This is a genomic window from Halobacillus sp. H74 (assembly GCF_052246715.1).
Taxonomy (GTDB): domain Bacteria; phylum Bacillota; class Bacilli; order Bacillales; family Halobacillaceae; genus Halobacillus; species Halobacillus litoralis_A.
Map to the genome: position 1 here is coordinate 1 of NZ_JBQQCI010000010.1, position 57,671 is coordinate 57,671.

The 57,671-nt window shown below is 42.1% G+C and carries 56 protein-coding genes, 1 rRNA gene and 1 riboswitch; of the genes, 33 read left to right on the forward strand and 24 right to left on the reverse strand.

Translation table 11 applies throughout. The features are described from left to right. The first annotated feature begins 8 nt into the window (after positions 1-8). Positions 9-122, forward strand: a 5S ribosomal RNA gene (gene rrf, locus ACTWPX_RS18285). A 151-nt stretch (positions 123-273) separates the two neighbouring features. Further along, positions 274-1,434 (forward strand): AI-2E family transporter, encoded by a 1,161-nt coding sequence (locus tag ACTWPX_RS18290; RefSeq protein WP_443120968.1) that lies wholly within the window; start codon positions 274-276, stop codon positions 1,432-1,434. 137 nt (positions 1,435-1,571) lie between these two features. Here the strand turns inward: ACTWPX_RS18290 and ACTWPX_RS18295 are convergent, their stop codons facing one another. Further along, positions 1,572-2,576, reverse strand: coding sequence for a YeiH family protein (locus ACTWPX_RS18295; RefSeq protein WP_443120969.1), 1,005 nt, complete (start codon positions 2,574-2,576; stop codon positions 1,572-1,574). A 107-nt stretch (positions 2,577-2,683) separates the two neighbouring features. Between ACTWPX_RS18295 and ACTWPX_RS18300 the strand changes: the two genes are divergently transcribed. Then, positions 2,684-3,583: a LysR substrate-binding domain-containing protein gene (locus tag ACTWPX_RS18300; protein WP_443120970.1), complete on the forward strand. Its 900-nt coding sequence runs from the start codon at positions 2,684-2,686 to the stop codon at positions 3,581-3,583. A 460-nt stretch (positions 3,584-4,043) separates the two neighbouring features. On the opposite strand, the gene ACTWPX_RS18305 is transcribed toward ACTWPX_RS18300, so the two are convergent. Beyond that, positions 4,044-5,255 carry an MFS transporter gene (locus tag ACTWPX_RS18305; RefSeq protein ID WP_443120971.1) on the reverse strand — a complete coding sequence of 404 codons (1,212 nt, stop codon included), beginning with the start codon at positions 5,253-5,255 and terminating at the stop codon, positions 4,044-4,046. Positions 5,256-5,360: 105 nt separating this feature from the next. On the opposite strand from ACTWPX_RS18305, the gene ACTWPX_RS18310 reads away from it, so the two are divergent. From ACTWPX_RS18310 to ACTWPX_RS18325, 4 genes are all read left to right on the forward strand, one after another. Further along, the gene (locus ACTWPX_RS18310) at positions 5,361-6,209 is read left to right on the forward strand and encodes a LysR family transcriptional regulator (RefSeq protein ID WP_443120972.1); all 849 of its coding nucleotides are present in this window, start codon (positions 5,361-5,363) and stop codon (positions 6,207-6,209) included. Positions 6,210-6,227: 18 nt separating this feature from the next. Then, entirely contained in the window at positions 6,228-6,797 is a 570-nt protein-coding gene (locus ACTWPX_RS18315) for a nucleotidyltransferase family protein (RefSeq protein WP_443120973.1), read from the forward strand. Positions 6,798-6,893: 96 nt separating this feature from the next. Next, on the forward strand, positions 6,894-7,706 hold the full coding sequence (locus ACTWPX_RS18320; protein WP_443120974.1) for a PAS domain-containing protein: 813 nt from the start codon (positions 6,894-6,896) through the stop codon (positions 7,704-7,706). 205 nt (positions 7,707-7,911) lie between these two features. Next, positions 7,912-9,078 (forward strand): acyl-CoA dehydrogenase family protein, encoded by a 1,167-nt coding sequence (locus tag ACTWPX_RS18325; RefSeq protein WP_443120975.1) that lies wholly within the window; start codon positions 7,912-7,914, stop codon positions 9,076-9,078. Positions 9,079-9,190: 112 nt separating this feature from the next. On the opposite strand, the gene ACTWPX_RS18330 is transcribed toward ACTWPX_RS18325, so the two are convergent. Continuing rightward, positions 9,191-9,715, reverse strand: a complete 525-nt coding sequence (locus ACTWPX_RS18330; protein WP_128524815.1) for a type 1 glutamine amidotransferase domain-containing protein — start codon at positions 9,713-9,715, stop codon at positions 9,191-9,193. A gap of 46 nt (positions 9,716-9,761) precedes the next feature. Beyond that, positions 9,762-10,148 carry a DoxX family protein gene (locus ACTWPX_RS18335; RefSeq protein WP_443120976.1) on the reverse strand — a complete coding sequence of 129 codons (387 nt, stop codon included), beginning with the start codon at positions 10,146-10,148 and terminating at the stop codon, positions 9,762-9,764. Between the two features lie 194 nt (positions 10,149-10,342). Between ACTWPX_RS18335 and ACTWPX_RS18340 the strand changes: the two genes are divergently transcribed. Beyond that, complete coding sequence (locus ACTWPX_RS18340; RefSeq protein ID WP_443120977.1) at positions 10,343-11,245, forward strand: DUF1002 domain-containing protein; 903 nt, start codon at positions 10,343-10,345, stop codon at positions 11,243-11,245. Between the two features lie 120 nt (positions 11,246-11,365). Here ACTWPX_RS18340 and ACTWPX_RS18345 read toward each other — a convergent pair whose 3' ends face one another. After that, the gene (locus tag ACTWPX_RS18345; RefSeq protein ID WP_443120978.1) at positions 11,366-11,944 is read right to left on the reverse strand and encodes an SCO family protein; all 579 of its coding nucleotides are present in this window, start codon (positions 11,942-11,944) and stop codon (positions 11,366-11,368) included. A 183-nt stretch (positions 11,945-12,127) separates the two neighbouring features. Between ACTWPX_RS18345 and ACTWPX_RS18350 the strand changes: the two genes are divergently transcribed. After that, positions 12,128-12,901, forward strand: coding sequence for an alpha/beta fold hydrolase (locus ACTWPX_RS18350; protein WP_443120979.1), 774 nt, complete (start codon positions 12,128-12,130; stop codon positions 12,899-12,901). 30 nt (positions 12,902-12,931) lie between these two features. On the opposite strand, the gene ACTWPX_RS18355 is transcribed toward ACTWPX_RS18350, so the two are convergent. Continuing rightward, entirely contained in the window at positions 12,932-14,356 is a 1,425-nt protein-coding gene (locus ACTWPX_RS18355) for a hypothetical protein (protein WP_443120980.1), read from the reverse strand. 144 nt (positions 14,357-14,500) lie between these two features. Further along, entirely contained in the window at positions 14,501-14,677 is a 177-nt protein-coding gene (locus ACTWPX_RS18360; RefSeq protein WP_443120981.1) for a hypothetical protein, read from the reverse strand. Positions 14,678-14,792: 115 nt separating this feature from the next. Between ACTWPX_RS18360 and ACTWPX_RS18365 the strand changes: the two genes are divergently transcribed. From ACTWPX_RS18365 to ACTWPX_RS18385, 5 genes are all read left to right on the forward strand, one after another. Continuing rightward, positions 14,793-16,928 carry an EAL domain-containing protein gene (locus ACTWPX_RS18365; RefSeq protein ID WP_443120982.1) on the forward strand — a complete coding sequence of 712 codons (2,136 nt, stop codon included), beginning with the start codon at positions 14,793-14,795 and terminating at the stop codon, positions 16,926-16,928. Positions 16,929-17,025: 97 nt separating this feature from the next. Beyond that, positions 17,026-17,628 carry an NUDIX hydrolase gene (locus tag ACTWPX_RS18370; protein ID WP_443120983.1) on the forward strand — a complete coding sequence of 201 codons (603 nt, stop codon included), beginning with the start codon at positions 17,026-17,028 and terminating at the stop codon, positions 17,626-17,628. A gap of 64 nt (positions 17,629-17,692) precedes the next feature. After that, positions 17,693-18,829, forward strand: a complete 1,137-nt coding sequence (locus tag ACTWPX_RS18375; RefSeq protein ID WP_443120984.1) for a trans-sulfuration enzyme family protein — start codon at positions 17,693-17,695, stop codon at positions 18,827-18,829. 578 nt (positions 18,830-19,407) lie between these two features. Beyond that, positions 19,408-20,646, forward strand: a complete 1,239-nt coding sequence (locus ACTWPX_RS18380; RefSeq protein ID WP_443120985.1) for a dicarboxylate/amino acid:cation symporter — start codon at positions 19,408-19,410, stop codon at positions 20,644-20,646. A 415-nt stretch (positions 20,647-21,061) separates the two neighbouring features. Then, complete coding sequence (locus ACTWPX_RS18385; RefSeq protein WP_128524805.1) at positions 21,062-21,283, forward strand: hypothetical protein; 222 nt, start codon at positions 21,062-21,064, stop codon at positions 21,281-21,283. Between the two features lie 7 nt (positions 21,284-21,290). On the opposite strand, the gene ACTWPX_RS18390 is transcribed toward ACTWPX_RS18385, so the two are convergent. Then, positions 21,291-21,446, reverse strand: a complete 156-nt coding sequence (locus ACTWPX_RS18390) for a hypothetical protein (protein WP_443120986.1) — start codon at positions 21,444-21,446, stop codon at positions 21,291-21,293. A gap of 113 nt (positions 21,447-21,559) precedes the next feature. On the opposite strand from ACTWPX_RS18390, the gene ACTWPX_RS18395 reads away from it, so the two are divergent. The 3 genes from ACTWPX_RS18395 (at position 21,560) to ACTWPX_RS18405 (ending at position 24,966) form a co-directional block, all read left to right on the forward strand. Further along, complete coding sequence (locus ACTWPX_RS18395; protein ID WP_443120987.1) at positions 21,560-22,177, forward strand: methyltransferase family protein; 618 nt, start codon at positions 21,560-21,562, stop codon at positions 22,175-22,177. Between the two features lie 17 nt (positions 22,178-22,194). Next, positions 22,195-23,700: a phytoene desaturase family protein gene (locus ACTWPX_RS18400; protein WP_443120988.1), complete on the forward strand. Its 1,506-nt coding sequence runs from the start codon at positions 22,195-22,197 to the stop codon at positions 23,698-23,700. Between the two features lie 279 nt (positions 23,701-23,979). Continuing rightward, on the forward strand, positions 23,980-24,966 hold the full coding sequence (locus ACTWPX_RS18405; RefSeq protein WP_443120989.1) for a sodium:calcium antiporter: 987 nt from the start codon (positions 23,980-23,982) through the stop codon (positions 24,964-24,966). Positions 24,967-25,012: 46 nt separating this feature from the next. Here the strand turns inward: ACTWPX_RS18405 and ACTWPX_RS18410 are convergent, their stop codons facing one another. Continuing rightward, positions 25,013-25,186: a hypothetical protein gene (locus tag ACTWPX_RS18410; RefSeq protein WP_443120990.1), complete on the reverse strand. Its 174-nt coding sequence runs from the start codon at positions 25,184-25,186 to the stop codon at positions 25,013-25,015. Between the two features lie 104 nt (positions 25,187-25,290). Next, a complete protein-coding gene (locus ACTWPX_RS18415) occupies positions 25,291-27,426 on the reverse strand; it encodes an MMPL family transporter (protein ID WP_443120991.1) in 2,136 nt (711 codons plus the stop codon). Positions 27,427-27,586: 160 nt separating this feature from the next. Between ACTWPX_RS18415 and ACTWPX_RS18420 the strand changes: the two genes are divergently transcribed. After that, on the forward strand, positions 27,587-28,237 hold the full coding sequence (locus tag ACTWPX_RS18420) for a uracil-DNA glycosylase (protein WP_443120992.1): 651 nt from the start codon (positions 27,587-27,589) through the stop codon (positions 28,235-28,237). 46 nt (positions 28,238-28,283) lie between these two features. Here ACTWPX_RS18420 and ACTWPX_RS18425 read toward each other — a convergent pair whose 3' ends face one another. The 7 genes from ACTWPX_RS18425 to ACTWPX_RS18455 all read right to left on the reverse strand — a co-directional run bounded on the left by ACTWPX_RS18425 (position 28,284) and on the right by ACTWPX_RS18455 (position 35,716). Continuing rightward, complete coding sequence (locus tag ACTWPX_RS18425) at positions 28,284-28,940, reverse strand: hypothetical protein (RefSeq protein WP_443120993.1); 657 nt, start codon at positions 28,938-28,940, stop codon at positions 28,284-28,286. Beyond that, positions 28,933-29,502: a sigma-70 family RNA polymerase sigma factor gene (locus tag ACTWPX_RS18430; protein ID WP_443120994.1), complete on the reverse strand. Its 570-nt coding sequence runs from the start codon at positions 29,500-29,502 to the stop codon at positions 28,933-28,935. Before ACTWPX_RS18430 ends, ACTWPX_RS18425 begins: the two co-directional genes overlap by 8 nt. Before the next feature lie 680 nt (positions 29,503-30,182). Further along, positions 30,183-30,278 carry a putative holin-like toxin gene (locus ACTWPX_RS18435; protein WP_128524797.1) on the reverse strand — a complete coding sequence of 32 codons (96 nt, stop codon included), beginning with the start codon at positions 30,276-30,278 and terminating at the stop codon, positions 30,183-30,185. A gap of 173 nt (positions 30,279-30,451) precedes the next feature. Further along, positions 30,452-31,846, reverse strand: coding sequence for an ammonium transporter (locus ACTWPX_RS18440; RefSeq protein ID WP_443120995.1), 1,395 nt, complete (start codon positions 31,844-31,846; stop codon positions 30,452-30,454). A gap of 28 nt (positions 31,847-31,874) precedes the next feature. After that, on the reverse strand, positions 31,875-32,216 hold the full coding sequence (locus tag ACTWPX_RS18445) for a P-II family nitrogen regulator (RefSeq protein WP_443120996.1): 342 nt from the start codon (positions 32,214-32,216) through the stop codon (positions 31,875-31,877). A 211-nt stretch (positions 32,217-32,427) separates the two neighbouring features. Continuing rightward, the gene (locus tag ACTWPX_RS18450) at positions 32,428-33,465 is read right to left on the reverse strand and encodes a ribonucleotide-diphosphate reductase subunit beta (RefSeq protein WP_128524794.1); all 1,038 of its coding nucleotides are present in this window, start codon (positions 33,463-33,465) and stop codon (positions 32,428-32,430) included. A gap of 16 nt (positions 33,466-33,481) precedes the next feature. Beyond that, positions 33,482-35,716, reverse strand: a complete 2,235-nt coding sequence (locus ACTWPX_RS18455; RefSeq protein WP_443120997.1) for a ribonucleoside-diphosphate reductase subunit alpha — start codon at positions 35,714-35,716, stop codon at positions 33,482-33,484. Positions 35,717-35,944: 228 nt separating this feature from the next. Beyond that, positions 35,945-36,121: riboswitch (cobalamin riboswitch) on the reverse strand. Positions 36,122-36,303: 182 nt separating this feature from the next. On the opposite strand from ACTWPX_RS18455, the gene ACTWPX_RS18460 reads away from it, so the two are divergent. Both ACTWPX_RS18460 and ACTWPX_RS18465 read left to right on the forward strand, forming a co-directional pair. Further along, complete coding sequence (locus ACTWPX_RS18460; protein WP_443120998.1) at positions 36,304-36,987, forward strand: class I SAM-dependent methyltransferase; 684 nt, start codon at positions 36,304-36,306, stop codon at positions 36,985-36,987. A 65-nt stretch (positions 36,988-37,052) separates the two neighbouring features. Continuing rightward, positions 37,053-37,199, forward strand: a complete 147-nt coding sequence (locus ACTWPX_RS18465; RefSeq protein WP_164908430.1) for a hypothetical protein — start codon at positions 37,053-37,055, stop codon at positions 37,197-37,199. A 40-nt stretch (positions 37,200-37,239) separates the two neighbouring features. Here the strand turns inward: ACTWPX_RS18465 and ACTWPX_RS18470 are convergent, their stop codons facing one another. Continuing rightward, entirely contained in the window at positions 37,240-38,100 is an 861-nt protein-coding gene (locus tag ACTWPX_RS18470; RefSeq protein ID WP_443120999.1) for an alpha/beta fold hydrolase, read from the reverse strand. Between the two features lie 225 nt (positions 38,101-38,325). On the opposite strand from ACTWPX_RS18470, the gene ACTWPX_RS18475 reads away from it, so the two are divergent. After that, on the forward strand, positions 38,326-38,751 hold the full coding sequence (locus ACTWPX_RS18475) for a pyridoxamine 5'-phosphate oxidase family protein (RefSeq protein ID WP_128524791.1): 426 nt from the start codon (positions 38,326-38,328) through the stop codon (positions 38,749-38,751). A gap of 142 nt (positions 38,752-38,893) precedes the next feature. Here the strand turns inward: ACTWPX_RS18475 and ACTWPX_RS18480 are convergent, their stop codons facing one another. After that, on the reverse strand, positions 38,894-39,775 hold the full coding sequence (locus tag ACTWPX_RS18480; RefSeq protein ID WP_443121000.1) for a cation diffusion facilitator family transporter: 882 nt from the start codon (positions 39,773-39,775) through the stop codon (positions 38,894-38,896). A gap of 248 nt (positions 39,776-40,023) precedes the next feature. Continuing rightward, positions 40,024-41,391: a DUF2254 domain-containing protein gene (locus ACTWPX_RS18485; RefSeq protein ID WP_443121001.1), complete on the reverse strand. Its 1,368-nt coding sequence runs from the start codon at positions 41,389-41,391 to the stop codon at positions 40,024-40,026. Between the two features lie 169 nt (positions 41,392-41,560). Here ACTWPX_RS18485 and ACTWPX_RS18490 point away from each other — a divergent pair, with 169 nt between their 5' ends. Both ACTWPX_RS18490 and ACTWPX_RS18495 read left to right on the forward strand, forming a co-directional pair. Next, on the forward strand, positions 41,561-42,004 hold the full coding sequence (locus ACTWPX_RS18490) for a GNAT family N-acetyltransferase (RefSeq protein WP_443121002.1): 444 nt from the start codon (positions 41,561-41,563) through the stop codon (positions 42,002-42,004). A gap of 84 nt (positions 42,005-42,088) precedes the next feature. Further along, positions 42,089-43,543: an aldehyde dehydrogenase family protein gene (locus ACTWPX_RS18495; RefSeq protein ID WP_443121003.1), complete on the forward strand. Its 1,455-nt coding sequence runs from the start codon at positions 42,089-42,091 to the stop codon at positions 43,541-43,543. A 112-nt stretch (positions 43,544-43,655) separates the two neighbouring features. On the opposite strand, the gene ACTWPX_RS18500 is transcribed toward ACTWPX_RS18495, so the two are convergent. Continuing rightward, the gene (locus ACTWPX_RS18500; RefSeq protein WP_443121004.1) at positions 43,656-44,828 is read right to left on the reverse strand and encodes a pyridoxal phosphate-dependent aminotransferase; all 1,173 of its coding nucleotides are present in this window, start codon (positions 44,826-44,828) and stop codon (positions 43,656-43,658) included. 148 nt (positions 44,829-44,976) lie between these two features. Here ACTWPX_RS18500 and ACTWPX_RS18505 point away from each other — a divergent pair, with 148 nt between their 5' ends. Together ACTWPX_RS18505 and ACTWPX_RS18510 are read left to right on the forward strand one after the other, a co-directional pair. After that, entirely contained in the window at positions 44,977-46,308 is a 1,332-nt protein-coding gene (locus ACTWPX_RS18505; protein WP_443121005.1) for a CoA-disulfide reductase, read from the forward strand. Between the two features lie 68 nt (positions 46,309-46,376). Further along, complete coding sequence (locus ACTWPX_RS18510) at positions 46,377-47,468, forward strand: nitric oxide synthase oxygenase (protein ID WP_443121006.1); 1,092 nt, start codon at positions 46,377-46,379, stop codon at positions 47,466-47,468. A gap of 68 nt (positions 47,469-47,536) precedes the next feature. On the opposite strand, the gene ACTWPX_RS18515 is transcribed toward ACTWPX_RS18510, so the two are convergent. Continuing rightward, complete coding sequence (locus ACTWPX_RS18515; RefSeq protein ID WP_443121007.1) at positions 47,537-48,316, reverse strand: carbon-nitrogen family hydrolase; 780 nt, start codon at positions 48,314-48,316, stop codon at positions 47,537-47,539. Positions 48,317-48,437: 121 nt separating this feature from the next. On the opposite strand from ACTWPX_RS18515, the gene ACTWPX_RS18520 reads away from it, so the two are divergent. From ACTWPX_RS18520 to ACTWPX_RS18550, 7 genes are all read left to right on the forward strand, one after another. Further along, positions 48,438-50,183, forward strand: a complete 1,746-nt coding sequence (locus ACTWPX_RS18520; RefSeq protein WP_443121008.1) for a LytS/YhcK type 5TM receptor domain-containing protein — start codon at positions 48,438-48,440, stop codon at positions 50,181-50,183. After that, complete coding sequence (locus tag ACTWPX_RS18525) at positions 50,180-50,914, forward strand: LytR/AlgR family response regulator transcription factor (protein WP_443121009.1); 735 nt, start codon at positions 50,180-50,182, stop codon at positions 50,912-50,914. Before ACTWPX_RS18520 ends, ACTWPX_RS18525 begins: the two co-directional genes overlap by 4 nt. A 291-nt stretch (positions 50,915-51,205) precedes the next feature. After that, the gene (locus ACTWPX_RS18530; RefSeq protein WP_443121010.1) at positions 51,206-52,648 is read left to right on the forward strand and encodes a carbon starvation CstA family protein; all 1,443 of its coding nucleotides are present in this window, start codon (positions 51,206-51,208) and stop codon (positions 52,646-52,648) included. A gap of 246 nt (positions 52,649-52,894) precedes the next feature. Then, positions 52,895-53,170, forward strand: a complete 276-nt coding sequence (locus tag ACTWPX_RS18535; RefSeq protein ID WP_443121011.1) for a GNAT family N-acetyltransferase — start codon at positions 52,895-52,897, stop codon at positions 53,168-53,170. Between the two features lie 14 nt (positions 53,171-53,184). After that, a complete protein-coding gene (locus ACTWPX_RS18540) occupies positions 53,185-53,655 on the forward strand; it encodes a GNAT family N-acetyltransferase (protein ID WP_443121012.1) in 471 nt (156 codons plus the stop codon). A 102-nt stretch (positions 53,656-53,757) separates the two neighbouring features. Next, complete coding sequence (locus ACTWPX_RS18545) at positions 53,758-54,639, forward strand: diacylglycerol/lipid kinase family protein (RefSeq protein WP_443121013.1); 882 nt, start codon at positions 53,758-53,760, stop codon at positions 54,637-54,639. A gap of 168 nt (positions 54,640-54,807) precedes the next feature. Further along, positions 54,808-55,254, forward strand: a complete 447-nt coding sequence (locus ACTWPX_RS18550) for a YueI family protein (RefSeq protein WP_443121014.1) — start codon at positions 54,808-54,810, stop codon at positions 55,252-55,254. Positions 55,255-55,349: 95 nt separating this feature from the next. On the opposite strand, the gene ACTWPX_RS18555 is transcribed toward ACTWPX_RS18550, so the two are convergent. Next, the gene (locus tag ACTWPX_RS18555; protein ID WP_128524775.1) at positions 55,350-55,550 is read right to left on the reverse strand and encodes a hypothetical protein; all 201 of its coding nucleotides are present in this window, start codon (positions 55,548-55,550) and stop codon (positions 55,350-55,352) included. Between the two features lie 576 nt (positions 55,551-56,126). Between ACTWPX_RS18555 and ACTWPX_RS18560 the strand changes: the two genes are divergently transcribed. Continuing rightward, a complete protein-coding gene (locus tag ACTWPX_RS18560) occupies positions 56,127-56,753 on the forward strand; it encodes a lytic transglycosylase domain-containing protein (RefSeq protein ID WP_443121015.1) in 627 nt (208 codons plus the stop codon). Between the two features lie 213 nt (positions 56,754-56,966). Here the strand turns inward: ACTWPX_RS18560 and ACTWPX_RS18565 are convergent, their stop codons facing one another. Further along, complete coding sequence (locus ACTWPX_RS18565; RefSeq protein WP_443121016.1) at positions 56,967-57,518, reverse strand: NADPH-dependent FMN reductase; 552 nt, start codon at positions 57,516-57,518, stop codon at positions 56,967-56,969. Between the last annotated feature and the right edge of the window lie 153 nt (positions 57,519-57,671).

Below are 57,671 nucleotides of genomic sequence, written 5' to 3' on the forward strand. Positions count from 1 at the left end.
TATATTGATGTGGTGGTGAAGGCGAAGAGGTCACACCTGTTCCCATGCCGAACACAGCAGTTAAGCTCTTCAGCGCCGATGGTAGTCGGGTCGATCCCCGTGAGAGTAGGACGCCGCCACGTCATTATTAACCCCTTCAGGAATTTCCTGAAGGGGTTTTGCTTATAAAGAAAATAGTGAAAAGGGTGCGCCGTTTTTTTATCTTTAATTGCCTCTTATGGTAAACTGTAGAAAAGCAGGCTTGTCATTCTTGGTGGTGAAGGAGAATTGCAAATGAATCGTTGGGATTCTACACCGGTCATCCGTTTCTTCGGTGGCCGTAAACTATTATACATATTAGGTGTGCTATTGATTGTCGGGTTGAATATCCTTGTTTATTCAAACGTCGGGTTCATCTTCGACCCCTTTCTTATATTTGTTCAGACGGTAGCTCTTCCGTTAATTCTATCTGTGGTTGTTTATTACTTGTTGCGGCCTATCATTAATTTACTTGAGTCGTGGAGGGTTAAGCGGATCTGGGGGATTTTAATTACGCTCCTTGCTCTAGTAGGTTTGATTACTCTCATGGTGGTCTTAATCATCCCTTTTCTAGAGAAGCAACTGATCAGTTTGGCAGAAGAATTGCCGAGATATTTAAGAGATTTAATCAATACGACGGATCAGTGGTTGCGAAACTCCATGTTTTCCGGGTATTATACAAATCTTTTTGAGGATGCGGATGGAGTTTTAAATCAGCTTCCTGATTATATATCTTCTTATGCATCGCAGACTGTTGAGGGGATTACGAGTATCATTACTACGGTGACAAATGTAGTCGTAGCAATTGTGACACTGCCTTTCATCCTGTTTTATCTTTTGAAGGATGGCCATCATTTGCCAGAAACGATTATCAAACTCTTCCCTCCTAAAACCCGCTCGGAAGTAACAAGTGTATTCAATGGAATCGATCACCAGCTTAGTGCCTATATTCAGGGTCAGATCATTGTAAGTTTTTGTATAGGAATCATGATGTACATTGGATTCTTGATTATAGGATTGGAATATGCATTGTTGCTTGCTGCGATTGCTAGTGTGACGAGTGTCGTTCCTTACTTGGGACCGGTTATTGCTATCACACCAGCACTGATTATATCTATCGTTACTTCTCCTTTCATGGTTTTGAAACTGTTATTCGTGTGGACGGTTGTTCAACTCTTAGAAGGAAAGTTTATATCTCCCCAAATCATGGGGAAAAGTTTGCATATTCATCCGGTAACCATTATTTTTGTACTGCTGACAGCAGGTCACTTGTTCGGGGTGGTGGGAATCATCTTGGCTATTCCCGGTTATGCAATTCTGAAAGTTTTCGTCACCCATATGTTTTTATGGTTTCAACGTCGTTACAACAGGTTCGTAGAGGAAGAACATCAATATTCAATCGACAATAGTAAATAAAAAAGGAAAGGGTGCCCTTCCTTTTTTCTACTTATAGTGGAACTTCTTTTCTCCTCCTGTTATCTTCAGGGCATTAAGGGGACAGGATGTTAATTGTCCATAAAAAAGATGCTGAACTGAAAAGGACAGCATCTTTTTTATAGGATCCAATAAGAAAGCAGTGATAATAAAATAGAAGTTAAAATGAGTAAAATCATTGGCTTTAATGCTTTTTCTCTTACGTCTGTTAGACTTACACTGAGCCCAAGGCCGACCATAGCCATCGTGAGAATGAATGAGGTGAAGGTAGAAATTCCACTCATCACTGAGGCAGGAATTGTAAAGAGAGCCCCATCAATATAACTTCCGAAAAGACTCATTAGAATAAATCCTATTAAGAAGTAAGGGAATGCGATAGTGTGCTCGTTATCTTTTTTACCTTTCTTCTGCATGAACCATACAAGGATCAGGCTAACAGGCACCAGCAAGAAAACACGGCCTAATTTGGCAAGGAGTGCCATGCCCAAGCCCTCCTCGCCGGCAGGTTCACCTGCAAGGGCGACGTGAGCAATTTCATGGAGACTCAATCCTGCCCAAACGCCGTATTCTTCTGCGTTGATAGGAAGAATCGGACGTATAATGGTATAAGCAATAGCGAATAACGTTCCAACAATGGATATCACACCAGCGCTGATTGCTGTGTCTTCTTCTTTCGCTTTTAAGATAGGAGAGACTGCTGCAATTGCTGAAGCCCCGCATATTCCAGTACCTATCCCAAGGAGCATTGTCAATGAAACGTCAGCCTTAAACAATACGGCTAGAAAGTACATAAATCCGATAGCAAAAATGATGACAAGGACGCCTTTGAAGAGCAAGGGAAGTCCTTCATTTATAATGACATTAATATTTAATTTCAAACCGAACAATATAATAGCGAGACGTAATAGTTTCTTTGCGGAAAACTGAATTCCTGACCGTATGAATTCAGGGTACCCGAAAAAATGCCTATAAATGACTGCAAGTAAAATAGCAGATGCTAAAGGTCCTGCTTGATTGACCAAAGGTAGGGTGGCTAATAAAAAACCGATGGCAGCAATGAAGGCAGTAAAACCTATTCCTGTAAGGAGTGTTCGATCAGAAGTCAAGCTGAAATATGGCTTCATGCTTTTTCCTCCTTTTTCCCCTCATACACTATACGCCTCGTTCAATTATTAGTAAAATAAAACTTTATAATGCCAATGATTATAAAATCAAATGATTGGGTGATTCTATGGATTTAGAAGCATTAAAAACATTCGTAACGGCCATTGATCAGAAAAGCTTTACAAGAGCATCAGAAATACTGAACCTCTCACAACCAACAGTCAGTTCACATATTAAGAATTTGGAACATTTTTTTGGTACAACGTTAATTGATCGATCTCCAAAAAGATTCATAGTGACTCAAACAGGTGATATTGTTTACCAGCGGGCCCGCCAAGTGTTAGGTATTATGGAAAAAGCGAAAAGTGAAGTGTTAGAGTTTCACCAACAACTTCGGGGAAGCATCCGTATCGGAGCGAGTTATACAGTCGGTGAATATATCATTCCCACGATTTTAAAATCATTTGATCAAAACTACCCTGCAATTGAAGTAGGAGTCACGATTGCAAATTCACAGAGAATCAATCGTGAAGTTCAACTCCACCAATTGGATATAGGGTTAGTCGAAGGGAAGGTAGACGATCAGGGGCTCGCTTCCTTTCCATTTATGGAGGATGAAATGGTTGTCGTTGTTCCAGAGGACCATCCTATTCGAAGAAAATCCTCTATAACCTTTGAAGACCTGCAGGATCAGACGTGGATCTCTAGAGAAAAAGGATCAGGGACCAGGGCAATGATGGATTCGATGCTGGAATCATTCAACATCCGTCCTAAGAAAATGATTACGATTGGTAGTAATCATGGAGTAATTCAGGGAGTGAAAGCAGGTATAGGTCTTTCTTTCATATCTGAAACGGTCGTAAAACATACAGGAGCCATGAATTTAATCATGCGTCTTCCTTATATAAAGTCGACGACACGTTATTTTTCCATCGTAACTCCTGTCCATGAAGAAGAAATAACCACTCATGTCGATGTTTTCATCAAACTGGTTATGGAAATGTATCAATTGTCAAAAAATCATTGATTTTTTTCGAACTAACCTCTGTTATGATGAAGGGGAAAGAAGGTTTGGGTTGAAGTGAAGACACTATAATAATATGGTGATAGCGAAATTGCCCAGGTAAGCTTACAATCCTGTGCACACAGGATTCAGCAATTTTGAAAAAATGTCCGAATGTGTAAAAAACCTGAATAAATTTAAGAGATCGAGGGTACTGTGCATTATAGAAAAAATGAAACGTTTTCGCTTGTGGATTCGTAAATAAGGAAGATAGCATAATAACAGTGTTTCAATACCAAATCTTATTTCTAATACTGAGGTGAAAAAATGAAGAGACTAGACCAGATTGTCGACTATTTGAAGACGCTGGGAGTTGAGGTTGAGAAGGTTTATCGTACACCGAAGGAAGAGACGAGATAAGCGGAGATTATACTTATAATTCAAGGTATGCTCAAAAAATAGAGCATACCTTTTTACTGTTTGATCACGCGCTTTGTTGTGAAGTGATTTCTATGAATGCAGGGTGTTTTGATTGTTTGATTGCCCATAAGACACCTAATAGGACAGGGAAGAGCAAGAGAAGGAAAACCATATAAGCTCCTTGGGAGGTGGCGACTATACCGAAAATCGGACCAGTAATGACAACAGAAGTCTGGTTGCATAACATTCGTAAACTAGACATACGTCCGTGAAAGTGAGGGTCAGTCGCCATTTGTTGAATGGATTGCAAAAGAGCACGGACAAATGAAGTTCCAAGGCCGATCATAGCAAATCCAAGGAAAGCAATCCAAACATGGGAAGTCAGTCCAACCAAAGCTAAGCCGGCTGCCATAATGAGGAGCGACCAAACCGCCAGCCGGTTTTTGCACTTCATCCACCACCAGGTGCCAATTAGTCCGGCGACAATTCCTCCGATTGAAAATGTACTATCAAGAAAACCATATATAATGGAAGACTGTTTTAAGTGTGCACTTGTATAAACACTTAAAAACCCCAGTGTTGTATGAAAGGTCAATTGGCCGAGCATCATCATGATGAATAAACCATAAAGCATTTGGTGTGAATGCACATATGCGAAGCCATCCTTCATTTCCTTTATGAAAGAAGTCGGCTCGGTTAATTCCTGTTTAGGTATAGGTGTGTAAGATATAAGTTTTACGGTCACCCAGGCTCCCAAGTACAGACAAACGACAACAACAAGGGAAGATGTAACAGTTAACCAGCCAGCCAAAATCCCCCCTAGTGATGCACCGCATAAACTTCCAGCAACAGTGGAGGAGGCAGACCAGGAGAAAATCCGTGGCAAATCCTCCTTCGGGAAGACCTCAGCCACCAAGGCTTGAAGGGAAGGGCGAAAAAGAGACCCTAGGGTTTGAAGAACCATATGTGACACGATCATCACTAAAGGATGGATCCAATCAATAAAGAAAGCCCCCCATAAAAAAACTAAACATATGATGCTGCACAAACCGGCAATGCTGGCGAGGCGTTTCCTGTTTTTACGATCGACAAGCACGCCGAAAATCAGGTTGGAAAACAGTCCGGGAATAAAACCGAAGCTGACAAACAGTCCTGTATATAGTGCATCTCCGGTCCACTGGTACAAAAACCAAGTGATCAATACAAAATACATAGCACGCCCACATTCATAGAAGAAATATCCACTTAGTAACCGCCTTGTATTCAATCGATTCATCAAATCACCCCTTTTGGAACTACTTCCATCCTATCCCATATATAGAGATTTGGATAATATTGCTTTATAATGAAAAGTGATAAGCATTGCTTATGGGGGGGCGAGATGAAACTAGAAGATTATCAATTGATTCTTAATTTAAAGGAGTATGGGACAATCAGAGCGACCGCGAAGAAGATCTTGATATCACAGCCGGCTCTTACCCAACGTTTGAAATACATAGAAGAATACTTGGGAGGGCTTATTTTTCTCCGTACCTCTAAGAAACTCCTTCCTACGCCCTTCGGGGAAGTGGTTCTGGATCACGCGGCAACTGTCATGAAGCGAGAAGAACAACTTTGGACTCGCTTAGCAAAAGCGAAAGGAAAAGTAGCGGGGACACTTTCTATCGGTGCCTCTTCTTTGTTCAGTCAGTACTTTCTCCCTGATATTCTCGAAAAGTTCACCGCACAACATCCTGAGGTGACCATTGATCTAGTGACTGGGGTGAGTGAAGAGATCCGACAAAATGCACATTCATTCCACATTTGTATTGTCAGAGGAGAGCCCCTGAAGGATTATGAAAAATTTCATCTGTTGGATGACCCCCTGTATCTGTTCGATCGTTATCCGTTACGCTCAAAACTTACACGGCCATTCATTGAATTTAAAAGTGATCCTGAATTTCAGAAGTTGATTGAGAGGTGGATGTACGCTCAGGATGGTCTATTGTTCAAACGTTCGATTAAAGTCGACCATTTTGAAACAGCCAAGCAAATGATGAGTAGAGGTTTAGGTATGACGGTGTTGCCGGAAAGTATATGTAGTAATGAAAAAAATCATTTTGAATATATACCTTTGACGATGGAGGGGAAGTCAATTGTCAGAGAGACCTGGGCATGTATAAAGCCTGGCTTACGCGACCTTCCGCAAGTCGAGGCGTTTATGAAGCATATAGAAGTTGAAAGCTTATAAAGGTAGAAGTGATAGCAAATGGAGGATTTAGAAAAAAAGCTGGTTTATATTCTTAAAGAAAAAACACCGTATATCCAGCCGTTATTTGACACTGCAGACCGTTACCTCCGTTCATATTACATCGGGGCTGGAGTAGTTGTGCAGACTGTGTGGAACGATCTCCATGGTTATGACCCCGGCTATGGGATTGGAGATGCAGATATTATTTTTCATGATGAAAAAGGTACATTAACAGAGGAGAGAAAGCTGGAAGCAAGTTTAAAAAAGAGAATGGATGATTATCCGTTTGAGATTGACATAACGAATGAGGCACTTGTCCACCAGTGGTATGAAGATAAATTCGACCAGGTCATTGAACCTTATCCATCAAGTGAAGCGGCGATTGACACATGGCCGACAACTGCCTCAGCCATAGGGGTGAAGCGCCTGGTAGAAGGAAGTTATCAAGTATACGCTCCTTATGGATTAGAAGATTTGTTCCAAATGATTGGGAGGCCGAATAAAAAATTGATCACCGAAGATATCTATTATAAGAAAGCCCACAAATGGGAGTCCCGATGGCCAATGTTAAAAATTTCACCCTGGTAAAACCAGAAAGATGTATATTTGGGTGCCGCTTGCACTTCGAGTACGATTCATTTTATTATGATAGTATTCATTCCATTACAAAGGGGATTGTTAACAGTGAGTGGACAATCGTTTGCTAGATTAGAAGAAATACATCAAAATGAATTCATTAAAGCGGCTATCGATCGTGTAGGGGCGGGAGTTGTTATTACAGACCCTGAACAAGAAGATAATCCGATGATATATTGCAATAAAGGCTTTCAGGAGTTAACTGGATACGAATCAGACGAAATTTTGGGACAGAACTGTCGTTTTCTACAAGGAGATGATACGAGTCAGAGCCAAGTAGAAAGAATCCGTGACGGACTTGAAAATTTCCAATCTGTCCAAATTGAAATTAAAAATTATCGTAAAGATGGGTCGATGTTTTGGAATGAACTGCAAATTTTCCCCGTATTCATTGAAGAGATGAATCAAACATACTTTGTCGGCGTGCAAAAAGATGTGTCTCAACGACGCCAACAGGAGGAATTGATTGGTCATTACTTATCGGAAGTGAAGCGTCTCTCCACACCGATTGTTCCTGTTGAAGACAACATTTCCGTACTTCCTCTTGTGGGGACGATCGATGATGAACGTTTGCAGCAAATGCTGGACGCCGTGAGCCATCATGTGAAGGAAACGAAAGAAGATTATTTGATTATGGATATGTCTGCTGTTCATTCTTATAATGAAGCGGTACATATGGGGATTTATCAAATGAACCAATTACTTGACTTGATGGGCACAACTCTTGTCATTACAGGGATTAACCCGACATTTGCAATCCAGAGTGCCCCTTATGCAGATTTCAGTGAATTATCTTTACAGACGTATGCCTCAGTAAAACAAGCACTGCAATTTATACAAAAGGAAACAAATAATAAATAATTAATTAAAGGTTCCGGTCTGCGAAAGCCATGCCATGCCCTGCCCAAAGCTGAACATCTAGCTTAGTGTATGGCATGGGATTTTTTTATTTTTCGAATTTATAGAAGTCAGTTTAAATATCATAGACTTCATAATCTGGTCGTTGGCTTAAACCTGACTTGTAAGGTATGATTTAAATATAATAAAGGAAGCAGGAGTGGATAGAATGGGAGATGTGTTTCAACCATGGATAAAGAATGTCAGACATGAGCGTTTATTTGAAAAGGCTGTACGTATCGCAGAAGAAGCTCGTTCCCATGTGACAGAGACGGATCGTGATGCAGTATTTTCCCACCACACCTTACATGTGATCAAGCAAGAAGAATACCCTTCTTTAACATTACCGACAACGTTCGGGGGAGAGGATCTTTCCTTATATGAACTGTTGCTGTTACAAGAAAAGATCGCTGAAGGTGACGGAGCGGTTGCGCTATCCATCGGCTGGCATATGGGAATCATGATGGAACTGGCTGATGAACAGTTGTGGAAAAGAGACCAATTCGAAAAATTGGCAAAAGAAGTGGTCCGAAATCAAAAAGTGGTCAACCGCGCAGCGACTGAACCGGCAACAGGAAGCCCTACTCGTGGTGGCGTTCCAGAGACGACGGCTGTCAGAGCAGATGGCCAATATGTGCTGAATGGCAGGAAATCATTTACATCAATGGCGGACCATTTGGATTACTATATCGTCTCAGCTTATATTAAAGATATAGACAAGGTTGGCTGGTTTATTATCGACCGTCATCAACCTGGTGTTTCAGTTGAAAAGACCTGGGATACCCTTGGTATGCGGGGCACGGAAAGTGACGATTTAGTGATGACAGATGTGGAGCTGGATCTCGAGGATTTAGTGGAAGTCAATTCTGGGGAGAAGTCGACCCCTAAAGGGTGGCTCCTGCACATTCCTGCCTGCTATTTGGGGATTGCTGTAGCAGCACGGAATGATGCAATTGATTTTGCAAGGAACTTCCAACCTAATAGTTTGGATAGACCGATTTCAGAGGTTGCCCATATTCAGGATAAAATCGGTGAAATGGAATGGAAGCTGCTTCAGGCGCATTCCTTTATGTACACGACGGCGAGAAAATGGGACGAAGAACCTGAAAAAAGGAAGCACATGAATCCAGAGTTAGCAGCTGTCAAAATGGCTGTAACCAACACAGCCACTGAAGTAGTGGACCTGTCACTACGAATTGCAGGAGGGCGCGGGCTCTCAAAGAAATATCCATTTGAAAAATATTATCGTGATGTCCGTGCAGGCCTCCACAATCCCCCTATGGATGATGCTGTCGTTACGATGTTAGCGAAACGGGCTATCGCTGAAAAAGAGTAACGATTTAAGTGATCAACCTCAGGAGCGGGGGGGGATGGGGTGCTCCTCAAATTAAAACAACCCATAAAAAAAGCTCGCAGCTATCTCATGCTGCGAGCTTTTTTACATCAAATTATTTCTCTGCTAGTAAATCAGCAAAAGCTTTTGCATATGGAGGTAAATCAGGTGGACGACGTGCGGATACGAGGTGTTCATCCTGAACGACAGCTTCGTCGTACCAAGTAGCTCCTGCATTGGTCATATCGTCTTTGATGCCTGGGGTACTGGTTACTTTCCGTCCTTTGAGAATACCGGCAGAAATGAGTACCCAGCCAGCATGACAAATTTGTCCGATCGGTTTGCGGTTTTCGTCCATGTGGCGGATGATTTCGATGACTTTGTCATAACGGCGAAGTTTATCCGGCGACCAACCACCAGGCACGAGCACCCCATCGTAATCCGCGGGGTCGACATCGTTAAAAGCATAATCGGAAGTGGCTGGGACCCCGTACTTGCCAGGATACTCCACGCCTGCTTCTTCACCAACAAGGTGTACAACAGCTCCTTCTTCTTGCAGCCGGAGTAAAGGGTACCATAATTCCAGGTCTTCAAAATCCTTGCTTACTAAGGCTATGACTTTTTTATTTTCTAAACGCATAAACTACCTCCTTATCCTTGGAATCTATCTCTATTTTACCAAAGGTTCATCTGTGTTTCGAATCTTTGGACACTGTGATGACCCACCAGATGAGAAGAGGTTGGAAGAGAGGGCGGACCCATAAAGCAGCCAGGCTCGTTTCTTCACTCCAGGGTGCTGGTATGCCATAGATGGCAGCGTATATATTGGCTGGTAACACAAGGACCAAGAAGATAGCTGTCGCAAACCCTGCCGCCCTCCTTGTTTGTGGAAAGATAAGAAGCAAGGCTAAGAGCCATTCCGTTATCCCTGTTACATAAATGAGTTCTAATTTCAGAGGCACCCAAGAAGGGAGCATCTGGGCGAACCCATGGTCATATATGAAATGGGTGACCCCTGCGTAAAAAAATGCTGCAGCGAAAAGATAAAGTCCGATTTGGCGTAATACGTGCATGACGTTTGCCTCCTTTAGGAAATTTAATCAATAGGTGAAACTTTTCTCATAACGAGTTCGTCTACTTAAGCAGCCTACTTTTTTCAGATATAGGTCTGAGGGCAGATGTCCATGATGGGGAGTAGGTTATAATAGATGGAAGGTTCCGCATAGCTTAAGGAGGAATCTACCATGTTTACAAGGGGTCGAGAAGAATGAAAAAATGTATGAGTATATGGGTGTTCATCACAGTTCTATTCACAGCATTTGTTGTCCCATCCACAGGTTTTGCTTCAACAGGAGACCAGGGGATCAATGAGAAGCTTGGTTTACCGATTGTCGTCTATGGAGAAGCATTGTCTCAGTCACAGAAAACGGATGTGGCGGAACTTCTTGAGGTGAATCAACACGATCAAGTGGATGAATTCACTGTAAATGGTCAAGACCTTGCTAACTATATCGGAGGAAATCCGAATTCGAATATGTACTCTTCAGTTAAGATTATTCATAAGGATAATGATGCAGGGTTGAATATTGAAATTGTAACACCTGATAACATAACACAGGTGAGCAAAGAAATGTACACAAATGCTCTGTTGACAGCAGGAGTGGAGAATGCAGATGTCCTAGTTGCTTCTTCTGTAAAAGTAAGTGGTCATTCTGCATTGACTGGAATATATAAAGCCTATGATGCGAAGGGCGTCAAGCTCGATGAAGATCGTATGCAAGTGGCTAGTGAAGAACTTGATATTGCCACAGACATTGCTGAAGAAGAAGGGATTGACCAGGCAAAAATCAGCGAGCTCCTGACAGAAATTAAAAAAGCAATCGCAGAGCAGGATCCTGCCACAAAAGAAGAAGTAGAGCAAATTGTCCAGGACCAGTTGCAATCATTGAATATTGAGTTGAGTCCGGAAGATCGCCAAAGGTTGACTGATCTATTTGAACAGATGAGAAGTTTGAATATCGACTTTGACCAGGTCAAGACCCAGTTGGAGGATCTGACTGGAAACCTTCAGGATTTAATCAATGATGACGGCTTTTGGAAGAGCCTTCAGACAGCTGTGCAGAATTTCTTCACATCCCTCAGCAATTTCGTTAAGTCACTGTTCAACTGATTTTTAATTTCTATATTTTCACACCTCAAGTCATCCAATATTTGGATGGCTTGAGGTGTTATTTATTTCCATATTCATACACGAAACCCTCCGTCCATTGTGGAGGGAGGGTGGAAGTGGCTATTGGTTAGCTATTTTCGTATCTTCTACAATCTGATCGTAAGGAACATCTACGTCACCTTTATACTTCTTCAGAACCTGGCCCTCGGTCCCGACAAGGTAAAACGAAGCACCGTGTGTCACTTGGTCGTTTCCTTCGGTTTTCACGGCCACTGTTTTAAAACTTTCTTCAGCAAAAACCCTTATTTCTTCCTGTGTATATTCTGTCACAAATGTCCAGTTACTGAAATCAGCTCCGTGCTCTTTCCCGAATTTCTTAAGTACATCCGGGGTATCTACGGTCGGGTCCACACTGAAGGAGACGATTTCAGCTTCGATTCCTTCCTCTTTCAGCTGGTCTTGGATTTTTGCCATGTTCCTTGTCATTGGGGGACAAATCGTTTCACAGCTCGTAAAAATGAAGTTCGCCAACCACACTTTTCCTTCCAAGTCTTTTGTTGAGAAGCTTTCACCATCCTGGGTAGTGGCTTCAAACGGTTGAACTTCCCACCCCAGTGTATTTTCAAGTTCATTCGAACCACATGCGGTTAGAATAATCGACAAAGTTCCTAATAAGCTGAGTAAAAATAATCGTTTCATTTCATGATTTTCCCCTTCCAGAATCGAAGTACCATGTCTAGTGTACTCTTGCTTAAATCCAAGTGTCAATTGCACCTGCGCTTGTTAAATAAATAGACATAATTTGAATCGTTTTTAATACATACATTTCCATAAGAAGGGGAGGCTAAGATTCCATGAAATTTTGAGTAGGGGATGACGAGCATGCCTTATTATATTGAGAAGTCAGGGAAACAATTATATTATGATGATAAAGGAAACGGAGAAGCACTTGTATTCATCCACCCTCCTGGAATGGGGCGTAAAGTGTTCAAATTACAACATGATTTAGGTCGCGAATTTCGTGTGATTTTTCCAGACTTGAGCGGAAACGGGGATTCAGAGGTTGTAATACAAGACCCGGATATCAGTACTTATGCCAGGGAAATCCTTCAACTGCTCGATCATCTTCATTTGGATGAAGCCGTGATTGTCGGCTATTCGTGTGGAGGTATGGTAGCCCAGGAATTTGCGCTCACTTTTCCTGAGCGAACCAAGGCGCTCATTTTGGCAGGAGGGTTTCCAAAGGTCGGTACTGGTGGATTACGCTTTGAATTCTTAGGAGGCATGCAATGGATTGAACAAAGTCCAGAGTCGCTTGCAAAGCTATTGAGCCATTCCCATTTCAGGGATGCCTCCATCAAACGCGAGTTAAATGAGCATATGGCAAAGTCTGATCCGGAAGCCTGGTACGCCTATTACAACCGCGCGCTCCATTACGACTGCAGCCGTAGATTGAATCAATTAAAAGGACCCCTTTTACTCGTCTACGGAAGTAAAGAATTCTGGATCAATGAGCATGCAAAATACTATCGAAATTGTCCTGAGGCAAAGATGACGGTCATTGAAGACGCATTTCATCAGACACCAGCAACACACTATGATCGTTTCAATGAAGCAGTCAGAGATTTCATTCACGAAAAAGTTCAGAACATATGAAAAGCAGAGGCCATTTCAGCCTCTGCTTTGTCAATTTTTTGATACTAACTCGAAGGATTCATCAATCGATTGAGCATAGACAATCTGGTCTACCGTGACAGACAACGTCGAGGAATTTCTGAATTTGCCAGCTTCGAAGTTGATATTCCCTTGTTGGTTATGGCCATAAAAATCCCCTTCCACCGTTTCTCCATCATTACTTTCAACCTGTACATGCCTTTTCATTGTTTCTTGTGGTTGTTGATAATAATCAAGAGCTGCGCCGACCAAGTGCTTTTTTTGGTCACTGGAATGAGGTTTGAAATTCAGTTCCATGTCCATATGGTGCCCCCCATGGGTGTTGACCCGTTTGAGGATAATGTCGGTCTCGTAGGCTTCTCCCACTTTTTCATCAATCGTCTTCGTCTCTGAATCAAAGCCTTGGAATTGCGTCATATCTACATCAAATGAATAAGACTGGTCTTCTTTTAAGTGGATAGCTTCAAATTCCAAGGATACTTTTTCAGGAATTTCCTGAAAAGGTTGAAAACTACTTACATACAGACCATCTTCTTGTTCACTAAAATGCGAAAGCGGCACTTTTTCTCCAGTTTCTGTCCTTATAAATGCCTGGACTGACTGATTGAAGTCAGCCTGGTCATGCTCAATTCTCATTTTCACTTGGCTTGAGGCGATTCCCAACTTGATTTCGATCGGTTCGATGGTAATCCCGTTCTCTGAGTAGGTTTCGTCAGTCGTATAATTACCGATGATATGTTTTTCTTTGTCATGTATATATTGGACAGGCATCCGGTCTGTACTAATTGTCTCTCCATCAATTCTGAGATCAAACGATGTGGCAATTTCCTGATTGAAATTTTTGATTTCTTCGGGGATATATTCGTATCCCCATTCGGAGTTGGTGATTGGAGGTGCCTGGACCATACTATACAGTCTGTTTTCAAAAACCACGGTATCTCTTGGGTGCAATTCTCTTGAATGGGTCGAAAAAGTTTGTTCCTCAAAATCCCCTGTCTCTTCAATGTGAATCCCTTCTAAAGAAGGAGGACGATTAAGAAACTTATTCTTTTCCTTATCTTCACCAATAAAGGTAGATAGGTCGATACTATAGAAGATTTGAACGGTATGGCCGTTATGCCATACTTCATTGATTTGCATCCGGCCATCGCGACCTTTAATTGGAGTGGACTCTCCTGGGAGAGTTGTCAATCCTTGCTTACGTGCAAGAGCCAGACCGGGTACCCGGTCTTCATAAAAAGATTGGACTTCTTCAAAACTTTCCACTTCTTTCCATTCTAATGGCAAGTCGTCCATATCTATAGCTTTCGCTTGTCTCATAGGCTGCGAATCTTTGCCATGTGTCAATTTACCTTCTTTGTCTCCTGTATATAAGTAAGTCCCGATTCCAAAAACGAGGAGAGAAGATACAATCAATATTGTTTTCCATTTGTTCATATGTAAATACCCTTTCTGCTATCGTAATAAAACTATGTAAAAAAATGTATCAATATTGGTTCAATGATAACAGAATTTTCGAATTAATAGGGTCTATCGTAAAAAATCCATAAAAAAAGTGGCCCCTTGATGGGAAACCACGGATCATTCAGGTTTATCTGAATAATGATGATATAGGGCGTCACTTTCAGAATGATCTTCCGTTTGTTCATCTTCCTGATCGGGGATGAATGCCCTATTGAAGCGCATTGATTTATTGAAAATTTCAGCTGCTTCATTTGTTTGTTCTACTTCTCCGCGTCGTGTTTTTCTCTCCTTCATAATAGTTCCCTCCTTCATAGGTAGTATTCCTTATCAGTACTGAATTAAACTTTGATATAAATTTTCCGATATTTAGGATAGATGGAATTAATAATTTTTGGAGTAGGTGAACGGAATGGCTCAGACAATGGAACATCCTTGGGGTACGCTTAAACAGCTTTCCATACCTATCTGGTTTTTTGATTTGAATGAACAAAAGATGTATGTAAGTTCACTGTTGAGAAAGGACCTCCGTTTAGAAAGAGAAGTATTAGAGGTGGAAGAGATAAAAACGATGCTTCATAAGGATGACGTGCACTATTTGTATCGGACGAAAGAGGTTGAGGAAGCGCGGAGTTCCTTCCACCTGGATTACCGGTTAAGGGTAGGAAAAGGGTACCGTTGGGTGAAGGATATTGTTACACCTTTTTATAACCACCAAGGGGTAGTGGCCGGGTATACAGGAGTAGCAGCCCCTGATGGCATATATCAGTCTGAGCTGGTCAAAATCAAAAAAGGAATTATAGAGATTGGGGATGCCTTTTTATCTTATAATGGCCAGGCATTTTTCGATTTTCTTGTAAAATATTTAGCTGATATTTTAGATGTGGATACCGTTTTGATTGGTGAATTGACTGGTGTGGAAAAAGAAGAAGTCACGGCGATCTCCTTGTTCCACAAAGGAGAGGTGACCTCGGGATTGACCTACACATTAGAGGGAACACCGTGTGAGCAGGTGGTGGCGTCCTACGACTGCTATTTCCCCCGTGATGTAAAAACTCGGTTTCCGGGAGACCAGTTGATTCGCGAGTATCATGTGGAAAGTTATTTAGGCAAAGCTCTTTTAAATTCAGAAGGAGAAGTCATCGGTATCTTTGCCATCATGGATCACCAAACACAAACAAGTGGACCACTGAGCAAGGCTATGTTCCAAGTTTTTGCGGACCGGATTGCTAATGAATTATCTCGTATGCAGGCAGAAAATAAACTGCGAATGTTATCCCGATATGATCCACTCACAGGCCTGGTTACAAGGACATATTTCTCCAAACTACTTAAAGAAGAACTTCTATCCCCCAGTAACGAGAGACAATACGTGGCGTTACTATTAATTGATATCGATAATTTCAAGATGATCAACGATTCATGGGGGCATGCTAGAGGGGATGATTTGCTGCGTCAGTTTGCTCGGTACTTGCGGCGGACTTTTGCGCAAAAGGATTGTGTCATTTCACGAATCAGCAGTGACGAATTTGTCGTGTGGTTACGCAATGTTTCTACTATCGATGAAGTATGTGAAGTAAGTGACCACATTATTCATTCGATGAGGCAGCCTTTTATCATTAATCAAAAAGAGTTTTACAGTACAGCGAGTATTGGAATTACATTCTCTTCTCACGGTGAGGAAAGCGGGGAAGACATCTTGAGATATGCGGATGCAGCGATGCATAAGGCGAAAATAAATGGTAAAAATCGCTATGAAATCTATGACGCGCGTATGAGTGAACAAATACGTGAAGAACTGGACTTGAAACAATCGCTTCATCACGCCCTGGATAATGGAGAGTTCATCCTGCATTATCAGCCTCAAGTCTGTGGGAAAACTTTTGAAGTGATAGGATATGAAGCATTAATCAGGTGGAACCATCCAGAGTTTGGTCTTTTATCTCCTTATCATTTCATCCGACTGGCTGAGGAGACAGGGATGATCATTGATATTGGTGAGTGGGTACTACAGGAAGCTTGTACTCAAACAAAGCAGTGGCAAATGAAGGATCAACGACCAGGGTTGAAAATAGCTGTTAACTTGTCAGCACAACAATTCGCTGATGCCCTCCTCCCGCAAAAAGTATTCAAAGCATTGGAAGACTCGGGTATCAATTCAGAAAGTTTAATTATCGAAATAACTGAGACAATGGTGCTCCAGGACTTCGATCGCAGTATCGACACATTGAACCAGTTGAGAGCCGAAGGAATCAAAGTCCATTTGGATGATTTTGGTGTAGGGTTCTCTTCGCTTAGTTATTTGAACCGTCTTCCTGTTGATGCCATCAAAATTGACCGCTCTTTCATCAACCAAATTAACAAGGACACCACTGAAGTGGCCATCGTCAATGCTATTATTAGTATGGCTAAAAGTCTTGGCCTCCAAGTAATCGCTGAAGGCGTGGAGCAACAGGCACATATTACTTATTTGAAGCAAAAAGGGTGTTATGAGTACCAAGGTTATTATTTCAGTAAGCCTGTTCCAGCCCAGTGCGTAAGCCTTTAAGGTTTACGCTTTTTTGTGCATGTGGAGCTTAAGTGAGAAATTATAAACGATTGACATGGTATGATGATAGCCAGCATGGAAGGGGAGGGGAATAGCTATGAAAGAAATGCTTACGGTTTTCAATAACGAGGGGAAACCCACAGGGATAAAAGACCGCGATGAGGTGCATAGAGATGGTGAGTGGCATGAAACCTTTCATTGTTGGTTTTTTGAACAGAAAGATAAGGAGATATATCTCTTGTTCCAACAGCGCTCTAGTGAGAAAAAGGATTTCCCTGATTTGTTTGATATTACTGCAGCAGGGCATATTGAAGCGCAAGAAAACCTTATGACAGCAGGTTTACGAGAAATTAAAGAAGAACTGGGTCTCGAATTGAAGGCAGAGCAAGTCATAAAGGGTGGAGTCTTTAAAGAAGTGTTAAAAGCAGGGACATTTATTGACAAAGAGATTTGCCATGTTCATTTCCACCGATATACCTCAGCTTTGGATTTCGATATTGGTAATGAGGTCCAGGATATTGTAAGGGTGCCTCTAGAACAATTTTCTTATTTAGTTACAGGAGAGTGTAAGAGGATATCCGGCGTTTCACTACTCTCAGAGCACTTGATCGATTTGGTAAAGGAAGATTTTGTTCCACATGAAGCTGGTTATGAACGGTTTATTATTCAATCCATCTGTAATTATGTCGAAAAACTTTGACATTAATCTATGTATATCGATATAATTTTTCATTAAGCGATAGGAAAGTGAAAGGAGACGAATCATGCCAGAATCATCATTCGATACAAAAGTTGTTCACCATAAACTGGACCAGCAGCAGGTCCCGAATAGTAAGAGCACCCCGATTTATCAAACATCAGCTTTCACATTCAAAGATTTGGATCATCTCGAAAGCTACTACGAAGGGGATAGTCCATATCTATATACAAGGGAGAGAAACCCGAACACAGATGAACTGTCAGGGACTGTGGCTCAATTAGAAGAAGCACCAGCAGGAGTAGCCACTTCATCTGGAATGTCAGCAATACTAGCTGGTATCCTTTCTGTGGCTAAACCAGGTGATCACATTATTGCTGCAGAAGATTTGTACGGCGGTACTCACAAGCTGATCACTAAAGAGCTTTCTACATTCGGTATTGATGTAACGATGGTATCGTTTGCAGAGTTGGAAGAGGTGAAAGAAGCGGTACAGGAGAATACAAGGCTCCTCTATACTGAGTCCATTTCTAATCCTTTTTTACGGGTGGAGGATTTAGCAGGGTTGGTGAAGTTAGCAAAGGAAAAAGGTTTGAAGACAATGGTCGACAATACGTTCGCCACCCCTTATCTTCTTCAACCGTACACATCAGGAATCGATCTCGTCGTTCATAGCGGGACAAAGTATATTGGCGGGCATAGTGATGTTACATGCGGTGTGCTCGTAGGTGATCAAATGCTTGTTCAAGAAGCGACAAGTAAAGTGGTTACGTTGGGTGCAAATTTAAGCCCATTCGAGGCGTGGTTGACTCAACGAGGAGCCAAAACCTTAGGCCTGCGGATGAAACAACAGTCCTCTAATGCAGAGCAAGTAGCGAAAGCTGTGAAAAAACATGCAGGTGTGCGGACGGTGTATTACCCGGAATATGTATCTGATCGCGGCCATGGGGCTATTGTTACGATTGAATTAGATGAAAAAGTAAATGTGGAAACCTTTTTTCAATCACTGGGGTGGATTAAGATAGCACCGACACTGGCAGGGGTAGAGACTACAATATCTTATCCTGTAAGGACCTCCCACAGAGCTCTATCGGAGAAAGAAAAAGAGAATATCGGTATTAATGATTATGTCATCAGGTTATCTATCGGAATTGAGGATAGTGAAGATATCATCAATCAATTGACACAAGCCATCGAGGCATGAAGGAATAGCTTTTAATACTTCAGCATGGATTTTCTTCCAAAAAATTCTTTGTTCAACCACTGTGAAGTAGCTTTTGGGGAGGTGAAGGGGCGGGGAAACAAATCACTGTGAGCCTTATCGTTTCCCTGGACCTTTGTGATAAATAGATGAAGAGAACCCCAGCCTATGAACATCCTATCTCAAAACCAGAAGGTATGAATTTGTCGTGAATTCTAAATATTCTCGTAATTTACAGAAGACTATTAAACACACGGATTCAATGGCCATACAAAAATAATTTTCACCTCTTGTATACTAGTTGTATGGTTAACTGGCATTAAATTCTATTCACCATTTAAAAAGTGTGTGCTATAATTTAAAAAGCACGTTTTCATCCCGCGTAGGCTGCAACCACTATCTGAGAGTCGAGCACGACCCCATCACATAGACTCACTGATATCAAACCCAAAGTTGTAAGCCTTTTAGTGCTTTTTTTGGCGTGTCCTATTTCATGCCATCTTCTATTATTTTTCTGCTTTAGTCTTTTAAAACAAAATAACAAGAAAGCGTTTTCATAATGTTTTGTAGGAGGTAACGCCATGAAGTTAACAACCAAGATTTTTATTGGCCTGATACTTGGTGCGGTTGTCGGTATTGTTTTACACCTTGCCGCCCCGGATTTATTTACAACACTTGATGCCTATGTGTTCAGTCCGTTAGGGACCGTATTCTTAAATCTTATTAAAATGCTGGTCGTACCAATCGTGTTCTTTTCCATTACTTTAGGTACTGCTTCTTTAGGTGATCCAAAAAAACTTGGAAGAATCGGTGGGAAAACGATCGCCTTTTTCCTTGCTACTACAACGATCGCCATTTCAATTGCCATTTCCCTGGCCTACCTTTTCCAGCCGGGTAACATCGATATCGATCCTGCCGGTGCAGAGTATGAAGCTGAAGAAGCTCCAGGGGTCGTTGAAACGTTTACGAATATCATTCCGACGAACCCTATTCAATCTATGGTGGAAGGGAATATGCTTCAAATAATTGCTTTCTCCATTTTCATCGGTTTTGCCTTAGCAATGTTGGGTAAGAAAACCGAAGGGATTTACAAAATCATTGATCAAGGTAATGAAATCATGATGTTCCTTGTGAACTTAATCATGCGTTTCGCTCCATACGGCGCCTTCGGTCTATTGGCTTCAGCCATCGGGACCATGGGGATAGATGGTATGCAGGCAATGTTTATGTACATGGTCGTCGTTATACTCGGGTTATTCATACATGCGATAGTGACTTATGGGTCAGCGGTTAAATTCTTTGGTAAGATGAGTCCTGTTAAATTCTTCAAAGGTTTCTTCCCGGCTATGACCGTCGGATTCAGTACATCAAGCAGCAGCTCGACACTGCCGATCTCCATGAAAACGGCACAAGAGAATTTGAACGTGCCGAAACCAGTGAGCAGTTTCGTACAACCCCTGGGTGCAACCATTAACATGGATGGTACAGCAATCATGCAGGGTGTTGCGACAATTTTCATTGCGCAAGTGTATGGTTCAGAGTTGGGCTTTGCTCAATTGATTATGGTCGTTCTGACCGCTGTATTAGCAAGTATCGGAACAGCGGGTGTTCCGGGCGTAGGTTTGATCATGCTTGCAATGGTATTGAACCAAGTTTCTCTACCGGTGGAAGGAATTGCATTAATCATCGGTATCGACCGTCTTCTTGATATGACGCGTACTGCGCTTAATATCACGGGTGATGCAGCCTGTGCCGTCGTGGTTGCTGAAACAGAGAAAAAACATGGGCTAGAAGAAGACTCACGCGCTGCTGAAGCTTAAATGTTTTTATATCATATAAAAAAGTGCAACCACTTTTAATGGTTGCACTTTTTTAATAATCAAGGAAATTGAAAATTCCTGCCTGTGGATATCGTCTTCTACATAAGCCGCAATCAAATTCAGCGCCTGCAGATGTGCTTAAGCTCGTCGAGCTGACCAAGGCGCTTCCACTTTTGATCCAGGTGAAAATGTTCCTAACGATTCATACGGAGATGAAAAATGACAAAACGTCTTCCTTGTATAAGGAGGGCGTTTTGTCATTAATTTTTCCCCGGAAAAGGGTTTTATGTTTGAAAAAGAGAATAGAAGTATCAAATATATATGGGGACTCTGCACCGGAACCTCTTGCTTCAACGTGTAACCATAAGCACTGATGGGTATAGTAGAAGATAGATTACTTGGAAGAGGTGATTGGATGTTTTATTCAGTGACGTTGCAAAAAATCATGTTATTAACAGGAATAGGAATCATTATAGGTGCAATAGTTGGCTTTACTTCCGTACTCGGTTTCGGTCTCGATGGAGCGGTGTTCGTCCTGGCCATGTTTTTAAGTATTATCAGCGTATATGCGACAGCTATGTATGCTGAGCTGTATCACATCAGAGAGGCGATTAATAAGCAGCGAAAAGGGCTTTGATTTAACTTCAAAAATTATCGAGAAAACTGAGCATCAATATTCCTATATATAGGATGGCAATGATAGCCATCGTCCAATAGGTAAACCTTGTCATTTTCTTGAATATGACGAAGAAGGTGGCTATGACTACTGAGATAATGAAAAACCAATAAAGTGTGTCCATCTGTGATCGCCTCCTTCTTCATCATAAATACCTCATTGAACACACGCAAGTTTCGAAACATCTGGTCGCGGTTTATCCCACTTGGTGGTAGGGAAGAGTTATGTGTAGCAGCTATGAAAGAAGGCAGGGGAGAGGATGAATGGAATGGTCACAGACAGGGACGTTTATACATGAGTTTGTTTGACGTTTTATTCCTTGTTATTACCTTCTTTTGGTTAGCCGAGTTCATTGTATTTCGCAATCGCCGCTCGGCAGAGGGGGACGATTCCTTGGAGCGCCGTTCCTTTCCCCTCATTCTTGCGGCCGTTGTTTCGGCCATAACTTTTTCTTTGATTATGCGGGAATTGGATTTTGGGATTCCCACGATAACTTGGATATGGTGGGTTGGTTTATTTTTATATGCAGGTGGAGTTTCCCTGCGATATTGGGGTATCCTTCATCTGAAAGACCAGTTCACACGGGATGTATCGGTTAAGGAAGGCGATCGTCTGATAAGTTCAGGTCCATATAGTCTATTGAGACATCCATTGTATACAGGGTTGTTTTTTATTATCATCGGTTTTTGTTTAGGGGTAGGAAACCTTATCACAGCATTCCTTTGTGGGTGTTTGGTTACTTATGCTTTACTACATAGAATCAACTTGGAAGAAGCGATGTTAGTGGAAGAGCATGGAGAGAAATATAAGGATTGGTGTCGAACACGATACCGGTTGATTCCTTTTATTTATTAAATCCGGAGGTGGATGGGTTGAAAAAGAAAACGGCGATTGTTGTAGGTGCAGGATTGGGTGGAATGTCAGCAGCGATTCGGTTGACGGCTGATGGTTATGAAGTGAAGGTCATAGAGAAAAACAGCAACATAGGCGGTAAGTTGAATCGTCGTGAAGGGGAAGGATTCACCTTTGATACAGGCCCCTCCATTTTGACAATGCCATGGGTTTTGGAACAGCTGTTTGCCAGTGTCCACCGTCGCCTTGAGGATTACATAACAGTGGAACGCGTAGAGCCACAGTGGCGGACGTTCTTCGAGGATGGTACTTCTTTGGACGTGACCAGTGATTTGCCTGATATGCTCGATGAAATGGCAAAGGTCACAGAGCGCCCGAACCGAAGTTTGACAGACTTTCTATCTTACAGTCAAGACATGTATGAGTTGTGTATGAAGAGCTTCTATAAGTATAGCATCGAAGACTTGAAAGATTTGAAGAGTCATCATAAATTGAGGGAATTGTTCCAGATGGACCCGATGAATACTGTAGCGGAATCTACCGATAAACATTTGAATAACAAGTATTTAGAGCAGCTATTCAATTATATGGTCATGTATGTCGGCTCCAATCCATATGCAGCCCCGGCAATATTAAATCAGTTAGCCTACGTTCAGCTCGGTCTAGGTGTCCATTACGTCAAAGGCGGCATGTATAAGATTGCAGAAGCGATGGGACGTTTGATGAAAGAACTGCGTGTAGAAGTCCAATTAAATACACCTATCCAGCAACTTGTCGTCGAAGGCGATCGAGTGATTGGTGTGGAAACAGAAGAAGGAACGGTTCATGAAGCAGACATTGTCGTTTCTAACTTAGAAGCCATACCCGCTTATCGCAGGCTGGCCCCTCAAACTTCGAAAGTTAAAAAAGAGGTGAAGTCCTTAGCGAAGAAATTTAACCCGACGGTCTCTGGACTCGTTCTATTGTTAGGGACCGATCGACAATATGAGGATCTGAAGCATCATAACTTCTTCTTCTCCGAAGACCCTGAAAAGGAATTCAAGCAAATTTTTGAACAAGGAAAGCCGGCAGATGATCCGACGATTTATATTGGCATTTCCGCCCGTTCTGATGAGACACAAGCGCCGGAAGGCAAAGACAACTTGTTCGTGTTAACTCATGTGCCACCACTTGGGAATAAAAAACAGAAACCAATCGATTGGGATCAATATCGCGAAATCGTATTAGATAAACTTGAACGTAATGGAATGAAAGGATTGAGAGATTCGATTGAATTCGAATACCGCTTCACCCCTGAAGACCTGGAAACGCTTTATGGTCCTAATGGGGGATCCATATATGGAATAGCAGCTGATCGTAAATCTAATGGTGGCTTTAAAATCCCATCTAAGAGCCAAGTGTTTGAAGGTCTTTACTTTGTTGGTGGATCGACTCACCCTGGTGGGGGAGTTCCGATGGTCACCTTGTCTGGTCAGTTGACAGCAGATTTGATTAAAGAAAAAGAAAGTGGATCTGTCCATCAGTAATAGTCAAAAGACCAGCAGACTGAAGCTGGTCTTTTCTATGTTTCAGAAGATTATAAAATGCCGACTCGTGAGTCTCACGGGTTACATAACCCTTATAAAATTTAGAATAGGTCGGTTCATTTTAGTCGCCCTTCACTGTCCCTTTGCTTAGGCGATAGCCTATTTCTGGGGGGCTTAATCTTGCCTGAGGTTGTATATTTGTTCCTGTTTACCTAATATGTTTGGGGGGAATGGTTGAAAAATGTGCGAAACGTGAAGTCATAGTGAAGGAGTAGTCGGATGAGCGATTGGATTGTTTTTGCTCTATTTTTCATATCAGGAATCAGTACATTTTTTATTGCATCAAGGCTTTCGATTTTCGGGGATGCAGTGAAGGAAAAAAGTAGAGTTTCCTCTACATTTATGGGGGCTGTCATAGGGATTGCCATTTCTCTTCCGGAGTTGACGTCAAGTGTGACGGCGATCATTATTGATAGCCCTGATTTAGCGGTGGGTAATCTCATAGGGAGTAATTTATTTAATATAATGGGACTCGCCATTTTTGATATCGTTTATCGTCGCTATCAAATCCTGACCCATGCTACTGTTGAGAGTAAATTGTATGGTTGGCTGGTTATTCTTATGACATTGATTGTCATTGCTGGATTAAGTTTGACTCTCCCTACTCATATCTTTCATATTAGTTACACCTCTATAGCTGTGATTCTTCTTTATTTCATCGGTTCAAAATTCATTAATGACCGCACAGAATACAAAGGGAGAAAAGTTAAAAATAAAAATGGAAGATATAATGAATATACGTATAAACAAGTGTTAATACGCTTTATATTAGCAGCTGTTGCTATCATGCTGATTGGTAGTGTCCTAACGGTAACAGCTGAAAGAATTTCCGTAATTACGGGGATAGGAGCCTCGTTCATTGGTGCTTTTCTTGTCGCAATCAGTACGTCCTTGCCTGATGCCGTAAGTGTAGGGACCGCCTTGAAATTAAGGAACTTCAATTTGGGCATCAGTTCTCTGCTTGGAAGTAATGCTTTCAACTTGATGATATTAGCGCTTACAGATCTTATTTACTTCCGAGGCAACTTGTTGGAAGAGTCGTCTCCTGCGAATATGATTACTGGTGTTACATCTATCATCTTCATCCTGTTGATCATTTATAGCATTACCAGGAAAAAAGTGAGTGTCTGGAATTATCTGCTCCCTTCAGTAGTGATCATTGTGAGTTATTTTGTTACTACCTACCTTGTCTTTCAAATCAAGTGAAAAGCGGCCATTTGGGAGGCTGCTGAAGAACTGAAACTTTTGGGAGTTATGCACCAAATAAGAAGCCGAGTTGAACGATAAAGTCGTCCAACTCGGCTTCTTTTATAATTTCGATGAGCCATTTGGGCTCATGTTCATTGATCTTCGGAAGCGAAATGAACACCGGTTTCCTTCTCAATGATCTCGACAAGGACTTGGGAATAGTACGATTCAGCTTCAAAAGTATCTTCCGAGGGCTTCTCTGGGAACTCATCTTTCATGCCTTCATTAATAGTTACTCAAGATAGAGAAAAGTTTTCAGTGGCCACCCATTTGGCAGTATTTTTACTTAGCTATATCTCGTTGTTTCTGTTTTTTACTGCGAAAAGGTAACCACCAGTTCCAATCGCCTAAAAGCTTCATTAAACTCGGAACGAGAAGAAGCCGGATGATGGTTGCATCAATGAATATAGCAATGGCGATTCCAATTCCGATTTGCTTGACCGGCACGACTCCTGTAAAAGCGAATGCTCCAGTTATCACAATCATAATCAAGGCTGCAGATGTAATAATCTTACTTGTACTGGCCAGCCCCTCGACAGTGGCTTTCGTATTATCTCCATTTTCTAAATAGAACTCGTGGATTCTTGAAATCAGAAAGACTTCATAGTCCATACTCAGGCCGAATACAAGGCTGAAGACGATGACAGGTAAAATTAAAGCGATATCTGCTTCATTCAACCCGAATTGGCCACCCTGGAAAATCCATACGAGTACACCGAAAGTTGAGGTAAGCCCAATGATATTCATTAAAATGGCCTTCAGTGGAATAATGATTGATCGGAAAGCTATCATCAAGATGATGAAGGTAGAAATGAGGATGATAGCTAAAGTCAGTCCGATTTTTTCAGAAATCTCTGTGTAAATTTCCTGATTAAATTTAGGTTGCCCTCCAAACATCATGGAAACCTCCCACTCTTGTGAAGACCAGTCTGTCATTAAGTCCTGGGCTTCAGATGAATTTGCAGGGACCGTCAAATTGACAGGGATCATTAACTTATTTCCTGAAATGAATTGATTTATAGCGGGTTCAAGCTGCTCTTTGCGAGGAGTTTGCTCAAGAGTAGCCGCCAATTCATCCGCTGTCTCCAACTTACTTGCTGTGTAGAGTGTTTGTACGGAAGCAACGATATCGGGATCTGTGAGTTCATCTTGTAATTCTTTCATTTGCTGAAGGCCGTCTTTCTCCAACCAATCCCCTTCTTTGGTAGCGATGATATATGCGGTACTTTCCTGGTTATCCATAAAAGTCTTGTCTATCGTTTCATATGCTGAGCGAGAATCGTAACTTTCCGGTAGCGCGTCGATTGTTGGTATCGATAGGTTCATATTGGTAATCGGAACTATACCGATAATCAATAGGATGAGCGCGACGAACGTAATGATTACCGGGCGCTTCATGATACTTTGAGCGAATTTTCTCCAACGTGGTGTTGTATCTTTATTTGTCGGGATTATGCGCCATTTATTCACTTTTGGCCCCAGAATATATAATAAGGAAGGGAGGAGGGTCAATGAGGCAAGGACGGCAGCCACAATAACCACTGTTCCCCCTATAGCGATGTTTGTGAAAATGTCCACTTTAATAACGACCATTGCTGCAAGCCCGATGAAAACACAGAGAGCTGAAAAAATGATTGATTTCCCAGCAGTTTCGATGGTCGTCATCAGGGCGCTCGCTTTTTCCTGTTTGGCTAATTCCTCCCGGTACCTATTAATGAAGAGAAGTGCAAAATCAATACTTAAAGCCAAACCGATCATGGGTGCGATATTAAGTATAAAAATTGATAATTGGGTGTCTTCACCTACGATGGCCAGGACACCGAAACCGGTGATGATCGTCACGGCTCCGATAATCAAGGGCAGCAGCGAAGCGATCACAGTACCGAAGGCAAGTAATAAAATAATCAATGCTACAGGCAAACCGATTAATTCGGCGCGCTTCAAATCTTCCTGACTAGCTTTATTGATATCCTCTGATATGACAGGTGCTCCTGTAAGTACTGTTCCTTCATGGGATGCGGTGATTTTTTCGATTCCCTTAATGACAGAGGCCATATCTGATGTTTCCCCACTGAAATGTATGGCTGCATAAGCCCGATCCCCTTCGATCATTGACTCATCTTCCAATGGAGAATCAATGCTTGATGCTAAACCAAGATCAATAACTTTATCTAAAGTACTTTTGATTTCATGATTCGTCTGATTCTCAAATGAAAGAAGGAGCGTTGATTCAGGAAAGTCGAACGTTTCATTCAATTCGTCTTCAACCTGTTCATATTCTCCATCTGTCCGGAAGCCGTCTCCTTCAAGCAAGGAGGGCAGCTGGATGGCGAAGTATCCCATGCCAATGATTAAGATCAACCATATAATTAATAACCATTTATGGGATCGAACAATAAAAGAGGAAATACTCCCCATAAGACAGAACTCCTTTAACATGATTTATTTGTCATTTATTACATTCTCTTCAAATGATACTCCTTTTTATAAATCTTGAAAACTAAAAAACGCTGAGGTGTAAAAGGGGAGGGTTAGTGGAAAAGAAAGGTGAAAGAAACGATAGAGAGGTTGGTGAAGGATGGAGTGGCCGGAAGAATTGATCAACGATGCCAAGAAAAGAATGGAGCCTTACAATGTAGAAGGTTTTGTGCTTGGAAAAGGAAATGAAGAAGGAGATATTATGATCGTGGGAGAAGCTCCTGGTGAAAACGAGGCAGTAAAAGGTGTGCCCTTTATAGGCAGAGCCGGAGACGAGTTGGATAAGCAGTTGTCTTACGTCGGTTTGGATAGAGAAGATGTCTATATTACGAGTGTAGTCAGAAGCAGGCCTTATAAATGGGTGAACACGAATAAAAAAGGAAGTGGTGGAAAGAGGAAAGCCAACCGAAAACCCAACCAGAAAGAAATTATTGCCCATGCTCCGCTTTTGGATTATCAGATTCAGCAGATGAAGCCTGAAGTCATTATCGCATTAGGAGGAGTTGCTTATGAACGATTGACGGGGAGTAAAGGCAAAATCAGTGAAGTGCTCGGCAAGGTTATCCAGACCCCTGTCATGAAAAGTTCAACCAGCCGGGGATGGGAAAAGACTGAGGAATCGTTTACAATCATCCCCTTATACCATCCGGCGGCTGTCTTTTACAACCCCAAGATAAAAGAAGACATCTATGAATCTTTAGATCATTTTATAAATTATTTGGAGAAAAAAGAAGAAAGCCGCAGGGCATAGTTTGGCCAGCGGCTTTCAATCTATATAAAGGTTTGATAGAGGGTGATTATTGGGCGTTCTGCATGGGGTGGGCCTTTTCAAAGACGAAATACCCCTGTTTACTAATGGAAGTAGAACCCACACCTGTACTTCTCCAACTCTGGATTGCGATGCTGTTTTCACCTTCGGAACCTTTGATTTTATAGATTTTGGTCTTTGGTAGAAAAGCAGTTACAGATTCCAGCGTACTCTGGTTTTCGGAAGGGGGCTTATGTTCGATTGTGCCCACGACCTCTCCTAATTGTTCCTTAGGGATGCGGTTGCCTGTTTGGACAAACTGTTCATCTTCATGAATAACGTACGTCTCCCGCACCATCATTGAAGTGTTGTTCGATTGAGGAACTGCTGATTGACCATTAGTATGTGAAGCCTTTGAGGCATGAGTGACTGACTTCAATTCAGCAGCCGTGCTTTTTTCAGGCAATAAGGATGCCTGCTCGGAAGCTGGGGGAGAGGCGGGTGAAAGTAAGTGCAGCCCAGTAAACAAAAGGGTCATGAATATAGGAAGTGGTACAATTTTTTTCAACCGACTGACCTTTCTGATACGTTTCCTTTTTAAAGAATGAAGGACAGACCTCTGCATGTGCCTGTGGTCGAATGGAACTTGACAGTACTTTACGTCTTGGTTCATTTTTTTTAATTTGCGATCCATTATATCACTCACTTTGGGAACCCCCTTCCGCTGTCAATCGTTCTTGGAGAAGTTGGCGTGCCCGGCGGAGTCTGGTCTTGACTGTGTTAGGGCTTGTGTTCAATACTTGCGCCAAATCTTTGATGTCGAATTCTTCAAAGTAGTATAAAATGATGATTTCTCTATACTTATCTTCTAATTTCAGGACTTGTCCCAATAAAGCCTCATCTTCATCCTTTTGTAAAAGGAACTCTTCCGGTGTTTCTTTTGAAGAGGGGATGGATCGGAAGAGTTCTGCCCCTTTTCTTACAACTCTCTTCATGTAGGAGCTTTTCAAATGATCCTTACATAAATTGATAGTGATTTTATATAACCAAGTTTTAATCAATGATTCTTGTTTGAAGGTCGAAAATTTCTGATATGCTTTAATAAACGTTTCCTGGGTGATATCCTCTGCGGTGGAATAATCTTTAACGTAAGAGTACGCGAGCCATTTCAAATCATGCCCATACTCCTGGATCCACATTTCTAATCTTTTTTCCGCTTGAACTTCGGGTTCATATGTAGAAGGTTGTGATCGTTGTTTTCGTATCAATTTTCCCCACCTCATCAATATAGACGACACTCCTTAGCCTCAGGTTTTAAAAGCGGTGAAAAACATTTCATCTTTACATACACATTCGGGAAATCCTTGTGATTTTCCTTGTTTGAAACTCATAGTGATGGAGGGGGGGGAGGTGCAAAACCAGGAGGTTGCCTGGCAGTTATCAGGTTTTTATTATGGAATGTTGGAACTTTTTTTCCGAGTAGTTTGGTTGGAAATTTCCGTGGATATCTCTATACCCTTTTCCTGTCAGATCGTTTTCGCTTGGAAAGGCATGCAGTCACTGCGCTGTTCTATACTTTTATGTTCCCTATTCTTGTTAGAAAAAGAGGAGTAGTAACTGTGCTTTTTGCATCTCTCAGGAAACTGATTTAATCTCTTCAATTGCGTCTGGAATTCTTTAATGTTTGCTGTATATTCCTGTAGAGACATCAATATTAATTAGTGAAGGACTGTAAAAATGTTTCACGTGAAACTTGGTGAAAAAAGAAGAGTATTGTCGATTAGCCGAATAATCATCGTGTTGGGTAATGGATGAGGAGAGTCCGTTTCTTTCTTTTGTTCTCTTTTATTTGTGCTATAATAAAGATAAATACGGCGACAGCTGCATCTGTCGCCGAAAGATACCGTTCGCATATGGTTTTAAGCTTTAGACCCTCTCGAGTGAGGGTCTAATTTTTATTGTTCATTTTGATGATGAGCGCAAGGAGTGTAATAATGAATGTTCCAAACGCCAACATGATCATCAGAGCTTCATATGTGCTCATAGATGGCATCACTCCCTTTCTATCACGTTCCTCAAATAGAGGTAGAGAACGGTATCTATATACAAGGATACCATATTTCGCTAAAAATAAGAACATACGTTCGTGAAATAGACAAAACGAACTAATAGAAAAACCTCAGGTCATCCATTTTTTGGATGACCTGAGGTGGCTTTTTATTGTGCGGTTCGTTCTTTCTTTGGTTTTTGGTCGTTGTTCAAGCTGTCTAAGCGATGCAATAATCCAACACCGAAATCTGCATCCACTCGAGGGTTGTAGTTTTCATTGAAGATTCCTCTGCTGGATTCGTAAGCGGTAGATCCGTGCTCAGAAAAATCGAGTCCGGAAACTTCTTCTTGTCTGGACACGCGGATGCCGACTGTACTTTTAATGATGAAAACCACGATTCCTGTTGTTAACATTGTCCACGCGATGACTGCTAAAATCCCTACCGCTTGGATTCCTAGCAGGCTAAGGCCGTCCCCATAGAAGAGTCCACCTTCGACTGAAAAGAATCCGACAGCTAAGGTTCCCCAGATTCCGCAAACACCGTGAACGGCGATGGCACCTACAGGGTCATCGATACGAGCGACACGATCAAGGAATTGTACTGCTTCGACAAGGATGACACCAGCGATTAAACCGATGATGATCGCTCCGATCAACGAAACGTTTGCAGTTCCGGCTGTAATACCTACCAGCCCAGCTAGTGCACCGTTTAATGTCAGAGAAGCGTCAATCCTTTTGAATTTGGCATAAGAGTAAAAGCCAGAACCGATGATTCCAGCTGACGCTGAAAGTAGTGTAGTTGCGATTACGGAAGGGACGAGAGATGGGTCAGCAGCTAATGTACTTCCTCCATTGAAACCGAACCAGCCGAACCAAAGAATGAATACACCTAATGCACCAAGTGGTATATTATGTCCCGGGATGACGTTCACTGTTTTTCCGCTATATTTACCAAGGCGCGGTCCTAAGAACATGACAGCAACGATAGCACCGAGAGCTCCTGTTAAGTGAACGACGGTTGAACCTGCAAAGTCGACAAAACCAAGCTCGGATAACCAACCTCCACCCCAGACCCAGTGACCGACTACGGGGTAGATGAAACCTGTCATAACTACGGTAAGCAGAAGGTAAGAACCGAGTTTGATACGTTCAGCAACTGCACCTGAAATGATGGTGGCACAGGTGGCTGCGAAAACGGCTTGGAAAACAAAGAAGCCGATTTGATCTTCATGGCCACTTAGCAGAAAGCCATCAATCCCTATTATTCCTCCACCAGATGTTCCGAACATAATGCCATATCCGACAACGAAATAAAGTACGGAGGCAATGGACATGGTCATGAAGTTTTTCATCAAAATATTAAGTGCGTTTTTGGAGCGGGTAAAACCCGATTCTACCATGGCGAAGCCTGCGTGCATGAAGAATACTAAGAATGCTGCAATCATAATCCAGGCCATATCCAAAGACTGCAAAACAGATTCGGCAGTCACGGCTGTTTCGGCACTAGCAATCATAGGGAAAGCGAGAATCGAAAATAAAAACAATGGAATAATCTTCTTCATAATTGAATCCTTCCTTCCGGGATGATAATTAAATTAATGCTTCTTTACCGGTTTCCCCTGTGCGGATACGAAACACTTCATCAACGGTGGATACAAATACTTTTCCGTCACCCACTTCGTTGGTAGCGCAGGTGTCCATGATGACATCGATGATCGATCCGAGTTCATGGTTTTCGACCACCATTTCCACTTTTACTTTCGGATATAATTTGACCTCGAAACGGCTGCCTCTGAAAATCCCCTCCTGGCCTTTTTGCTGTCCACATCCTGCGACTTCTGATACAGTCAGCCCTTTGACGCCTATTTCATCCAGGTTCTGTCGTAATGTTTGGAACGCTTCGGGCCGAATGATCGCCTCCACTTTCTTCATGGAAAATGTCCTCCTTAAGTTTATGTTAGCTTTTCTAACATATTAAGTAATGAATAAATATAATCATAAAGTAAATATTCTGAAAAATCAACAGGTTTTTCTAAGTTAATGTAAGGAAAGTTGACATCAAGTTGGTTTGGATAAAAAAACCACCTCAAGCCATCCATTTTCTGGATGGCTTGAGGTGGTAGTCATTAGTAGTTCATCTGTGTTATAAGTCGTCAAATCCATTACTGTCAGATACTTTTGTATATTGTCTGGATTTTTGCTCAAAGAAGTCGGATTTCCCTTCATCCACTTCCTGGTAGGCTCGTATCCATTTTAATGGGTTCTTTTTATAAGAGGGAAAAGGTTTTTCTGCACCTAACTGACGGCTTCTCGTATTAGCCATGAACCGGATGTAATCTTCTAGGTCCGTGATCGGGATTCCGGGGAACTGCTCACCAATGATGTGATGTGCCCATTTGATTTCAAGTTCCGCTGCTTTTGTGAATGTCTCTGTTACGAATGTCAGATACATTTCACGGTCTAACTCTGGGTTTTCATTCAATGTTTCTTTGAAAATCCTTGAAAATAAATTCACGTGTATTTGTTCATCTCTATTGATATAGTTGATCATTGTGCTTGTTGAGACCATCTTATTGTTCCTGGCCAAATTGTAGAAAAAAGCGAAGCCAGCGTAAAAGAACAATCCTTCTAGTACAACATCATAGACAATCGAGCGCAGGAATGTATCAATCGATGGATTTTCATCGAATTCCTGGTAGCCATCTGTAATAAATTGGTTTCTCTCCAACAGAACTTCATCATGCTTCCAGTACTCGAAAATTCTCTCTTGTTCACCCTGGTCCACCAGAGAGGAGAGAACATAGGAATAAGATTGATTATGGACGACTTCCTGAAAAGCGAGTACTTGCATCAAAGCAGAAAGGCTTGAGTCTGTTAAATAATCAGCAATTTTACCTGAGTAATCTGTTTGAATGGAATCGAGAAAAGCGAGCAGTCCGATTATTTTTTTAAATGACGCTTGTTCTTTTTCAGAGAGCTCCGGCCATTGTTTCAAGTCATTGCTCATATTGATTTCATTCGGAATCCAAAAGTTGGAAAGCATGTTTTTATACATCGGATAGGCCCAAGCAAAACGAGTATGATCCCAATTCAGCACGTTCGAGCTTTTTCCGTTAATTATTCCTGTAGATGCGTTCGGAGCTTCGTGGTCGACTAATTTCCGTTTTTGTATCGTCTCCATTAAGATTACCTCCTTGTTATGATGAGCAACTTTCGCAGTCGTCATACTCGCCTTGACTTGACGTGGACCTGGTATAATAAGTCGTTTTTAAGCCTTTTTTCCAAGCATCCAAATGGATAGCTAATAATTCTTTTGCCTGGATCGTGTTCGTTACATAGATATTGAAAGAGATTGATTGATCAATGAATTTTTGGCGTATGCTGTTTTGATGGATGCTCGTATGCTGGTCGATCTCATATGCTGATTTATAGTAGCCATACGTTTCATGATTCAGGTCAGGGGCGGTGACGGGAATCTTGTAGTCTTTTTTCTCTTCGGAATAAAACTTCTTAAAGATTGGATCAATGCTGGCTGTGCTGCCTGCAATTAAAGATGTACTTGAGTTTGGAGCCACCGCAAGAAGGTAGCCATTTCTCATACCGTCCCGAGCAACCTTGTCTTTTAAGGCTTTCCAGTTCCATGAACCGTATTGGTCAAACGTTCGTTTAACGAAAAAATCCCCATTTTGCCAGTCGGATCCTTCGAAAAGGGGGTAACTGCCTTTTTCAACAGCCAATTCACTGCTTGCTTCAATCGCATAATAAGCGATAGCCTCATACACTTCTTTCGTATAGTCCAGCGCCTCTTCTGATTCCCAGGCGATTTTCTTTTTCGCAAGCAAGTGGGCCCACCCGAATGTACCAAGTCCCACGCCGCGGTAGTTTTGGTTTGTCAATTGGGCTTGAAGCACAGGGATCGTGTTTTGTTCGATAACATTATCAAGCATGCGGACTTGTATCGGTATCAGTCGCTTTAATACACCTTCTGGTACCGCTTTTCCTAAGTTGATACTGGATAAATTACAGACGACGAATTCACCTGGTGTTTGGACGGTGATGATCTTTCCATCTTCCACGTATTGTTCGTTTTGCGTAGTCGGGCTTTGGTTTTGAGCGATTTCTGTACAAAGATTGCTGCAGTAGATCATCCCCGCGTGGTGGTTAGGATTCATACGGTTTACTTCATCTCTGTAAAACATATATGGTGTACCTGTTTCGAGCTGGCCGACCATAATTCTCTTCATGATCTCGATGGCTGGCACGGTTGTTTTTGAAAGGGCAGGGTGGTTGACACACTGAAAATACTTCTCCCGGAAAGATCCTTTGCCGCGTTCTTCATCAAAATGGTCTTCCAATGAAAAACCCATCACTTCTCTAACTTCATGAGGATCGAACAAATACCAATCTTCACGTTTTTCTACAGTCTCCATGAACAAATCTGGGATAGAAACTCCAGTAAATAAATCATGGGTACGCTGCCGCTCGTCCCCATTGTTCAACCGACTATCTAAAAATGGGAAAATATCTTTATGCCAGACATCTAAATAAACAGCAATGGCCCCCTGACGTTGACCGAGTTGATCTACGCTTACAGCCGTGTTATTCAATTGCTTCATCCAAGGAATCACTCCTGAAGAAACACCCTTGAAACCGCGTATGTCGCTGCCACGACTTCTGATTTTACCTAAGTAAACACCGATTCCGCCTCCATGTTTACTTAAATTAGCGATATCTGTGTTGCTGTCATAAATCGATTGTAAGCTGTCATCAACGGTATCAATAAAGCAGGAGCTTAGCTGTCCGTACCTTTTTCCGGCGTTTGCAAGAGTGGGGGTGGCTACAGTCATATACAAATGACTCAGGGCCCAATAAGCTTCTTTCACTAAGTCGATTCGTTTGTGTGTTTCTTCTTGAGACATGAGGACCATGGCTATGATCATAAACCTCTCTTGGGGAAGTTCATAAAATTCCCCCTTCTTACTACGGGCGATGTATCTGTCACTCAGTGTCTTCAAACCGATATAGGTGAATTGACGGTCGCATTCCGGATCGATCGCAAAGGAAAGTTCATCAATTTCCGCTTTTGTGTAGTATGTAAGAAGATTCGTGGAGTAAATTTCTTCATTGATCAAACGTTCAATCAAACCAAAAAAATCTTGATAGGGTTCGTTTGTGTTTCTGTTCATGACTGCCTCTTCATACATTTGTTCAAGCAGAATGCGACTAGCGACGAAGGTCCAGCCAGGTTCTGTTTCATCCACTTCGGCCAGGCATTCCAGGATTAAAGTTTTTGACTGTTCTGCTTCGTTCAATTGCGCAAATCCCAGGTCGGGTAATTTATCAATGAGTCGCTGGAGCTCAAGTTTCGGATAATCATTCTTCCACTTGGTTATTTTTTCCTTCCAATGGGTCTCTTTCGTAAGTACACTCATTTTGTCACTCCTTTTATCATAACTGTGTCTACTCTTATTCTTGTCGATAATTCCATTAATTACGGTTATAAAAATGGAGAATCGTGTTTCAGGAATATCAACTTTGATAAATATCATAAAAAAATCCGCTCACGGAAATGAGCGGATGAAACCATGGAACGAAGAGAGGAAAGCGATCAGGATGTCCTCGTTCCATCGTTTCATCTTCTCAATCCCCGAAGAAGTTGAAACTACCGACGAACAAAGACAGGTCTCCTGGCTGACACTCGATCTTACTCTGGTCCTTCCCGTGCGTTGGCACAGTGGAACCTCCATTTCGCGAGTGTTTACAGTTGCGGGGGCAGCTCCGGACTTTAACCGGATTCCCTATTAAGCCTTGTGGCATCTTTCATTCGTAAATACTATATATAGTTGTATTTTTTAAAATTGTTAGCTTATATTGTGTTTTAATCATAACGGAGAAGCAGAAATCATGCAACTCTTTTCTCTTTGAATTATATTGATGCATACTTAATTCTTATGAAAAAAAGCAATGTTTCTTTATAATGAAAGCTGTGATGAAAGATAATATGAAGGGGGATTAGAGGATGGGAAGCGAATTTAATTGGCATGAAGAAGCGGAAAAACAATGGGATGATCGTTCAGAAATGTGGAGCTCGAAAAGTCGGGTGATGTGGGAAGAAGGAAGCCGAAGTACAATCGTTCCTTTTTTAAAACAACATGTAGGGAAAGGGTCTATCGCTGATTTAGGGTGTGGGGATGGCTTCGGATCCTATCTTCTCTTTCAGGAAGGGTTTGAAGTTACGGGGGTAGACCTATCAAAGGATATGATTGAACGGGCGAACTCACGTATCCAGAAAGAAGGTTTATCGTTTGCTCAGGGGGATTTGACGGATTTACCATTCCAATCAGAGCAATTCGATGGAGCCATGGCCATCAATTCACTGGAATGGATTGAAACCCCCTACAAAGGACTGGAAGAAATAAAGAGGATCTTAAAGCCCGGCGGCCGTCTATGTATCGGTTTGCTGGGGCCGACAGCTATGCCGAGGATCAACAGTTACCGTAGGCTTTATGGGGAAAAGGTGATCTGTAATACGATGATGCCCTGGGAATTAAGAAAAATGGCAGAGGAAACAGGGTGGAAGTGTATTGACGGTCAAGGAGTCTATAAGCGGGGGGTAGAAGAAACCCATATACATACACTTGATGAAGAAATGAAACAGGCTCTGACATTTATGTGGTTATTCATATTCGAGAAAAAAGAATGACGGAGTGAAAAAGGCTGTATGATTTTAAAGACCTTCTCATAAATTCAAACATGAGGAGGGTGAATGTGATGGCATGGGTCCAAACATTCTTGTCCATTCGGTTCGTGTTTATCGGATTTTTCTCGCTGACTGCATTGGGTTTGATGGTCTTTCAGTCTATTTCCATCTTTCAAGCGTTCGTAGAGTTCTATGAAGTGCTGCATAGAAAATAAAAGGAACCGGGCCCTTTGAGTAGGTCCCGGTTCCTTTTATTTAGTTTTGCTGTTCCCAAAGAAATTTACCGAGCAGAAGGTCTACTTCAGCTAGCTCATGGAGCCCTGAATGTGATGCTTGCTTGTTATAAACCATTTCTTCTTGATATTGGCCGAATGGGACAATATCCTGTAATCCTTTTACACTTGATGCGTGGACGAGTCCATCCCAATGGAGTTGTTCTGGGGCTTCTTTGTTGATGATTCCTGCTATGGCCAGTACATCAACATGGGGAGGAAATTGGTTCTTTTTTTCAACCATCTGTATTAATGCTTCTGATTCTGGCTGTAAGTCTGTGGTTGCCTCTCCATAGTTTGATTTAAAATATCCTTCTTTTCTAATGCCTTTGAACGGGCTTGCGATAACGGCCAGTTTTTCGACTTTAGGAGCTGTGAATTCTTGAGCGTTCAAGAGGTAATTGGCAGATATTAATCCACCCATTGAATGTCCGATGATATTTACTTGCTGGATTTCGTAGTCATATTTCAACCGCTGCATGATACCTTCAAGCCAATGCGTTTGGCTATTAATGCTGGCCCGGTTGTTCTCAAACAACACTTGAATGAATGGGGTTCTGGATTGTTGGATGCCACCTTGAATGGTTAGGTCGCCGTCTGATGCTACATAAATAACCATCTGCTTTTTCCCCCATTCCAGGCTTTGCATCCGGTCAATCATCGTTTGGAAGCTTCTAGGACCTCCTTTGTATCCATGGATAAAGAGGGTCGGGGTCATATCCTCTTGATCAATAGGTTCTGAGCTGCTCGATTTGGAATTGATCATAAAGAAAATCAACCCGATTAGAATGGAACCTACCAGAAGAGAGAGCCATTTCATTATCGATTTATTTGCTGTAATCATTGGTGTTCCTCCTGAGAATTATAAATCCTTGTTCTAGTGTAAAAGAATAACATAGCCGGAAAAACAGGTTATGGGAAAAAAGAATGACAAAGTGATGACTATACACTATAGCATACCCTTGATGCCTTAGAGCATGTTTTCGACCCATCTGTTGGTTTATCTCTGTTCTTTCAGGGAAAACTGAAACTGTACTGAATAACAAGGATTACAGAAAGGAGCTTCCCTTTGAATCAAGAACAATTGAAAAAGAAAATTTACAACATCATGGATCAACACACTGTAGGAACGCTTGCGACTGTCAAAGATCAGAAGCCACATTCTCGCTTCATGACGTTTTTCAATGATGATGAATTTACTTTCTACACGCCAACCAATAAAGAAACACATAAAGCGGAAGAAATTGAAGCGAATCCTCATGTCCATATCCTTATCGGTTATGAAGGGGATGGGTACGGAGACAGCTATTTGGAAGTCGAAGGACAAGCCAAAATTCGAGATGATCAAAAAATCAAAGATTGGCTTTGGTCTGAGCGAATGGAACGCTGGTTTACTGGAAAAGGAGACCCGGACTACATCGTTCTTGAGGTCATGCCGGAAAATATCCGTTTGATGAATGCTGATGGAGATACACCAGAAACCTTAGATTTATAAGAAGAAGGGGTTAGCAGATTGCTAACCCCTTCTTTGGTCTTGAGAACTCCTCGAGGTCATAAGCAAGCCTTTTGCTGTGGCGAAAACTCCCGTCACTTCAAAGGTGTGCTTATGCTTTTCGGGGGCCGGTTCCACTTTCGTGCTAGGAAAGGGAACATGATTCATCTTCGTATTCGATTTCGATAGTGACATGCTCCAATTTAATCGGGCCAAGGATTTCTTTCGCTTGTTCTTTCACGTTGCAAACCTCCTGCTTAGTGGTGGCAGCGGGTACAACAATATGAGTGGAAAACGCATGGTTTTCTCCGTCCATAGACCATAAATGGGTATGGTGAGTGGAGTTGACGTGCTGGATCTTGTTTATTTCTGTAATAAGGTCATCCAAGTCGATATGGTTCGGGACACCTTCTAAAAAGAGCCGCATCGTCTGGATAAGGTTTTTGATAACATTGTAAAGGATGAAAAGCGTAATTCCTATAGAAGCTATAGGGTCAAGAATTGGCAGGTCTGTAAAAAACATGATTACACTGACTATAAGGACAGCCAACCATCCAAGGACATCCTCCAACATATGCCATGTCATCACTTTTTGGTTCATTGAATCCCCGCCTCTAAGCTTGAAAACCGCGGCACCATTGACGACGATACCCAATAGGGATAAGAGAATCATCCCTGCGGCGTTCGGTTGTTCCGGATTCAATAACCTGGGTACAGCTTCTGTCAAAATGAAAACAGATCCGACAATCAAAACGACACTGTTGATTAAAGCAGCAAGCAATGAAAAGCGCCTGTACCCGAAAGAAAATTGCGGAGAATGATCTTTATTAGAAAATTTTTGTAAGAACCAAGCTAAACCAAGTGATAACGAGTCCCCTAAATCATGCAAAGCATCTGATAAGATAGCCATGCTGTTTGTTAGAATACCGCCAATCAATTCAATGATCGTGAAAGCGAAGTTCAAGAAAAAAGCGGTTTTAATTTTTCCGGTAGTTGAATCGACATGATGGTGGTGATGATGGCTCATTTTTACACCTCCTCATAATGTATGAGCATATGTGCATATATTTAATTTATGAAATGATGGAACATTTGTCAATGATCTTGATTTTCCTAGGCTTTCCATATTAGCACCACCTGATTCCAGAGAGAGGAGCACATGGTCAATTATGTAGAGGGGGAGCATTTCATTCATAACAGGATACAGCCCGTAAGTTAGAAAACGCCCAGCCTGATTGGCTGGACGTTTACGGTTTCTGTTTGATTACATACCCATCAACTTAAAGGATAGAAGCGTCGATGAATAGCATAGTAGTCGAGCTGGTGACCTGTGATGTCCGCCAGACGTTCAACGGCTTCAAGCAGGAAGGTTTTGTCGAGTTCATAGATGACTTTAGTTTCAATGTGATCCAGGGTATGGCATGCAAATTCCCAAAGCATCTGATGTTTGGATTCGTCGATAGATTCAGCAACCAACGCAAGAGCATCAACCATTTCAGTGATGATCAAATGATTATCACGTGCATAGTGTCGAATATAGCCAAAGCCACGATATACGTAGGAAGCGAAGGACTCATTCAGTAGTATAACTCTCACCTGTTCCTCTTTATCCATCAAATAAGGTGTGAAAGTAATGTAATCCTCAACAGTGAGCATCAATTCTGCCATTTGGTGAAGCGTGTTGATTGCGGACTTTGGGTCATCATTTCCCAATGACTTGATCGCTATTTCTGCGAGCTTATGCATACCCATTTGGATATCCTGCAATTCCGTTTCTTTATGACCGATATTGATCATCTTCCAATACTTTTCCTCATCGATGTTTTCAGAGCCTGGCCCCCAATAGCTGAGCAACTGGTTTTCTTTAAGGATATAATCTCCAATTTGAGAATGGAATTGAATAAGGATGTTATCCTTTCGAGCCTCAGCAATCATACTCCGATAGTCCACTAATTGGATATAGCCGGAACGTTTCGCCTTTATACTTATCGCTTTCTTTCTTTCTTCTTCCAATAGATCACCGGGTTCTTTGGTGCGGTATTGTTCCAAATCCCTGCGTAAGGTTTGGTTAATGATTTTTTCGGACGATTTTTTCATCGTGTCGGTGATGTTATGGACCTGCATCCAAGTGGTTGCATGATTGATAAAGTAGATGAATGTGACTGCAGATGTGAATGCTAAGAATATTGTTGCAATGGGAACGGCAACATAGGTTTCACGCTCTGTATTTCCTATGAAAAGAAATACTAAAAGAACATATACAAAATTCCCATTAAATACTCCAAGGGCGTGTTGTGTACGCTTGTCTGCTACAAAGTTAAGCAGCATCCGGGGGGAGAACTGGCCACTGAATGTGGTAAGCACGACAAGCAAGGAGTTTAATGTGAAGGCACTAAGTGTCAAGATGCCTCCGATTAAAGTGCTGACTAGTATTCTGGTTATTTCTGCATTGACTTGAAAGAATTGATACGTATATTGGTTGATTTCCAAAACTAAGTCAAGGACCAGTGTCACAGCAACGAATAAAACAGCCAACAAAATGTAATAAAAAGGCATGTACCATAAAGTCATCTGTACTTCATGTTTCCGTTGACGTTTGGACATCTGAAAATACTTTTTTACTGATGGTGGTAATAAGTTCATAAATATAATAGCTCTCCTCCTTTCGACGGTGATAGGCTGTAACCATATCTTCCCCTCCCCGCTATACTTTCAAACGAAAAATATGTGTTGAAATAAATCTCTTTATTTTGTCAATATTAAAAGGGTTTAGTATATTTGTAATAACGTATGAAAGGAAAAGGTGATGAGGATGAATTGGGTGCGCAAGCGGTTTGATGAATTGACGAAGGAGGAATTATACAAAATATTGATGGTAAGAGTAGCTGTGTTTGTGGTAGAGCAGAACTGCCCATACCCAGAGGTGGATGGACGGGACGAAGACAGTTTACATATTTGGTTGGAACAAGAGGAGCAGATGATCGCTTATTGCCGTATCGTACCTCCACATGAAGGTCAGGTGTACCATAGTATTGGTAGAGTATTAGTTACACAAGGAAGCCGTGGGGAAGGTTATGCGACAGAGATAATGAACCGTGCTATTGATTTCTTGAAAAAAGATTTGGAAGTAGATCATATCTGGCTGCATGGCCAAGAACATTTACGGAATTTCTATGGATCTTTCGGTTTTGAAGAAGTGTCAGAGGTGTATTTGGAAGATGACATTCCCCATGTGGACATGTTGATGAAAATATAAATCTTTGATTTCGCCCCTTGTTTTGCACTATACAATAAGGGGAATCATAACTCTGTAAGCAGTATCCAATGGAGGTATGAATTTATGAGTCCTAAGACATTTACTAAACAATATATCAACGGCCAATGGAAGAGTGGTTCAAGTGAGAAGTATGTAGACAATGTCAATCCATATACGCAGCAGGCGATTGTGTCCATTCCTTCAGCAAATGAAGATGATTTGAATGAAGCGTATGGGGCAGCGGAAGAAGCTCAGAAATTCTGGATGGAAATATCCCCGGCACAAAAACAAGACTATTTTGATCAATTGCTCAAAGTTGTAAATGAACGGAAAGAAGAAATCATTGATTGGTTAGTAAAAGAGGCAGGAAGTACACTCATAAAAGCAGAAGTGGAATTTCAAGCGGCTGCCGGAATCATCCGGGAGGCTTCCAGTTTCCCGACAAGGATGACAGGGCAAATTCTGCCATCGAATACACCAGGAAAAGAAAATAGAGTATACCGTTCACCTAAAGGAGTCATTGGTGTGATTGGCCCATGGAACTTCCCGTTTCACCTGGCGATGAGATCGATTGCTCCAGCAATTGCCACGGGAAATACCGTCGTAGTTAAGCCTGCTTCTGAGACCCCGGTTACTTCTGGTTTATTGATTGCGGATCTTTTTGAAGAAGCAGGATTCCTTCAGGGGGTCCTTAATGTCGTCGTAGGTCGAGGTTCTGAAATCGGGGATACTTTTGTTACCCATCCAGCAGCTAAGTTGATTTCTTTCACTGGTTCTACAGAAGTCGGGAGTCATATTGGAGAATTAGCAGGGAAATATATTAAGGACACTGCTCTAGAACTTGGTGGAAACAATGCGATGATTGTTCTGGACGATGCCGATATTGACAAAGCCGTCAATGCAGCTACTTTTGGAAAGTATTTGCACCAGGGACAGATTTGTATGTCATTGAATCGGATTATTGTTGATGAAAGTATCCATGATGTTTTTATCGAAAGATTCAAAGAAAAGGTCGAGAGTTTGAAAGTTGGAGATCCATCTGAAAGGGATACAGTTATTGGTCCACTCATTAATAGCGGTGCAGTGGAAAGAATCCAGGCAGACCTCAATGCTAGTATCGAGCAGGGAGCAGAAGTGCTCACAGGAGGCAAAGCGGATGGCAGTGTCTTTCAACCCACTGTTTTGACAGGGGTTACGAACGATATGCCTGTCGCTGAAAAGGAAATGTTCGGTCCTGTATCTTCCATTATTAAAGTCTCTTCAGAAGAAGAAGCGATAAAGGTTGCGAATGGAACGCCTTATGGTTTAAGCGGATCAGTGTTCACCCGCAATGTACACAGAGGAGTGGAAGTTGCGAAGCGTGTGGAAACAGGTATGATTCACATTAATGATCAATCAGTAAATGATGAAGCGCACGTGGCTTTTGGAGGAGAAAAAGAATCAGGCACTGGCCGGTTTGGCGGCGAATGGGCATTGGATAAATTCACGACGGTCAAATGGATCGGAGTCATGAACGGTTATCGGGAATTCCCGTTTTAAATGCTGAAAACTAAGAGTAATTGCAATGAGTAGTTCGGTTTGGAGTACAAGGGGACTTGTACTCCTTAACTGAACTTCTTTTATCTTTGCCATCTGCATGCAGGGGGGAATTTTAGGAATTGGCAAACTGTTTAAAACGCTCAACGGCATCTTCCAGAGTTTCATTTGAATTATTCAGTCCGATTCGTACATAACCTTCACCATGATCACCGAAGCCGATTCCTGGGGCAACAAAAAGACCGGTACTTTCAAGGAGGTCATCTGCAAACTTTTGTGAAGTATAGCCTTCAGGTACTTTCAACCAGACGAAAAAGGAACCTTTACATGGCTGCACGTTATAACCGGCTGCCTCTAACCCACCAACGAGGAGATCGCGTCGTGTTTCATAAGTATCTCTTAAGTCTTTTACACATTTCTGAGAACTGAGCAAAGCTGTTGAAGATGCTTCTTGAAGGGCTCCGAAAATGCTGCAGAAATAGTGATCCTGGATCAGTTCAAGGGCATTGATGACACTAGGGTTACCAACGACAAAGGCCATGCGCCATCCTGCCATGTTATAGGTTTTAGACATTGTATAGACCTCTACACCAACCTCTTTTGCCCCTTCCATCTGCATGAAGCTCAACGGTTTTTCCCCATCAAATCCGATGGCACCGTATGCGAAATCATGGACGACACATACATCATGTTTGTCCGCTTCAGCAATAGTTTTCTCGAAAAAAGAGGCATCAGCTACGGCCCCGGTTGGATTATTCGGGTAATTAAGAAACATCATTTTCGCTTTGTTCCAAGTATCCTCATCAATCTGATCATAGTCTGGAAGAAATTGATTTTCTGCTAGTAAAGGCATGGATTTCATTGTTGCCCCGACCATTTCTATGCCAGACCAATAATCCGGATAACCAGGATCTGGAACGAGAGCCACATCACCTGGGTCCAGCAAGCATTGGCTTAATTCCACGAGCCCTGTTTTACTCCCTGGCATGATGGCGACCTCTGTATTAGGATCGAGGTCGACATCGTATTCATTTTTGTAGTATTCTGCAACGGATTTTTTAAGGAAATCGAATCCGTGGAAGGGAGGGTACTTGTGGTAAACAGGCTTTTCAGCTGCTTCTTGTAAGGATTTTACAATGTGCCCGGGAGTCGGTTGATCCGGGTTTCCTTGCCCCAAATTCAATACATCATGACCTTTAGTTTCAAATGCATTTAATTTATTGACGAGTGTTGCAAAGAATTGATCAGGAAGACGTTGTAATGCTTTCGATTGCGGAAACTGTTTCATAGCGATCACCTCAGAAGTGTTTTTTAAATAATCAAACAAAAAGATATTACCGATAGTGTAACATGCTGAATGTTCGAGTGGGAATAATACAAGCATAGAAGATTAAGTTAAACAGGAATAAAGATGTGCACTTAGAAGGAGTGATTTTATGAGATATATCATTATAGGCGGTGACGCTGCAGGTATGAGTGCAGCGATGCAAATCGTCAGGAATAGCCAGGAGCATGAAATTGTGGTGTTCGAGAAAGGGGAAATCACCTCATACGGTCAATGTGGCTTACCTTATGTATTGAGTGGAGACGTAGAAGCGACCGAGGATCTGATTGCGCGCACACCAGAGAGGTTCCGGTCTAAATATGGGATTGATGTAAGAACACTTCATACGGTAACGAAGGTGGATTGCGACCATAAAATCGTTTATGGAAACAAACAGGAGACAGGGGAATCATTTGAAGAAAAATATGATCGTCTACTAATTGCAACTGGAGCGTCTCCGGTCGTCCCACCATGGGAAGGACGTCATTTGGAGGGAATTCATTCTTTAAAAACTATTCCTGATATTGAACGAATCATGAAAGAGACCACTCATGAGGTAAAGCAGGTCACAATTATTGGCGGGGGCTATATCGGATTAGAAATGGCTGAGAGCTTCGCATCTCTCGGAAAAAAAGTCCGGATCATCGACCGTGGTCCACAATTGGCAAAAATTTTCGATGAAGAGATGGGGGAACTCGTCCACGAAGAAGCAAAAAGAAATGGAATCGAGCTACATTTGGGAGAGTCTGTAGAAGTCTTCAGAGGCGAGGAACAGGTTGAAAGGGTCGTGACAGACAAAGGTGTATATACGACCGACCTGGTCTTAGCAGCCGTAGGAGTCACTCCTAATTCCGCATTTCTGGAGGGAACAGGAATTTACAAGGGTCTTAAAGATGCCATCGAAGTAAATGCTTTCATGGAAACAAGCATTATGGATATTTATGCGGCGGGGGATTGTGCGATCCAGTATCATCGAATCAAACAAAAAGGAGATTATATTCCACTTGGTACGCATGCCAATAAACAAGGGCAAATTGCAGGACTGAATATGATAAACCAAAAAAAGGCTTTTCAAGGTGTAGTGGGGACTTCGATTTTGAAATTCTTCGATTTGACCCTTGCACGGACAGGGCTTTCAGAGAGAGAAGCAAAACTGGAAAACCTTCCATACAAGACGGTATCTCTTGATTCAACCCACGCAGCCGGGTACTACTCTAAAAAAAATCCAATGACACTGAAACTGGTTTATCATCCGGATTCTCGCCAGCTGCTGGGAGGACAGATTATTGGAGGTGAAGGCACAGATAAAAGGATTGACGTATTAGCGACGGCACTCTTTCATAACATGACGGTGGAAGGTCTACAGGACCTTGATTTGTCTTATGCTCCCCCATATAACAGTGTCTGGGACCCTCTACAGCAGGCTTCGAGAAGGGCGGAATAACCTCTTTATATTAGGGGCACCTGATTTGTGATACCATTGGTAGAGCAACGTACAGGAGGCGTCATGTTTTGGATACCGAATTATATAGAAATGCAGAAGCGTTCATCCGCCAATACTATCGAGAGTCTGACCTGCTGAAAGTGGAGCAGAGAATGAAAACTATAGAGAGAGAAATTCAAGACACAGGGACTTATGAACATACATTTGATGAGTTGGAATATGGAGCGAAAGCAGCTTGGAGAAATAGCAACCGCTGCATCGGTCGATTGTTCTGGAATAGTCTTAAAGTTTTTGATGCCCGTCATTTGAAAACTGAAGAAGAGATATGTGAGGCATTATACGATCACTTGGATTATGCCACGAACAATGGACGGGTCCGTTCAACTATTACGATATTCAGGCAGAGCACAAAGGCCAAGGAAATTCGATTATGGAACCATCAGCTTGTCAGGTATGCAGGTTATGAAGTGAACGATACAATCATAGGTGACCCTGATTCAATTGCATTCACAAAAAAGTGCCAGCAACTTGGGTGGAAAGGAAAGGGTGGGGCGTTTGATGTCCTGCCCCTTGTCATACAGGTAGATGACCGCCCGCCGAATTGGTTTGATATACCCGCTGATAAAGTGAAGGAAGTTCCACTTCGTCACCCGGAATACAAGTGGTTTGAGGATTTAGGAATAAAGTGGTACGCCGTTCCAATCATTTCGGATATGCGCTTAGAAATTGGTGGAATTGATTATACTGCCGCACCTTTCAACGGATGGTATATGGAGACAGAAATAGGCGCGAGAAACTTAGCCGATGAATTCCGCTATAACCTTTTACCTGTTGTAGCAGAGGGAATGGGGCTGGATACGAAGCGTAATACAACGCTCTGGAAAGATCGGGCTCTGCTGGAGTTGAATCAAGCAGTTCTTCATTCTTATAAAATGGATAAAGTGAGCATGGTCGATCATCATACCGCTGCTCAGCAATTTCAATTGTTTGAGAAAAAAGAGCATGCGTGTGGTCGACAGGCTACAGGGGATTGGACATGGCTGATCCCACCGATATCCCCGGCTTCCACTCCTATCTTTCATTCGTCATATGAAGATCGGATGGATACACCGAACTATTTTTATCAGGATGCAGCATATGCAGAAAAACCTTCAGGCTAAATGATGGCCTGAAGGTTTTTGGTTCTAAAAGATTTGAAGCGTCCAGTAAAAAGCACCGGCCCATTTGTTTATTCATACAAGTCTGGTCGGCGGTCCTGAAAAATCGGGATTTGTTCACGAATGGACTCTACCGCTGAGAAGTCGATCTCCGCGTAAAGAATTTCTTCATTCTCCCCACCTTCAGCAACTACGTTCCCCCATGGGTCCACGACAATGGAATGGCCACCGAAGGTATTGTTTGGGTCTGCGCCGACCCGGTTGCAGGCGATTACAAAGCATTGATTTTCAATAGCACGGCTGATTAATAAGTTGCGCCAATGATCGACTCTTGGCTTTGGCCATTCGGCAACGACGAATAACCCGCGTGAGCCATTCAACATGTGGGTGCGCATCCATTCGGGGAACCGGATATCATAACAGATCACTCCAGCAACAGGGACATTTTCAAGGGTGAAACTACCTTTCTGATTTCCGGAAAAAAGGTGTTTCTCTTCATTCATCAGGCGGAACAAATGAGCCTTACGATATTTCAAGATTCTTTCTCCAGTTGCATTGTAGGCTACAAATGTATTGTAATATTGACCCTCATCATTCTCAGCGATGGAACCAGCGATGGTCACTCCGTACTGGCGGGCTAAATCTTTGATTAGCTGGTGCGTCGGACCATTCATATCTTCTGCAATTTCGTTGAAACGGGAAAGGTCATATCCTGTCGTCCACAGTTCAGGCAACAAGATGACCTCGCTTTTTTTCGCAGCTTCTTTGATTTTTTTTGTTGCTTTCTCTCGGTTAGCTTCAGGATCTCCGAAAGCGATATCCATTTGAAGGATTGCTATTTTAGTTGTCATCCTATCACCTCTCGTTTTTCCTTAGTGTATCAAAAAAATCTGCTGGATTCCTCCCCTTTGTATGAAACGTTTTCAAGCATGCTACAATAAGAATAAATTCAGCAGGAGAGGAAGAGAAGCGATGTTTGAATTGTTTCTCCCGATGCTCGAGCGTTTAGGCATCATTGTCACAGTGGCTTTCATCATCACGAGATTCCGATTCTTTCGAGAATTGATCGATCAAAAAAAACTGAATTATAAACAACAGTATACGGCGATCGGTGTATTTGGGTTATTCGGAATTATCGGTACTTATACAGGCATCACTTATGATACGGCTACAGTTGAATTCGGAAGGTGGGCATATAACTTAGGCGAGTCAGAAGCGCTTGCGAATTCCCGCGTCATCGGAATCGTTGCAGCTGGCTTGTTTGGAGGCTACCGGATTGGTATCGGGGCAGGATTGATTGCAGGACTCCACCGCTTTTCCTTAGGAGGATTCACAGGTTTTGCCTGTGGGATTTCTGCAGTGGTGGCAGGTCTCATAGCTGGCTTTTTTCACAAAAAAGGACAGCCATTGAAGCTGAAAACAGCCCTCCTGATCGGCGCTTTAGCCGAAACCGTTCAAATGGGGGTCATAATGCTCGTTTCCACCCCTTTTTCACGTGCCTGGTCTCTCGTACAAGAAATTGGGTTACCTATGATCGTCGCTAACGGGGTAGGTTCAGCACTTTTCTTATTGATTATACGTAACGTGTTGAATGAAGAAGAAAAAGCGGGAGCTCTACAAGCACAAAAAGCCCTTAAATTAGCAGAGTCTACGGTAGCTCACTTACGAAAAGGCTTGACGAAGGTGTCGGCTCAGCAAGCCTGTCAAATTATTTATGATGAAGTGCAAGTAAGTGCAATTTCTATGACTGATCAAGAAAAAATCCTTGCTCATGTGGGGCAGGCAGACGATCATCACAAATCCGGAATACCGATTCAAACGGATGCGACAAGAGAAGTGATTCAAAAAGGGGAAAGGGTAATCGCCCGCCACGGGGATATCCATTGTCAAAATCAGGATTGTCCGCTTGGGGCTGCAGTCATTGTACCGTTGAGAAGACGGCAGAATGTAGTTGGTACCTTAAAGTTCTATGTTCACTCAGAGAAAGAAGTTTCGAACGTTTTGCTGGAATTAATTCAAGGTTTAAGTGCTTTGCTCAGTCAGCAGTTAGAGCTTGCAGAAGCTGAAAAAGCAGAGGAGTTGGCTAGGGAAGCTGAAGTGAAGGCACTTCAAGCTCAAGTGAATCCTCACTTTTTATTCAATTCGTTGAATGTGATCGTTTCATTGACTAGAAGTGAACCGGATCGGGCCCGCTCTTTATTAATCGCTCTGTCTAGATTCTTCAGACAAAACCTCGGGGCGACGACGAATACATGGACGTCATTGAAAGAGGAATTGAAGCATGTGAAAGCATATCTACTCATAGAAGAAACGCGGTTTGTCGATCAATTACATGTCCGGTATGAAGTGGAGGAAGCTGCCCTTTCAGCCAAAATCGCTCCATTGACGTTGCAGCCGTTAGTTGAAAATTGCATCAAGCACGGCATCAAAGATCAACAGGGCGATGCCACAATTTTGATTAAAATCATCAGACAAGGCAAAGGAGTACACATCATGGTCGAAGATAATGGAACAGGAATAGATCCAGAACGACTGGAAAAGGTCGGTTTGCAATCGGTCGATTCAGAAAATGGTACAGGCCTTGGCCTTTATAATGTTAATAAACGGTTAGAACTTATGCATGGGGAGGATGCCAAGTTACACATCACAAGTAACCAGGGACATGGAACATGCATTTCCTTTTTCCTTCCTCTTCCAGAGCAGGAGGTCTATGCATGAAAGAGAAAATCAAAGCACTTATCGTCGATGATGAGCGTTTCAGCAGAGAAGAACTGAGCTATTTATTAGACACTTACGAACAGATAGAAGTGATCGGGGAAGCGGGATCAGGTGATGAAGCCATCATGAAAACTCTCCAATTGCAACCAGATGTTCTCTTCTTGGATGTGGAAATGCCGAAGATGGATGGAATGGCTGTGGCGAGATTTGTTCACGAACTGAAAAAAATCCCTGAAATTATCTTTGCCACGGCTTATCCGGATTTTGCGGCGGAAGCATTCCGTCATGAAGCACTTGATTATCTACTCAAACCTTTTGATGAAGAACAGTTGGGTGAGGCTATCCAACGACTAGAGAAAAAACTGCACCGGGGAGCATTTTCACCACCACAGGTACCGCAACCCACCAAACTTGCTGTAGAAGGTGAAGATACCATTGATTACTTAAATCCGAATGATATCATGTACGTATCTCGAGAAGATAGAGTCACCAAAATTGTCGGTAAAACGAAGATGTATGAAACGAAATCAGCTTTGAAAGAGGTGGAGGAACGGTTGAATCGTTTTTCATTTTTCAGGATCCATAAAAGTTTCCTTGTCAATTTAGATCACATTCACCGATTGACGCCATGGTTCAATGGAGCCTATCAACTTGAGCTGCAAGGCACAGATGAGAAGCTTCCAGTCAGCCGTAACTATGTCAAAGGATTAAGAAAAAAATTAGAACTTTAAACGTGGCCACTGAAAAATCCTTCTCAATCTAGTGGGGCTATTAAAGTTTGCTGTTGCTTCCCATTAATCGCTAGTCGGTGGATGCTTACCACGGACACAGCCTCAGGCGTTACCACCGAACGCTCATCGTGGAATCAACAATGCCCTCCTGTAAACCGGACTGTCTTTCAGTCCGTTTTTTTCACATCTTGAACGTATATTACGACATGTCAGACAGTAACAACCCTCATGAAAACGCTCTCTTGATATATTGTTTGTAAACGATTTCAAAACGGTGAGGGAGGAATTACTATGATAACTTTTTTAGTAAGTATTGCACTATTGATTATAGGTTATTTCACCTATGGAAAATATGTAGAGAAAACGTTTGGTCTCAATCCAGAACGCCAAACTCCAGCATACACCCATAGCGATGGTGTAGACTATTTGCCGATGGGGGAAAAGAAGAATTCGTTGATTCAACTCCTTAATATTGCAGGGGTCGGTCCCATATTCGGTCCGATATTAGGTGCCCTTTATGGACCTGTCGCCTTTTTATGGATTGTATTTGGCGCAATTTTCGCTGGAGCCGTCCACGATTACTTGACAGGCATGATCTCCATCCGTAATCGTGGTGCCCATTTGCCTGAACTTGCTGGTAAGTTTCTCGGGAAAGTGATGAAGCACGTCGTCAATGCTTTTGCTATTCTTCTATTGATACTAGTCGGGACGGTATTCGTCACTGCACCTGCAGACTTGCTTCATAATATGACGAGCAGCTGGTTGGCGCTTCCTGTTATTCTTGCTGTCATCTTCGCTTACTATTTATTAGCTACAATGCTGCCGATCGATAAGATCATCGGGCGTTTTTATCCGATCTTTGGTGCGCTTCTGCTCATTAGTGCGATTGGAGTCGGGGTATCCTTAGTCGTGACAGGAGCACCGATTCCGGAATTGACATTCACGAATATGCACCCTGATAATGCCCCGATCTTTCCATTATTGTTCTTGACGATTTCATGTGGAGCCCTTTCTGGTTTCCATGCGACTCAAACACCGATTATCTCAAGGACAACCCAACAAGAAAAACAAGGACGTCGTATCTTTTACGGCATGATGATTGCAGAAGGTGTAATCGCAATGATTTGGGCAGCAGCCGCTATGAGTCTTTTCAATGGTTCTGGTGGACTGAACGAAATCCTTGCGAGTGGTGGTCCTGCCGCAGTTGTAAGTGAAGTATCGGTCGCAATGCTTGGAGCAGTCGGTGGAACACTAGCTATTCTTGGTGTCATCATTCTTCCGATTACATCTGGAGATACAGCATTTCGAAGTGCTCGGATGATCATTGCTGATTATATGAAAGTGTCCCAGAGAAAAGTCGTAAGTCGTATCTGGATCGCCCTGCCGATGTTCGTCATCTCTTTCATCTTGACGCGCGTTGACTTTACACTGCTTTGGAGGTACTTCTCCTGGGCAAATCAATCAACAGCCGTGATCGCTCTTTGGGTAGGTGCGATGTACTTGTTCTTATCTCGTAAAAACTATTTCATCGCTGCAATTCCGGCAACATTCATGACGATGGCGACTTTCACCTATATCATTAACGCTCCCATAGGTTTTGGATTACCGTTGAACGTATCCTATATTTTAGCCGCTATTATCACCGTCGCTATTGTGACAGCTTTCTTCATCGCTGCCCGTCGTCAATTGGATCGGAATATTCCACTTGAAGAAGAATTGAAAACGACAGCGTAAAAAAAGAGTCTATTTCATTAAAGAATCAATATCAGGAACATTCTTCTACTAGTTGTCCCTCCCGGTTGAACATGCTGGCAGTCAAGCATCCATTGAATCTCTCTCAATGGATGCTTTTTTGAATGAAAAAGAAAGTGTTTCAAGTAACTGATCAATTTATTAGGAGCGCACTGGGGTTTTTGCATCTGTTATGTGTTTTTCTTCATTGGGAGAGGGTATGCTGTTAGGGAAAGGAGAGATTTATACATGGAACAAAAGATCCAAGAGAAAAAAGGCAAGTTTTACATCGGTGAGGAAAATGAACCTAAAGCACAGCTTTTGTTTGAAGAGCAAAACGGGGTCATGACCATCACCAGTACAGAAGTGGATCCTTCAGAACGGAAGCAGGGTTTAGGAAAGGATCTCATCGATTATGCCGTCAACCATGCAAGAAAACATAAAGAAAAAATTGATCCTGTATGCTCCTTTGCTCATGATGTTATTAAAAATACCCTGGAATATCATGTGGTTTGGATGAAATAGAGGGGGGACATGGCATGGTCAAGGTCCGCGAACCTGAAGAAAAAGATCTGATGCACTTTACGAGGTACGCCATTGAATTTCTTCATACGATGGATGCAGGCAAATCAGAAAGACAAACATTGAATGAACGTGTAAAAGAACGTAAATATTGGGCAGCAGACCAGTTTTTAGCTCGCAATCCGAAGCAAAAATTGCTGTTTGCAGATATGGATGGCAGAATTGTCGGCTATATTCTTGGTACGATTGATAAGGAATCGGAAGCAAAAGTCTATGGATATATCCGCGAATTATTCGTCGATGAATTTTACCGAAGAGAGGGGATAGGCACAGAACTTTCTGATGCCTTATTGACGTGGATGGATGAGCAGGAAGTGAAGTCGATTCAGATCGGGGTGAAAGCTCAGCAACCTCGGGTGAATGACTTCATTCGTGCTATTGGATTTATTCCGGTAAGTACCTTATATGAATATCAGAAAAACTCATAATCACTAAGCACCCCTTTGAATTAATTGTTAAAGCAACTTTGAAATGAATTAAGTCAGTAAGGATTGGTTGAAAGCAGTGGGTACTTGAGGAGGAATGTAAACGTGAAGAAGGCTATGGTGATTGTGAATCCTTCATCCGGAAAGGAAGAAGCACTTGATCATGTGGAACGAATTCAGCGAATACTAAAGGAAAAAGGCTACGAAGTGGAAGTTGCCCAGACAGAGAAAGAATTGGATGCAACGAATTATTGTCAGGATGCCTGTCATAATGAATTCGATCTTGTCGTTTCCCTGGGGGGAGACGGTACGCTCAACGAAACAATCAACGGTATGGTCGATCAGAACCACAGGCCGTTATTAGGCATAATTCCATTAGGGACAGTGAATGATTTTGCCAGAGCTTTAAATATTCCTTTGGATGTGGAGGAAGCTATCGATGTTCTGCGTTCAGACCGTTCGAAAAAAGTAGACATCGGCCGTTTCAACGATCGTTATTTTGTGAATATCGTAGCTGCTGGGGCATTAGCAGAAGCTACGTATGAAGTAACTCAAGAACAAAAGACAAAGTTTGGTCCATTAGCCTACATCATGGAAGGGATGAAAACCTTGACCTCTAACAACAGTTACCCTTTGAGGATTGAACATGATGGAGAGAAATGGGAAGGGGATTCTTTCCTGTTCTTAGCAGCTTTGACCAATTCGACAGGAGGTTTTGAAAAACTTTCTCCTGAGGCTGAAGTGGATGATGGTGCTATCCATTGTTACATCGTTCCTCAAGTGAACATGATTCGTCTAGCCGGAATTGTAACGGCCATTCTAAGAGGGGAGCTTAAAAACGATTCGGAAGTTCACTATTTTACTGCGCAAGAAGTAAAACTTACTTCTGAAGACGACTTAGTGACAAACGTTGACGGTGAGGAAGGCGACCATTTGCCTGTGAATCTTAAAATTATGCCTTCTCATATTGATGTCATTGTTAAATAGAAACAGGAAAAGCTGCGGACATTCCGCAGCTTTTCCTGTTTCATTACCTATGGTGATTCCGGGCGTGTCAGTGAAAAATTAAAATCTACTGCAGAAAATTTTTCAAAGCATAAGTGGATGTTTGATGTTAAAGTGCCAATAATAGAAACAGCAGAGTGAGGTGGTCTTATGAAAAAAGCAGATATAGAGGACTATTTGCAAGAGGGGATCTATGGGAGCAAGGAAACAAAACCATCTGAGCGCAGGAGGTACCTCGGTACTCTGCGTGAACGAGTGGTACTTTTATTGACAAAAGCTCAAGTGATGCAGGAAACAGGACTTGATGAATTAACCGATAGGATGAAAGAAAATAAGGATGGGAAGTTATTGCTTAACGGTGAAATCAGTTATCGCTTTCTATCCCCTTATAAAGACGCAGCAGAGCGAAATGATATCCACCATACCACGGTTTCCAATCAGGATATCGACACAGACGTTGGAGCCATCTTAACTGTTGATTATGCGATAGAAAAAGAACATATATATGTGGAACCAAAAAAAGAACGTGAAGGGAAAAGTGACGAGGGGGAAGGTGTAATAGGATTTTTAAAATCGCTTTTTAAACCTTCCAAATGATCTGATGGGGAATAAAAGGATTTTGCTTTGTGAACGAATAGACCAATATACCTGTTAAACGAGAAAAGGCTGCGAATCCGCAGCCTTTTCTGATTTCATTGATACTGTTTCAAAAATCTGGCTAAACCGAGGATGATGAGGGCGAAAGAAAAAATAATCATTGCAATATACCCCGCGTAGAACAGAAACTGATCGAAGAAATTCCCCGCTTCCTCACCGATGCTATATAGAGCGAAACCGGCTACAAGAACAGCTAAGTAAAGGAACACTCTGTTATCCGCTTTGAAGTCCACCATGCTTCCACCTCCCTTTACCTTCAATATATGATGGCAGTAATTTGAATATTTATCTTTTATAAAATTATTTTGACAGCTTGTCCTTATTCATGACGAATGAGTGGGAGAGGTGTAGAATGATATTTCTAATAAAAAAATACCCCTTTTGAATAATCAAAAGGGGTATGGTACATGTCTTTCATTGAGGGAGACATCCCATGAAATCTACAGGCTATTTTTCCTGGCGGGGAAAAATAGTAGGGTGATTCGACGTAAGAGACAAAAGAGAGTACCCATGTACGAAATGAGACCAGAATTCCTCTATTAAAAATGTGTTGAAATGTGGACAACCTGCACAAATCAACAACGAGTAATGTCGAGGAATCTCTTTTGTTATCTATATTATACCACTTCCAAGTAGGTGCCTGCTTTGGGAAAAGTGAGGCATGAAAATGCAAATCATTGATAGTTTGAAGGTGACTTTTTCTCAAGTTTTGTATTGTTTTGGAAAACCCTCAAATATTTTGAAATACTGGATTGTCGGAATGGGTTGAATCATGTAAACTTTAAATAACTAATAATTGTGGAGTGGAGAAAATGGATATCAGTAAATTCCAGCTAATGATTCAAATGCAGGCAATGTCGATGTTAAGAAATGACAAAGGTGATTCCTTTTCAAGTGGTATGCAGAACATGACATTTCAGAGTATTTTAGATGCTGCGATGTCTCATCCGGTGAACATGAACAATTCACAGCCGGTATCTTTGGCTACTCCTGCTTTTAAACATAGCCAGACCCCATTACATACTTCTACGACTCCAAAAGCTGAATTGCCAGAGGTGGATGGCGGAGATAGGCAGGTTGATGATTTGATTCAACGAGCCTCTCAAACCTACGGTGTTGACGAAAACCTTATACGTTCGGTGGTTAAAGCGGAATCGAACTTCGACTCTGATGTAGTTAGTCATGCAGGTGCACAAGGTCTGATGCAGCTCATGCCTGCAACAGCACAGGGTCTCGGAGTTTCAGATCCTTTCGATCCTGAACAAAACCTCATGGGTGGAACCAAATATCTAAAACAGATGTTAGACCGCTATGACGGAAACTCTGAGTTGGCGCTTGCAGCTTACAATGCAGGACCTGGTAACGTTGATAAGTATGGTGGCGTCCCTCCATTCAGAGAAACGCAAAATTATGTAACGAAAGTGCTTGGAAAAGCATGAGAAAAGAGCCTTGCTTAACCGAAAAGGTCAGTAAGGCTCTTCTTTTTTATAAAGCTCTTCTAGGTGGTGGCAGAGTGAGCTGTAAAGTATCGCCTTTATGTTTTGAGGGCAGATACAGATGAAGGATGAAAGGTAAATTAAATAAGATTTTCTTTTCTGACACAGAAGGAAGGCTTATTTTATTGAGTGATTCTCAAGTCGCTTCTCTGTACTCTACTTATCTGATTCGAGGTGACTGCTCATCTGCATGTATTGATTGAAGACGATGGTCATTTCTTTTAAGCGGTTGCGGACGTCTTCATCAATCAGTTCTCCTTGAGTCGAAAAATGGTTAGTATGAGTGTACACATAGTTAGGAGTAACCATACAACGGAAGTAATTGAGAATTGGTTTGAGCTGATTCTCGATGACTAAATGATGTTGCAGGGTGCCCCCATTCGCGACGATGGATACGGGTTTGTACCTCATAGCTAAGGGTGACACAGCATCAAAAACATTTTTCAAAGTGCCGGGAATTGAACCTTGAAAAATCGGAGTTGCAATGACATACGCATCAGCGCGCTCGATTTCCCCGATCAGGGATTGCATATCCTCGTTATATTCTTCAGTGGGACGGCCATCGACGAACTGAAGATCATAATTTTCCAAGTCGATGATTTTTGTTTCATGTGTATCAGGTAAGAGCTGTATATATTGTTCGATTTCATTAAGGAGTGTACGGGTTTTTTTCCCGACGATCGTTCCGTTAAGTAATAGGATCTTCATGACAACTTTCTCCCCTTTGGTTTTCTTTGACCTACTTTATCGTATGCAAGTTTAGGTGAAGTGGGCTATGTATATGTAATCTTAGTATGTGTAAGATCCTCACAGTCATTTCGTTTATTTTAATGGTAAAGTATACGTCAAATATAAGCAATT

Bases quoted from the DNA above. Each gene is read 5' to 3' on its own strand.
- ACTWPX_RS18460 (WP_443120998.1), top strand. From the start codon at position 36,304: ATGGGAAGCGAATTTAATTGGCATGAAGAAGCGGAAAAACAATGGGAT.
- ACTWPX_RS18515 (WP_443121007.1), bottom strand. From the start codon at position 48,316: ATGACAACTAAAATAGCAATCCTTCAAATGGATATCGCTTTCGGAGAT.
- ACTWPX_RS18485 (WP_443121001.1), bottom strand. From the start codon at position 41,391: ATGAACTTATTACCACCATCAGTAAAAAAGTATTTTCAGATGTCCAAA.
- ACTWPX_RS18295 (WP_443120969.1), bottom strand. From the start codon at position 2,576: ATGAAGCCATATTTCAGCTTGACTTCTGATCGAACACTCCTTACAGGA.
- ACTWPX_RS18325 (WP_443120975.1), top strand. From the start codon at position 7,912: ATGGGAGATGTGTTTCAACCATGGATAAAGAATGTCAGACATGAGCGT.
- ACTWPX_RS18490 (WP_443121002.1), top strand. From the start codon at position 41,561: ATGAATTGGGTGCGCAAGCGGTTTGATGAATTGACGAAGGAGGAATTA.
- ACTWPX_RS18555 (WP_128524775.1), bottom strand. From the start codon at position 55,550: ATGGTGGACTTCAAAGCGGATAACAGAGTGTTCCTTTACTTAGCTGTT.
- ACTWPX_RS18360 (WP_443120981.1), bottom strand. From the start codon at position 14,677: ATGAAGGAGAGAAAAACACGACGCGGAGAAGTAGAACAAACAAATGAA.
- ACTWPX_RS18310 (WP_443120972.1), top strand. From the start codon at position 5,361: ATGAAACTAGAAGATTATCAATTGATTCTTAATTTAAAGGAGTATGGG.
- ACTWPX_RS18480 (WP_443121000.1), bottom strand. From the start codon at position 39,775: ATGAGCCATCATCACCACCATCATGTCGATTCAACTACCGGAAAAATT.
- ACTWPX_RS18495 (WP_443121003.1), top strand. From the start codon at position 42,089: ATGAGTCCTAAGACATTTACTAAACAATATATCAACGGCCAATGGAAG.
- ACTWPX_RS18395 (WP_443120987.1), top strand. From the start codon at position 21,560: ATGAAAGAAGGCAGGGGAGAGGATGAATGGAATGGTCACAGACAGGGA.
- ACTWPX_RS18455 (WP_443120997.1), bottom strand. From the start codon at position 35,716: ATGAGTGTACTTACGAAAGAGACCCATTGGAAGGAAAAAATAACCAAG.
- ACTWPX_RS18345 (WP_443120978.1), bottom strand. From the start codon at position 11,944: ATGAAACGATTATTTTTACTCAGCTTATTAGGAACTTTGTCGATTATT.
- ACTWPX_RS18520 (WP_443121008.1), top strand. From the start codon at position 48,438: ATGTTTGAATTGTTTCTCCCGATGCTCGAGCGTTTAGGCATCATTGTC.
- ACTWPX_RS18385 (WP_128524805.1), top strand. From the start codon at position 21,062: ATGTTTTATTCAGTGACGTTGCAAAAAATCATGTTATTAACAGGAATA.
- ACTWPX_RS18505 (WP_443121005.1), top strand. From the start codon at position 44,977: ATGAGATATATCATTATAGGCGGTGACGCTGCAGGTATGAGTGCAGCG.
- ACTWPX_RS18535 (WP_443121011.1), top strand. From the start codon at position 52,895: ATGGAACAAAAGATCCAAGAGAAAAAAGGCAAGTTTTACATCGGTGAG.
- ACTWPX_RS18500 (WP_443121004.1), bottom strand. From the start codon at position 44,828: ATGAAACAGTTTCCGCAATCGAAAGCATTACAACGTCTTCCTGATCAA.
- ACTWPX_RS18405 (WP_443120989.1), top strand. From the start codon at position 23,980: ATGAGCGATTGGATTGTTTTTGCTCTATTTTTCATATCAGGAATCAGT.
- ACTWPX_RS18335 (WP_443120976.1), bottom strand. From the start codon at position 10,148: ATGCACGTATTACGCCAAATCGGACTTTATCTTTTCGCTGCAGCATTT.
- ACTWPX_RS18445 (WP_443120996.1), bottom strand. From the start codon at position 32,216: ATGAAGAAAGTGGAGGCGATCATTCGGCCCGAAGCGTTCCAAACATTA.
- ACTWPX_RS18370 (WP_443120983.1), top strand. From the start codon at position 17,026: ATGAAAGAAATGCTTACGGTTTTCAATAACGAGGGGAAACCCACAGGG.
- ACTWPX_RS18560 (WP_443121015.1), top strand. From the start codon at position 56,127: ATGGATATCAGTAAATTCCAGCTAATGATTCAAATGCAGGCAATGTCG.
- ACTWPX_RS18525 (WP_443121009.1), top strand. From the start codon at position 50,180: ATGAAAGAGAAAATCAAAGCACTTATCGTCGATGATGAGCGTTTCAGC.
- ACTWPX_RS18315 (WP_443120973.1), top strand. From the start codon at position 6,228: ATGGAGGATTTAGAAAAAAAGCTGGTTTATATTCTTAAAGAAAAAACA.
- ACTWPX_RS18375 (WP_443120984.1), top strand. From the start codon at position 17,693: ATGCCAGAATCATCATTCGATACAAAAGTTGTTCACCATAAACTGGAC.
- ACTWPX_RS18340 (WP_443120977.1), top strand. From the start codon at position 10,343: ATGAAAAAATGTATGAGTATATGGGTGTTCATCACAGTTCTATTCACA.
- ACTWPX_RS18390 (WP_443120986.1), bottom strand. From the start codon at position 21,446: ATGGACACACTTTATTGGTTTTTCATTATCTCAGTAGTCATAGCCACC.
- ACTWPX_RS18420 (WP_443120992.1), top strand. From the start codon at position 27,587: ATGGAGTGGCCGGAAGAATTGATCAACGATGCCAAGAAAAGAATGGAG.
- ACTWPX_RS18470 (WP_443120999.1), bottom strand. From the start codon at position 38,100: ATGATTACAGCAAATAAATCGATAATGAAATGGCTCTCTCTTCTGGTA.
- ACTWPX_RS18330 (WP_128524815.1), bottom strand. From the start codon at position 9,715: ATGCGTTTAGAAAATAAAAAAGTCATAGCCTTAGTAAGCAAGGATTTT.
- ACTWPX_RS18290 (WP_443120968.1), top strand. From the start codon at position 274: ATGAATCGTTGGGATTCTACACCGGTCATCCGTTTCTTCGGTGGCCGT.
- ACTWPX_RS18435 (WP_128524797.1), bottom strand. From the start codon at position 30,278: ATGAGCACATATGAAGCTCTGATGATCATGTTGGCGTTTGGAACATTC.
- ACTWPX_RS18450 (WP_128524794.1), bottom strand. From the start codon at position 33,465: ATGGAGACGATACAAAAACGGAAATTAGTCGACCACGAAGCTCCGAAC.
- ACTWPX_RS18565 (WP_443121016.1), bottom strand. From the start codon at position 57,518: ATGAAGATCCTATTACTTAACGGAACGATCGTCGGGAAAAAAACCCGT.
- ACTWPX_RS18350 (WP_443120979.1), top strand. From the start codon at position 12,128: ATGCCTTATTATATTGAGAAGTCAGGGAAACAATTATATTATGATGAT.
- ACTWPX_RS18305 (WP_443120971.1), bottom strand. From the start codon at position 5,255: ATGAATCGATTGAATACAAGGCGGTTACTAAGTGGATATTTCTTCTAT.
- ACTWPX_RS18300 (WP_443120970.1), top strand. From the start codon at position 2,684: ATGGATTTAGAAGCATTAAAAACATTCGTAACGGCCATTGATCAGAAA.
- ACTWPX_RS18365 (WP_443120982.1), top strand. From the start codon at position 14,793: ATGGCTCAGACAATGGAACATCCTTGGGGTACGCTTAAACAGCTTTCC.
- ACTWPX_RS18540 (WP_443121012.1), top strand. From the start codon at position 53,185: ATGGTCAAGGTCCGCGAACCTGAAGAAAAAGATCTGATGCACTTTACG.
- ACTWPX_RS18415 (WP_443120991.1), bottom strand. From the start codon at position 27,426: ATGGGGAGTATTTCCTCTTTTATTGTTCGATCCCATAAATGGTTATTA.
- ACTWPX_RS18355 (WP_443120980.1), bottom strand. From the start codon at position 14,356: ATGAACAAATGGAAAACAATATTGATTGTATCTTCTCTCCTCGTTTTT.
- ACTWPX_RS18530 (WP_443121010.1), top strand. From the start codon at position 51,206: ATGATAACTTTTTTAGTAAGTATTGCACTATTGATTATAGGTTATTTC.
- ACTWPX_RS18440 (WP_443120995.1), bottom strand. From the start codon at position 31,846: ATGAAGAAGATTATTCCATTGTTTTTATTTTCGATTCTCGCTTTCCCT.
- ACTWPX_RS18380 (WP_443120985.1), top strand. From the start codon at position 19,408: ATGAAGTTAACAACCAAGATTTTTATTGGCCTGATACTTGGTGCGGTT.
- ACTWPX_RS18550 (WP_443121014.1), top strand. From the start codon at position 54,808: ATGAAAAAAGCAGATATAGAGGACTATTTGCAAGAGGGGATCTATGGG.